The 55,446-nt window shown below is 69.3% G+C and carries 57 protein-coding genes (1 of these 57 cut by a window edge); 34 read left to right on the top strand and 23 right to left on the bottom strand.

All coding sequences use genetic code 11. The features are described 5' to 3' along the window. Positions 1-22, bottom strand: the start of a protein-coding gene (locus OG801_RS01120) for an alpha/beta fold hydrolase (RefSeq protein ID WP_406033017.1). The gene continues 842 nt to the left of window position 1, outside the view; only the first 22 of its 864 coding nucleotides appear in the window; its start codon is at positions 20-22; its stop codon lies off the left edge, out of view. Positions 23-265: 243 nt separating this feature from the next. On the opposite strand from OG801_RS01120, the gene OG801_RS01115 reads away from it, so the two are divergent. Next, positions 266-1,174 carry a helix-turn-helix domain-containing protein gene (locus OG801_RS01115; protein WP_406033016.1) on the top strand — a complete coding sequence of 303 codons (909 nt, stop codon included), beginning with the start codon at positions 266-268 and terminating at the stop codon, positions 1,172-1,174. Here OG801_RS01115 and OG801_RS01110 read toward each other — a convergent pair. Then, complete coding sequence (locus tag OG801_RS01110; protein WP_406033014.1) at positions 1,171-1,593, bottom strand: hypothetical protein; 423 nt, start codon at positions 1,591-1,593, stop codon at positions 1,171-1,173. The two genes, OG801_RS01115 and OG801_RS01110, sit on opposite strands and share 4 nt — an antisense overlap. After that, positions 1,580-1,951, bottom strand: coding sequence for a hypothetical protein (locus OG801_RS01105; protein ID WP_355019510.1), 372 nt, complete (start codon positions 1,949-1,951; stop codon positions 1,580-1,582). The genes OG801_RS01110 and OG801_RS01105 overlap by 14 nt, the downstream gene beginning before the upstream one ends. Before the next feature lie 283 nt (positions 1,952-2,234). Between OG801_RS01105 and acnA the strand changes: the two genes are divergently transcribed. Beyond that, positions 2,235-4,925, top strand: coding sequence for an aconitate hydratase AcnA (gene acnA, locus OG801_RS01100; RefSeq protein WP_406033011.1), 2,691 nt, complete (start codon positions 2,235-2,237; stop codon positions 4,923-4,925). A gap of 73 nt (positions 4,926-4,998) precedes the next feature. Here acnA and OG801_RS01095 read toward each other — a convergent pair whose 3' ends face one another. The 3 genes from OG801_RS01095 to OG801_RS01085 form a co-directional block, all read right to left on the bottom strand. Beyond that, positions 4,999-5,805 (bottom strand): endonuclease/exonuclease/phosphatase family protein, encoded by an 807-nt coding sequence (locus OG801_RS01095; RefSeq protein ID WP_406033009.1) that lies wholly within the window; start codon positions 5,803-5,805, stop codon positions 4,999-5,001. Between the two features lie 115 nt (positions 5,806-5,920). Beyond that, positions 5,921-6,607, bottom strand: a complete 687-nt coding sequence (locus tag OG801_RS01090) for a hypothetical protein (RefSeq protein WP_355019508.1) — start codon at positions 6,605-6,607, stop codon at positions 5,921-5,923. Further along, positions 6,604-6,831, bottom strand: a complete 228-nt coding sequence (locus OG801_RS01085) for a hypothetical protein (protein ID WP_355019507.1) — start codon at positions 6,829-6,831, stop codon at positions 6,604-6,606. The genes OG801_RS01090 and OG801_RS01085 overlap by 4 nt, the downstream gene beginning before the upstream one ends. A gap of 86 nt (positions 6,832-6,917) precedes the next feature. Here OG801_RS01085 and OG801_RS01080 point away from each other — a divergent pair, with 86 nt between their 5' ends. Further along, complete coding sequence (locus OG801_RS01080; protein WP_406033007.1) at positions 6,918-7,223, top strand: MTH1187 family thiamine-binding protein; 306 nt, start codon at positions 6,918-6,920, stop codon at positions 7,221-7,223. A gap of 169 nt (positions 7,224-7,392) precedes the next feature. Here the strand turns inward: OG801_RS01080 and OG801_RS01075 are convergent, their stop codons facing one another. Then, positions 7,393-7,884: a (2Fe-2S)-binding protein gene (locus OG801_RS01075; protein WP_350720292.1), complete on the bottom strand. Its 492-nt coding sequence runs from the start codon at positions 7,882-7,884 to the stop codon at positions 7,393-7,395. A gap of 8 nt (positions 7,885-7,892) precedes the next feature. Continuing rightward, complete coding sequence (locus OG801_RS01070) at positions 7,893-10,214, bottom strand: molybdopterin cofactor-binding domain-containing protein (RefSeq protein ID WP_406033005.1); 2,322 nt, start codon at positions 10,212-10,214, stop codon at positions 7,893-7,895. A gap of 224 nt (positions 10,215-10,438) precedes the next feature. On the opposite strand from OG801_RS01070, the gene OG801_RS01065 reads away from it, so the two are divergent. Then, positions 10,439-11,674, top strand: coding sequence for a PucR family transcriptional regulator (locus OG801_RS01065; RefSeq protein WP_406033003.1), 1,236 nt, complete (start codon positions 10,439-10,441; stop codon positions 11,672-11,674). Here OG801_RS01065 and OG801_RS01060 read toward each other — a convergent pair. The 3 genes from OG801_RS01060 to OG801_RS01050 form a co-directional block, all read right to left on the bottom strand. Beyond that, complete coding sequence (locus OG801_RS01060) at positions 11,671-11,886, bottom strand: hypothetical protein (protein WP_355019503.1); 216 nt, start codon at positions 11,884-11,886, stop codon at positions 11,671-11,673. The genes OG801_RS01065 and OG801_RS01060 overlap by 4 nt on opposite strands. Before the next feature lie 212 nt (positions 11,887-12,098). Continuing rightward, the gene (locus tag OG801_RS01055; protein WP_406033001.1) at positions 12,099-12,815 is read right to left on the bottom strand and encodes a phosphonatase-like hydrolase; all 717 of its coding nucleotides are present in this window, start codon (positions 12,813-12,815) and stop codon (positions 12,099-12,101) included. Continuing rightward, positions 12,812-13,570, bottom strand: a complete 759-nt coding sequence (locus OG801_RS01050) for a GntR family transcriptional regulator (RefSeq protein ID WP_406032999.1) — start codon at positions 13,568-13,570, stop codon at positions 12,812-12,814. The genes OG801_RS01055 and OG801_RS01050 overlap by 4 nt, the downstream gene beginning before the upstream one ends. A gap of 167 nt (positions 13,571-13,737) precedes the next feature. Here OG801_RS01050 and OG801_RS01045 point away from each other — a divergent pair, with 167 nt between their 5' ends. The 8 genes from OG801_RS01045 (at position 13,738) to OG801_RS01010 (ending at position 21,253) form a co-directional block, all read left to right on the top strand. After that, positions 13,738-14,895, top strand: a complete 1,158-nt coding sequence (locus OG801_RS01045; RefSeq protein WP_406032997.1) for a TIGR03364 family FAD-dependent oxidoreductase — start codon at positions 13,738-13,740, stop codon at positions 14,893-14,895. Positions 14,896-14,913: 18 nt separating this feature from the next. Next, positions 14,914-15,855: a phosphate/phosphite/phosphonate ABC transporter substrate-binding protein gene (locus tag OG801_RS01040; protein ID WP_406032995.1), complete on the top strand. Its 942-nt coding sequence runs from the start codon at positions 14,914-14,916 to the stop codon at positions 15,853-15,855. Continuing rightward, positions 15,855-16,640 (top strand): ATP-binding cassette domain-containing protein, encoded by a 786-nt coding sequence (locus tag OG801_RS01035; protein WP_355019498.1) that lies wholly within the window; start codon positions 15,855-15,857, stop codon positions 16,638-16,640. The genes OG801_RS01040 and OG801_RS01035 overlap by 1 nt, the downstream gene beginning before the upstream one ends. Then, positions 16,637-17,512 carry a phosphonate ABC transporter, permease protein PhnE gene (gene phnE / locus OG801_RS01030; protein ID WP_355019497.1) on the top strand — a complete coding sequence of 292 codons (876 nt, stop codon included), beginning with the start codon at positions 16,637-16,639 and terminating at the stop codon, positions 17,510-17,512. Before OG801_RS01035 ends, phnE begins: the two co-directional genes overlap by 4 nt. Continuing rightward, on the top strand, positions 17,512-18,513 hold the full coding sequence (locus tag OG801_RS01025) for a zinc-binding dehydrogenase (protein ID WP_406032992.1): 1,002 nt from the start codon (positions 17,512-17,514) through the stop codon (positions 18,511-18,513). The genes phnE and OG801_RS01025 overlap by 1 nt, the downstream gene beginning before the upstream one ends. A gap of 11 nt (positions 18,514-18,524) precedes the next feature. After that, the gene (locus OG801_RS01020) at positions 18,525-18,977 is read left to right on the top strand and encodes an NUDIX domain-containing protein (RefSeq protein WP_355019495.1); all 453 of its coding nucleotides are present in this window, start codon (positions 18,525-18,527) and stop codon (positions 18,975-18,977) included. Positions 18,978-18,987: 10 nt separating this feature from the next. Beyond that, entirely contained in the window at positions 18,988-20,886 is a 1,899-nt protein-coding gene (dxs, locus tag OG801_RS01015) for a 1-deoxy-D-xylulose-5-phosphate synthase (protein ID WP_355019494.1), read from the top strand. A 145-nt stretch (positions 20,887-21,031) separates the two neighbouring features. Next, positions 21,032-21,253, top strand: coding sequence for a hypothetical protein (locus OG801_RS01010; RefSeq protein ID WP_355019493.1), 222 nt, complete (start codon positions 21,032-21,034; stop codon positions 21,251-21,253). Positions 21,254-21,342: 89 nt separating this feature from the next. On the opposite strand, the gene OG801_RS01005 is transcribed toward OG801_RS01010, so the two are convergent. Further along, a complete protein-coding gene (locus tag OG801_RS01005) occupies positions 21,343-23,436 on the bottom strand; it encodes a 3-hydroxyacyl-CoA dehydrogenase NAD-binding domain-containing protein (RefSeq protein WP_355019492.1) in 2,094 nt (697 codons plus the stop codon). Then, the gene (locus tag OG801_RS01000; RefSeq protein WP_350658645.1) at positions 23,433-24,632 is read right to left on the bottom strand and encodes an acetyl-CoA C-acyltransferase; all 1,200 of its coding nucleotides are present in this window, start codon (positions 24,630-24,632) and stop codon (positions 23,433-23,435) included. The genes OG801_RS01005 and OG801_RS01000 overlap by 4 nt, the downstream gene beginning before the upstream one ends. 310 nt (positions 24,633-24,942) lie before the next feature. Here OG801_RS01000 and OG801_RS00995 point away from each other — a divergent pair, with 310 nt between their 5' ends. The 3 genes from OG801_RS00995 (at position 24,943) to OG801_RS00985 (ending at position 27,278) form a co-directional block, all read left to right on the top strand. Beyond that, on the top strand, positions 24,943-25,902 hold the full coding sequence (locus OG801_RS00995; RefSeq protein WP_406032988.1) for a PAC2 family protein: 960 nt from the start codon (positions 24,943-24,945) through the stop codon (positions 25,900-25,902). Between the two features lie 15 nt (positions 25,903-25,917). Then, positions 25,918-26,796 carry an acyl-CoA thioesterase gene (locus OG801_RS00990; RefSeq protein ID WP_406032986.1) on the top strand — a complete coding sequence of 293 codons (879 nt, stop codon included), beginning with the start codon at positions 25,918-25,920 and terminating at the stop codon, positions 26,794-26,796. A 131-nt stretch (positions 26,797-26,927) separates the two neighbouring features. Beyond that, positions 26,928-27,278, top strand: a complete 351-nt coding sequence (locus OG801_RS00985; protein ID WP_406032984.1) for an arsenate reductase family protein — start codon at positions 26,928-26,930, stop codon at positions 27,276-27,278. 3 nt (positions 27,279-27,281) lie between these two features. On the opposite strand, the gene OG801_RS00980 is transcribed toward OG801_RS00985, so the two are convergent. The 3 genes from OG801_RS00980 to OG801_RS00970 are packed head-to-tail and all read right to left on the bottom strand — an operon-like array spanning position 27,282 to position 28,872. Then, on the bottom strand, positions 27,282-27,671 hold the full coding sequence (locus OG801_RS00980; RefSeq protein ID WP_400463373.1) for a PIN domain-containing protein: 390 nt from the start codon (positions 27,669-27,671) through the stop codon (positions 27,282-27,284). A gap of 14 nt (positions 27,672-27,685) precedes the next feature. Further along, entirely contained in the window at positions 27,686-27,904 is a 219-nt protein-coding gene (locus tag OG801_RS00975; protein ID WP_091041496.1) for a hypothetical protein, read from the bottom strand. 56 nt (positions 27,905-27,960) lie between these two features. After that, positions 27,961-28,872, bottom strand: coding sequence for a GNAT family N-acetyltransferase (locus OG801_RS00970; RefSeq protein ID WP_355019550.1), 912 nt, complete (start codon positions 28,870-28,872; stop codon positions 27,961-27,963). Positions 28,873-28,995: 123 nt separating this feature from the next. Here OG801_RS00970 and OG801_RS00965 point away from each other — a divergent pair, with 123 nt between their 5' ends. Next, entirely contained in the window at positions 28,996-29,892 is an 897-nt protein-coding gene (locus OG801_RS00965) for a superoxide dismutase (RefSeq protein WP_406032982.1), read from the top strand. Between the two features lie 15 nt (positions 29,893-29,907). Here the strand turns inward: OG801_RS00965 and OG801_RS00960 are convergent, their stop codons facing one another. Both OG801_RS00960 and OG801_RS00955 read right to left on the bottom strand, forming a co-directional pair. After that, complete coding sequence (locus OG801_RS00960; RefSeq protein ID WP_406032980.1) at positions 29,908-30,804, bottom strand: MaoC family dehydratase; 897 nt, start codon at positions 30,802-30,804, stop codon at positions 29,908-29,910. Continuing rightward, complete coding sequence (locus tag OG801_RS00955) at positions 30,804-32,126, bottom strand: 3-oxoacyl-ACP reductase (RefSeq protein WP_406032979.1); 1,323 nt, start codon at positions 32,124-32,126, stop codon at positions 30,804-30,806. The genes OG801_RS00960 and OG801_RS00955 overlap by 1 nt, the downstream gene beginning before the upstream one ends. A 150-nt stretch (positions 32,127-32,276) precedes the next feature. Here OG801_RS00955 and OG801_RS00950 point away from each other — a divergent pair, with 150 nt between their 5' ends. After that, positions 32,277-33,557, top strand: coding sequence for an acetyl-CoA C-acetyltransferase (locus OG801_RS00950; protein WP_406032977.1), 1,281 nt, complete (start codon positions 32,277-32,279; stop codon positions 33,555-33,557). Between the two features lie 278 nt (positions 33,558-33,835). Here the strand turns inward: OG801_RS00950 and OG801_RS00945 are convergent, their stop codons facing one another. The 4 genes from OG801_RS00945 to OG801_RS00930 all read right to left on the bottom strand — a co-directional run bounded on the left by OG801_RS00945 (position 33,836) and on the right by OG801_RS00930 (position 38,277). Continuing rightward, a complete protein-coding gene (locus OG801_RS00945) occupies positions 33,836-34,561 on the bottom strand; it encodes a TetR/AcrR family transcriptional regulator (RefSeq protein ID WP_355019483.1) in 726 nt (241 codons plus the stop codon). 63 nt (positions 34,562-34,624) lie between these two features. After that, the gene (locus OG801_RS00940; protein WP_406032975.1) at positions 34,625-36,088 is read right to left on the bottom strand and encodes a glycerophosphodiester phosphodiesterase; all 1,464 of its coding nucleotides are present in this window, start codon (positions 36,086-36,088) and stop codon (positions 34,625-34,627) included. A gap of 56 nt (positions 36,089-36,144) precedes the next feature. Continuing rightward, entirely contained in the window at positions 36,145-37,665 is a 1,521-nt protein-coding gene (locus tag OG801_RS00935; protein ID WP_406032973.1) for an ATP-dependent DNA ligase, read from the bottom strand. Positions 37,666-37,692: 27 nt separating this feature from the next. Continuing rightward, positions 37,693-38,277 (bottom strand): TIGR03086 family metal-binding protein, encoded by a 585-nt coding sequence (locus tag OG801_RS00930; RefSeq protein WP_406032971.1) that lies wholly within the window; start codon positions 38,275-38,277, stop codon positions 37,693-37,695. A 52-nt stretch (positions 38,278-38,329) separates the two neighbouring features. Between OG801_RS00930 and OG801_RS00925 the strand changes: the two genes are divergently transcribed. Genes OG801_RS00925 through OG801_RS00915 form a run of 3 tightly spaced genes read left to right on the top strand, consistent with a single transcriptional unit; the run spans position 38,330 to position 41,060 of the window. Continuing rightward, positions 38,330-38,746, top strand: coding sequence for a MarR family winged helix-turn-helix transcriptional regulator (locus OG801_RS00925; protein WP_406032969.1), 417 nt, complete (start codon positions 38,330-38,332; stop codon positions 38,744-38,746). A 23-nt stretch (positions 38,747-38,769) separates the two neighbouring features. Beyond that, positions 38,770-40,158: a serine hydrolase domain-containing protein gene (locus tag OG801_RS00920; protein WP_406032967.1), complete on the top strand. Its 1,389-nt coding sequence runs from the start codon at positions 38,770-38,772 to the stop codon at positions 40,156-40,158. Beyond that, positions 40,155-41,060: a DNA-3-methyladenine glycosylase family protein gene (locus tag OG801_RS00915; RefSeq protein WP_406032965.1), complete on the top strand. Its 906-nt coding sequence runs from the start codon at positions 40,155-40,157 to the stop codon at positions 41,058-41,060. Before OG801_RS00920 ends, OG801_RS00915 begins: the two co-directional genes overlap by 4 nt. 19 nt (positions 41,061-41,079) lie before the next feature. On the opposite strand, the gene OG801_RS00910 is transcribed toward OG801_RS00915, so the two are convergent. Next, positions 41,080-42,330 (bottom strand): phospholipase D-like domain-containing protein, encoded by a 1,251-nt coding sequence (locus OG801_RS00910; RefSeq protein ID WP_406032963.1) that lies wholly within the window; start codon positions 42,328-42,330, stop codon positions 41,080-41,082. Between the two features lie 377 nt (positions 42,331-42,707). Here OG801_RS00910 and OG801_RS00905 point away from each other — a divergent pair, with 377 nt between their 5' ends. The 14 genes from OG801_RS00905 to OG801_RS00840 all read left to right on the top strand — a co-directional run bounded on the left by OG801_RS00905 (position 42,708) and on the right by OG801_RS00840 (position 55,340). Beyond that, positions 42,708-43,439, top strand: coding sequence for an ABC transporter permease (locus tag OG801_RS00905; RefSeq protein WP_305367616.1), 732 nt, complete (start codon positions 42,708-42,710; stop codon positions 43,437-43,439). Between the two features lie 7 nt (positions 43,440-43,446). After that, the gene (locus OG801_RS00900) at positions 43,447-44,289 is read left to right on the top strand and encodes an ABC transporter permease (protein WP_355019476.1); all 843 of its coding nucleotides are present in this window, start codon (positions 43,447-43,449) and stop codon (positions 44,287-44,289) included. A 13-nt stretch (positions 44,290-44,302) separates the two neighbouring features. Then, on the top strand, positions 44,303-45,445 hold the full coding sequence (locus OG801_RS00895) for an MCE family protein (RefSeq protein ID WP_355019475.1): 1,143 nt from the start codon (positions 44,303-44,305) through the stop codon (positions 45,443-45,445). Continuing rightward, positions 45,442-46,542 (top strand): MCE family protein, encoded by a 1,101-nt coding sequence (locus OG801_RS00890; RefSeq protein WP_406032961.1) that lies wholly within the window; start codon positions 45,442-45,444, stop codon positions 46,540-46,542. Before OG801_RS00895 ends, OG801_RS00890 begins: the two co-directional genes overlap by 4 nt. Beyond that, positions 46,542-47,531 (top strand): MCE family protein, encoded by a 990-nt coding sequence (locus tag OG801_RS00885; protein WP_406032959.1) that lies wholly within the window; start codon positions 46,542-46,544, stop codon positions 47,529-47,531. Before OG801_RS00890 ends, OG801_RS00885 begins: the two co-directional genes overlap by 1 nt. Beyond that, positions 47,528-48,778, top strand: coding sequence for an MCE family protein (locus OG801_RS00880; RefSeq protein ID WP_406032957.1), 1,251 nt, complete (start codon positions 47,528-47,530; stop codon positions 48,776-48,778). The genes OG801_RS00885 and OG801_RS00880 overlap by 4 nt, the downstream gene beginning before the upstream one ends. Continuing rightward, positions 48,775-50,127 (top strand): MCE family protein, encoded by a 1,353-nt coding sequence (locus OG801_RS00875; RefSeq protein WP_355019471.1) that lies wholly within the window; start codon positions 48,775-48,777, stop codon positions 50,125-50,127. The genes OG801_RS00880 and OG801_RS00875 overlap by 4 nt, the downstream gene beginning before the upstream one ends. Then, positions 50,127-51,404, top strand: a complete 1,278-nt coding sequence (locus tag OG801_RS00870; RefSeq protein WP_355019470.1) for an MlaD family protein — start codon at positions 50,127-50,129, stop codon at positions 51,402-51,404. The genes OG801_RS00875 and OG801_RS00870 overlap by 1 nt, the downstream gene beginning before the upstream one ends. A 5-nt stretch (positions 51,405-51,409) precedes the next feature. Continuing rightward, positions 51,410-51,997, top strand: a complete 588-nt coding sequence (locus OG801_RS00865) for a hypothetical protein (RefSeq protein ID WP_355019469.1) — start codon at positions 51,410-51,412, stop codon at positions 51,995-51,997. After that, positions 51,997-52,860, top strand: coding sequence for a hypothetical protein (locus tag OG801_RS00860; RefSeq protein WP_406032954.1), 864 nt, complete (start codon positions 51,997-51,999; stop codon positions 52,858-52,860). The genes OG801_RS00865 and OG801_RS00860 overlap by 1 nt, the downstream gene beginning before the upstream one ends. A 112-nt stretch (positions 52,861-52,972) precedes the next feature. Next, positions 52,973-53,476 (top strand): pyridoxamine 5'-phosphate oxidase family protein, encoded by a 504-nt coding sequence (locus tag OG801_RS00855; RefSeq protein ID WP_355019467.1) that lies wholly within the window; start codon positions 52,973-52,975, stop codon positions 53,474-53,476. Between the two features lie 17 nt (positions 53,477-53,493). Then, positions 53,494-53,688: a ferredoxin gene (locus tag OG801_RS00850; protein WP_406032952.1), complete on the top strand. Its 195-nt coding sequence runs from the start codon at positions 53,494-53,496 to the stop codon at positions 53,686-53,688. Positions 53,689-53,694: 6 nt separating this feature from the next. Next, complete coding sequence (locus OG801_RS00845) at positions 53,695-54,582, top strand: SDR family oxidoreductase (protein WP_406032950.1); 888 nt, start codon at positions 53,695-53,697, stop codon at positions 54,580-54,582. Continuing rightward, positions 54,582-55,340: a glucose 1-dehydrogenase gene (locus OG801_RS00840; protein ID WP_406032948.1), complete on the top strand. Its 759-nt coding sequence runs from the start codon at positions 54,582-54,584 to the stop codon at positions 55,338-55,340. Before OG801_RS00845 ends, OG801_RS00840 begins: the two co-directional genes overlap by 1 nt. Positions 55,341-55,446 lie beyond the last annotated feature (106 nt).

Genomic DNA, 55,446 nt, shown 5'->3' with positions numbered 1-55,446 from the left:
ACAGTGAGAGTGGTCGGGACATCGAATGCTCCTTGGTCGGATGTGCAGGTCGACACCACCCGATCGGTGCCCGTCCTCGATCCTGCGGCCGGTCGGCGACGCTCGGCCTCGGCCGCGGCCAGAAAGGGCGCGGAGGGACATGCTCCGTGCACCCAGGGACGCGGATTGGGAGATATCGTCGTCACATCGGGGCGACTCGGGCTCCCGTCGAAGGCCCGTTCTCCGAGTCCGGAAGGCTGCCATGCTCGTCTTCGACAGTGCTGCAGTGCCCGTGCGTGATCGCCGCGCGGCGATCACCGAGACCATCACCAGCGCGGCGTCCGCGACGTTCATGAGTCCTGACCGCGCGGGCGAGCGCCTCCACATGGCCATGGACCAGTGGGACATCGGTGGGGTGACCGTCTTCGACACCCGCTGTTCCGGCCACACCCTGCGCCGCTCACCCCGCAGCCCCGACCCGAGCGAAGAGGTCGTGCTGTTGACGTGCGGCCTGGAGGGTCGCGGCGTGCACCAGCATCTCGGTCACGACGTCTCGGTCGGGCCCGCCGGTGTGTGGGGCACGCTCGTGACCGAGCCCTACCTCCACCACGTGACCGACACCCGCACGCTGACGCTCAAGGTCCCGCTGCGTGTTCTCGGTATGCCCGAGGGCATGGTCGCCCCCGCTCTGGCGTCGATCGGCACGAGCCCGCTGGCGCCGCTGTTCTGGCACCATCTCGCCGGCGTACGCCGCGCGGCGGCCGACCTCAATGCCGTAGCCGCCGCCTCCTTGGGCGCCTCGACTCTCGCTCTCACGCGCGCCCTGCTGGCCAGCGTTTCCGGCGAGGATGACGGTAGCGAGGTGATCGAGGATGTCTTGCTGATGCGAGTGAAGGCGTACGTCGCCCAGCATCTCGGCGAGGCCGACCTCGACGCGTCTCGTATTGCGGCCGACCACCACGTCTCGGTTCGGCAGCTCTACAAGCTGTGCGCTCGTTCCGGTCTCCACCTCGAACAGTGGATCATCCGGCAGCGGCTCAGCCGGGCGCATGAAGACCTTGCCCGCCCCTACACCGGTGTCTCGGTCACTGGTGTGGCGCATCGCTGGGGCTTCAAGAGCGTTTCCCACTTCGCGCGCCGATTTCGCATCGCGTACGGGATGTCGCCGAGCGAATGGCTGGAGATGAGCCGCTAGATCTCGCCGACGATCCGCATCGCCATCGTCGGGTCGTCGGAGAGGTCGGTGATCAGCTGTCGGCGGTCCAGGACGGCCTCGTCCAGGTGCGGGCCGAGAGTGCCGAGCAGGTCACCGGTCGTGGTGACCGGCATCGCGTTGAGCACGCGCGGCGCGCGCCGGCCGGAGTACGGCACCACCCGAGCCAGTGCCCCGGCCACCGACCGGGTCGCCTCCGCGAACGGTGCGGTGATCGGGTCGGTGATGGGACTGAGCCAGTCCGCGGCACGCTCGGCCTCGGCGAGGGAGGTGCGCGCCTTCAGGTCCGCGAGGCGTACGTCCTCCAGGGCCTGCTCCAGACGACGCTGCTCCAGGAAGGCGAGAGCGACCGCGACACCGGCGCCGAGCACACCGAGCAGCGCGAGGCTAGCGACCAGCATGGACCTTGACCTCCGCCACCACGCCCTCGTCGGCGAGCCGCTCCCGCAGCGACTCCGCCGCCTGGTCGTAGACCATCTTGGAGAGCAGCGCCGGCCGTACCTTGTGCAGCATCGTGGCAGCCTTGGTCTGGGCCGAGGCCAGCTCGAGCGGGTTGAGGATGCGGATGCTCAGCAGCCGGTCCTCGGGCGGGAGCTCGGCATAGGCGGTGCGCGGGGCCGAGATGTCGGCCTGCTCCAGCCGCCACAGCAGACCGATGGTCTCAGCGCGCAGCGCCTTGTTGGCGCGCCGCAGGCGCCAGGCGACAGCGGCGGCGGCCACGGCGATCACCAGCGCCACGAGGGCGATCAGGGTGCTCAAGGCTCTCCTCGCATCACTAGTGCCCGACGAGTAGCGGCCCGGCGGGTCCGGTCGGACCAATCATGGAGCATCCGAGGATCGCTGTCAGCGGCGGTGGTCACAACACGGCGCGCCGGGGTGATTCGAAATGTCGTTCGACATCATGTATCTTGATATCAAGAGATCGACGGGTTGTTCCGTCGTAAAAGGTTAGGTGAGCCTTTGTTTTCCCGGCGTAGGTAGCCGGGGCAGGATGGGCCTCAAAGACTTGAATTCGTACGTCACTGTGGACGCGAGCAAGGAGATGAACGCGTTGGCCAGCAAGGACAGCTTCGGTGCCAAGAGCACCCTGGACGTGGACGGTAAGTCCTACGAGATCTTCCGCCTGGATGCGGTCAAGGGTGAGGGCCTCGACGTTCAGTCGCTGCCCTTCTCGCTGAAGGTGCTGCTGGAGAACCTCCTGCGCACCGAGGACGGCGCGAACATCACCGCCGACGACATCAAGGCCCTGGCGGGCTGGGACGAGACCGCCGAGCCCGACAAGGAGATCCAGTACACGCCGGCGCGCGTGATCATGCAGGACTTCACCGGCGTGCCCTGCATCGTCGACCTGGCCACCCTGCGCGAGGCCGCGGCCGAGCTCGGTGGCGACCCGACCAAGATCAACCCGCTCTCGCCCGCCGAGATGGTCATCGACCACTCCGTGATCGCCGAGGTCTTCGGCACCCCCGAGGCGTTCGAGCGCAACGTCGAGATCGAGTACGAGCGCAACCGCGAGCGCTACCAGTTCCTGCGCTGGGGCCAGACCGCGTTCGAGGACTTCAAGGTCGTCCCGCCGGGCACCGGCATCGTCCACCAGGTCAACATCGAGCACCTGGCCCGCACCGTCTTCACCCGCGAGGTCGACGGCGAGCTGCAGGCCTACCCCGACACCTGCGTCGGCACCGACTCGCACACCACCATGGTCAACGGCCTGGGCGTCCTCGGCTTCGGCGTCGGCGGCATCGAGGCCGAGGCCGCGCTGCTCGGCCAGCCGGTCTCCATGCTGATCCCGCGCGTGGTCGGCTTCAAGCTCAACGGCGACCTGCCCGAGGGCTCGACCGCGACCGACCTGGTGCTCACCATCACCGAGATGCTGCGCAAGCACGGTGTGGTCGGCAAGTTCGTCGAGTTCTACGGTGACGGCGTCACGGCGCTGCCGCTGGCCAACCGCGCCACCATCGGCAACATGAGCCCCGAGTTCGGCTCCACCATCGCGATCTTCCCGGTCGACGAGGAGACCATCAACTACCTCAAGCTCACCGGCCGCTCCGAGGAGCAGCTGGCGCTGGTGGAGAAGTACGCCAAGGAGCAGGGCCTCTGGCACGACCCGGCCGCCGAGCCGCGCTTCTCGGAGAAGCTCGAGCTCGACCTCTCCACGGTCGTGCCCTCGATCGCCGGCCCGAAGCGCCCGCAGGACCGCGTCTCGCTCACCGACGCCAAGACCTCCTTCGAGGGTCACCTGCCGACGTACACCTCCAAGGCGACCGACGCGAAGATCCCGGTCACCCTGGCCGACGGTCAGCAGTTCGACTTGGAGAACGGCGCGGTCACGATCGCCTCGATCACCTCCTGCACCAACACGTCCAACCCGTCGGTCATGATCGGCGCGGCGCTGCTGGCCAAGAAGGCCGTCGAGAAGGGCCTGACCCGCAAGCCGTGGGTCAAGACCACCCTCGCGCCGGGCTCGAAGGTCGTCACCGACTACTACGACAAGTCGGGCCTCACGCCCTACCTGGAGAAGGTCGGCTTCAACCTGGTCGGCTACGGCTGCGTGACCTGCATCGGCAACTCGGGCCCGATCATCCCCGAGGTCTCGGCCGCGGTGAACGAGCACGACCTCGCCGTCGTCTCGGTCCTCTCCGGCAACCGCAACTTCGAGGGTCGCATCAACCCCGACGTGAAGATGAACTACCTCGCGTCGCCGCCGCTGGTCATCGCCTATGCCCTGGCCGGCAACATGAACGTCAACCTGTTCGAGGATCCCCTCGGCCAGGACCAGGACGGCAACGACGTCTTCCTCAAGGACATCTGGCCGACCCCGGCCGAGGTCGAGGAGACCATCGCCACCGCGATCTCCTCCGACATGTTCACGAAGGACTACGCCGACGTCTTCGCGGGCGACGAGCGCTGGCAGAACCTGCCGACCCCGACCGGTGACACCTTCACCTGGGACGAGGAGTCGACCTACGTCCGCAAGGCGCCCTACTTCGACGGCATGGCCAAGGCCCCGGCCCCGGTCACCGACATCGATGGTGCTCGGGTGCTGCTGAAGCTGGGCGACTCGGTCACCACCGACCACATCAGCCCCGCGGGCAACATCAAGAAGGACTCGCCCGCCGGCAAGTACCTCATCGAGCACGGCGTCGAGCAGCGGGACTTCAACTCCTACGGCTCGCGCCGAGGCAACCACGAGATCATGATCCGCGGCACCTTCGCCAACATCCGGATCAAGAACCAGGTCGCCCCGGGCACCGAGGGTGGCTACACCCGCGACTTCACCCAGCCCGACGCTCCGGTCAGCTTCATCTACGACGCGGCGCAGAACTACGCCGCGGCCGGCACCCCGCTGGTCGTCCTCGGTGGCAAGGAGTACGGCTCCGGCTCGTCTCGCGACTGGGCCGCCAAGGGCACCTCGCTGCTCGGAGTCAAGGCGGTCATCACCGAGTCGTTCGAGCGGATTCACCGCTCCAACCTCATCGGCATGGGCGTCATCCCGCTGCAGTTCCCCAAGGGCGAGAACGCCGACAGCCTCGGCCTGACCGGTGAGGAGACCTTCTCGATCTCCGGCATCACCGCGCTCAACGAGGGTGTCACCCCGAAGACGGTCAAGGTCACCACCGACACGGGCGTCGAGTTCGACGCGGTCGTCCGCATCGACACCCCCGGTGAGGCCAACTACTACCGCAACGGCGGCATCCTGCAGTACGTCCTGCGCAGCCTGGTCAACGCCTGAGTCTGAGCCGACAAACGGCCCGTCACCCCGACTGGGGGTGGCGGGCCGTTTCGCGTCGGGCGCTCCGGAGAGCTCAGGGCTTGGGGATGACGGCGCGGGCAATCATCACGTCGTGGTCGGTGTAGGTCGCGCCCTCGATCTCGAGGGTCGGCTGGCCGGTGTTCCCGTAGACGTGCTGGATTCCGGGCAGCTGGGCGGCATCGTCGTCCGTCAGCGTCCAGAAGCCCTCGGGCGCGCAGGAGGCCTGCCGGTTCATGTCACCACCGAAGACGGTCGGGTTGGTGCGCGACTCGAGGACCGCGCGGAGCTCGCCGCACTGGAGGTTGTTGGCGGAGGCCGGGTCCGCCTCGCCGTCGGTGGACAGGTGCGTGGTGCACACGTCCACGCCGCGAGCGGTGGTCACGCAGAGCCAGCGGCGCTGCTCGGAGCCGTTCCAGCGGGAGTACGCCGCGTCCTGGGCGCTCATGATGGCCTCCTTGGTCAGCACCGCGTTGCCGAAGACGCCGCGTCCGCCGGGGGTCTTGCACTGGTAGGGAGCCGTCGGATAGAGGACGGTCGCGAACCGCATGTGGTAGCCGGTGCGCTCGGCGATCTTCTCGACGTCGCCGCTGCAGGCCTCGTTGAAGGTCACCGCGTTGACGTCGTTCTCCTGGATCCGCTCGACGGCCTCGTCGAGGATCTTCGGGTACTCGGTGTCGGGGTAGCAGCGGGCACCGCCGCTGAGGCAGAGGTTCATCTGCATGAGGGAGTACGGCGCGCCGACCTGAGCCGGCCTCTCGGGCGTCGCGGCCCATGCGGGGGCGGCCATCGAGAACGCGGACAGCACGATGAGGACCAGCGCGGTCAGGGCGCGGACGGCGAGCAGGCGTGGAGTGTTCACGTGCTGACGAAACCAGCCCTCCCACCTGCGCGGAAAGGCTACGCGGGAGTCGTTCAGCCAACGCTCACGTGTGTGAACCCCGGCATCCGCCGCGAGGTCACCGAAGGCCAGCGTCTCAGGTCAGTGAGGCGATCCTGGCGCGGCTGTCCTCGTGGAGCGCGGCGAGGAGGGCATCGGCGGCCTCGCCGTGCTCGGCCGTGGCGGCAGCGATCTCCGCAACGGTCTCGTCGGAGAGCCCAGCGAGGATCGGGTCGACCACGGAGGGCTCGTCGATGAAGAGCGCGAGCTCGAGGATCTCGGCGCCCGAGGCGCCGTCGACGACCTCGAGCGACGTCTCGGGGCGTACGACGCCGGTGAACCTGGCCAGGGTGAGCAGGTGCCCCTCGGACAGCAGGCGGCGGCCGACCTCGACGACGAGCGCGCTGTCGAGCTTGGCGATGATGCCCTCGACCCGGCTCGGGTCGAGGTGGACGGAGAGCTCGGCGAGGAACTCCGGCTTCAGGTGGCCGGCCAGCTTCGCGGCGTCGGCCGGGTCCATGACCGCCGCGACGCGGGCGCTGAGCATGGGGCCCATCGCGAACTCGGTGATCTTGGCGGTGACGGCCGCAGGGAGCTTCTTGCTGACCGCGGCCAGCCCCTTCACCCGGGACTCGTGACGGCTGAACATCGCGTGCGAGACGATCCCGCGCAGGTCGCGGAGGTCATCGGGGGAGGTGGTGGCGAACTCGGCGAGCTCGGCCTCGTCCACGTGCATCTCGTGGGCGAGCTTGGTGATCTCCAGCGCGCTGGTCAGGGCGGTCATCGGCTACCTCCGAGCATCTTCTGGACGACCCCGCGCAGCATCTTCGGCACCAGCTTCAGTGCCTCGTCGAGGGAGGCGTCGAACGCCTTGTCCTCCGCGGCCATCGCTCCCTGGACCAGATCGTCGAACCGGCCCAGCTGCTGGTCGTCGTACGCCTCCAGCGGCGCGAGCCGCGTGGCCGGCACGCCCAGCGTGGCAGCGAGCCGGTCGAGTCCCTCACTCATCGGTTCCTTCCCGCCGGCGGTGCACCTTCGGCCCCCGGCGGCGCCACTATATGCAGGCCGCCGAAACGTTTGGATAGTGTTTCGACATGCTCGTCGCCTTCTCGATCGCCCCCACGACCACCGACGACCCCGACGGTTCGGTGGCCGCGTCTGTCGCGGAGGCGATCCGCATCGTCCGCGAGTCCGGACTGCCCAACGAGACCAACGCCATGTTCACCAACCTGGAAGGTGAGTGGGACGAGGTCATGAGTGTCATCAAGCAGTGCGTCGACGCGGTCGCCGCCGTCACCCCGCGGGTCGGGCTGGTGCTCAAGGCCGACATCAGGCCCGGCTACACCGGCCAGCTCACCGCGAAGGTCGAGCGGATCGAGCAGAAGCTCTCCGGAGACTGACCTGAGAGCGCGTTCGGGAACCCGGAAGCGCCGGCCAGGCGCCGCCCATCACGCACGCTCGCGGCGTTGTCGTCGGTCGACGGCCAACACCGGGCCGCCTCCCTCCTCCGCCTTGCGATCGCACGCACTGGACGACGCCTGACTCGACGCCGAGTTCCCGAACGCGCTCTTAGAGCCCCCGGGCCATCGCGTCCTGTCCGGTCTTGATGGCCTCCCGGATCCGGGAGTACGTCCCGCAGCGGCACACGTTGCGGATCGTGTCGAGGTCGGCCTCGGTGATGGCGCGGCCCTCCTTGCGGACCTTGTTGACGAGGGCGACGGCGGTCATGATCTGGCCGGGCTGGCAGTAGCCGCACTGGGCGACGTCGTGCTCGAGCCAGGCCTCCTGCATCGGGTGCAGGCCGTCGCCGGGCGCGGTGTCGGCAAGCCCCTCGATGGTGGTGATCTCGTCGTCGGCGCCGATGTCGGCGACACGCACCGAGCACGGGTTGAACGCCTTGCCGTTGATGTGCGACGTACAGGCCTTGCAGACGTTGATGCCGCAGCCGTACTTCGGGCCGGTGACACCGAGGACATCGCGCAGCACCCACAGGATGCGGACGTCGTCCTCGACGTCGACGGTGACGGTCTCGCCGTTGAGCTGGAAGGTGTGAGAAGGCATCGAAGACCTCAGAACGTGTAGGCGAGGCCGTCGGTCGGCGACTCGGGGACGGACGGGATGAAGGACTTGGGCTCGAAGTGGAGCGGCTCGTGGAAGTTGATCGGGAACTCCGTCGGCACCTCGCCGGTCGCGCGGGCGTAGGCACACGCGACGGCGGCCATCGAAGCGGCCACCCCGGCCTCACCGACGCCGCCCGGCTGGCTGCCGTGCGACTCCATCACCTCGCACTCGAACTCGAACGGCACGTTCCACTGCCGGGTGTAGGCCGAGTTGTCCCAGCTGGCCTCCAGGAACTGCCCGTCGACCAGGTGGTTGCTGTAGGTCAGCGCCTGGCACATCCCGTCGGAGAAGCCACCCATCATCTGGGCCTTCACGCCGGCCGGGTTGATCACCAGGCCGACATCGGCGACCACGACGGCCTTGGTGATCCGAGGTCCGGTGACCGCGTCGCGCACCTCCCGGTTGACCGTCTCGGGGCGGCAGTCGATCTCGACGAGGACGGCGGTGGCGCCCTTGTACTCCTTGTGGATGGCGATGCCCTGCGCCGTGCCGGCGGGCATCGAGCGGCCCCAGTCGCCGAGCTCGGCGGCGCGGTCGAGCACCCGCTTGACGGTGTTGCTCTTGAGGTACCTGCGCCGGAACGCGACCGGGTCCAGCTTCAGCTTCTTGGCGAGCTGGTCGACCATCAGCTCGCTGGCCGTGGCGACGTCGGGGGAGTAGATGTTGCGGACCGAGCTGGTGTTGAACCGGTCGACCGCGGGCTTCGGCTCGTTGAGCAGCTGGGTGACGACCCCGAAGTTGTAGGGCAGCTCGGTGGCGAGCATGAAGATCGACTCCGAGAAGGTCAGATTCGACAGACCGGTCGGCAGCGCCGCCACCTCCGCGGTCAGCCGCTCGCCAAGACCATGGGTGAAGTCACAGGCCACGCTGGCGTGGCGCTGCTCGAAGGTGAGGATGCTGCCGGCCAGCACCGTCGCCCGGATCTGGGAGACCGCCATCGGGTGCACCCGACCCTGGCGCGGCTCGTCGGCGCGGTGCCACATCAACTTGACCGGCGCGCCGAACGCCTTGGACGCGTGGGCGGCCTCGACGGCGGCGTCGCTGAACAGCTTGCGCCCGAAGGACCCGCCGCCCTGGACCACGTTGACCTCCACGCTGGTCTGCGGGAGGCCGAGCGCCTTGGCGATCCTGCCCTGGGCGTCGATCGGCGACTTCAGGCCTCCCCAGACGGTGGCCTTGCCGTCGCGTACGTCGGCGACCGCGCAGTTGGGCTCGAGGGCCGAGCCGCTGCGGAAGTGGAAGGTGAACTCGCCGTCGACCGAGGTCGCCCCGATCTTCGGCACCGCCAGCGGGATCTGCCCGGCCTTGAGCTCTTGCTTGATGTGCTTGGCCGACATCGTGGTCACGGTGCCGGAGTTCCAGGTCACGTCCAGCGCGCGCACGGCGTCGATGCACTGACCGAAGGTCTTGGCCCGGACCGCGACGCCGGTGGGGATGATCTCGACGTGGGTGACGCCGGGCATCGTCTCGACCTCGCCCTTGTTGTTGATCGACTCCGGCGTGCCGTTGAGCTCGGGTGCGCGGCAGACCATCGTGGGCAGCGCGTTGGGGACGTCGAGGTCCATCGCGAACTTCTTCTTGCCAGTCACGGCGGCGCGCGCGTCGACGCGGCGATGGGGCTTGCCGACGATCTGGTGATCCGAGGTCTCCTTCAGCTCGACCTCGACCTTCTCGGTCGTCGGCTGCGCCGCCTTGGCGGCGGCCTCGCCGTACGTCACCGAGGACCCGTCCGGGAGGCTGATCACGCCGTCCTTGGAGATCAGCTGAGTCACCGCGCCCCCGAGCAGGATCGCGGCCGCCTCGAGCAGCGCCTTGCGGGCGATGGCGGCGGCCACGCGGACCGGGGTGTACATCGAGATGATCGTGTTGGAGCCGCCGGTCAGCTGGTTGAAGAGCAGCTCAGGACGGGCCGGCGCCAGGGTGACGTGCACGTGGTCGACCGGGAGGTCGAGTTCCTCGGCGATCAGCATGGCCACGGCCGTGGTGATGCCCTGGCCTACCTCCATCCGCGGGAGTGCGAAGTGGGCGTGCCCCTTCTCGTCGACCTCGATCGCGATCAGGTTCGAGGTCGGCATCGCGCAGTGGGTCAAGAAGTCGTTGAGGTCATAGACCTCGGGGACCTGCGGCACCGAGGGCACCGGCACCGCGTGGGCGGCCGAGGGAGCCAGCCCCAGGTCTGCGGCTGCGATCAGCGTGGTTCCGCCGATGACGTATCCGACGAACGATCGTCTGGAGACCCGAGCAGGGCCATCCGGGTTGTGCGTCCCCATGTGTAATCACTCCTGGCGTGGGCAGGGTCCGAGTTTTGTGACCCCCGACACATAGCACCATTCACCAGCCAGATCTCGGTTGGGAAGGGCGCGTCGGGAAATGTGTGAGGGCGCGACAACGCCGATGGAGACAGATCACAAACCGGGTTGAGCGTGACTGTCGCCACACTCGCGCGTTGATCTGGTTGACGCCGCAACCGCCAGCGAGACACCGAGGGAGCGCGATGAGCACGGAGCCGATCAAACGCATCGTCGCGGGCATCAGGGAGGACCTCCCGCACACGGTGGAGCTGTTCCTCAAGCACAACTGGGACCAGGTGCCGGCCTACGCCGTCAGCCCTGATCCCGAGCTGCGCAAGGAGGTCGGCGACCATGCCGAGGCGGTCTTCCTGGCGGTGCTGACGACGCTGGAGGAGGGGCGGGCGGCCGTACGCGAGGACTTCCAGTTCACGGTGGACCAGGCGACCCGCCGAGTTCGTCAGGGGGTCGCGCTCGCCGACTTCCTGCAGGCCTTCCGCATCGGTCAGGTGGCGCTGTGGGAGCGCATCGTCGAGATCGCTGCCACGGACCCGGAGACCAGTCGCGCGGCGCTCCCGGTGGCCTCGCACGTGATGCAGGTGATCGAGGTCGGCAGTACGGTCGCGGCCGAGGCCTACCTCGCCGCCCACCAGGTCGAGCTCGCCGAGGGCGACCGGATCCGCCGGGACCTCGTCGAGGACCTGCTCGCCGGACGCGGGGTCCGGCCGGGGCCGATGCTCGAGGTCGCCCGCAGGTGCGGCCTGGAACCGGATGACCGGATCATCGTCCTGGTCGCGGTGCCGGTGCGGCCGCTACGCCCGGGGCGGAGCCTGAGGGAGGCGCTGCGGCACGTGCGCACCGAGCTGGGCCCGTCGCGGGAGGGGGTCACGGTGATCCGCCAAGAGTTGCTCGTCGGGATCCTGCCCGTCGCCACCGACGACGTCAGGACGGTCGTGCCCGACCTGCGACGGATCTACCGCCATCTCGCCCGGGAGGGATTCGACCTGGCCGTGGGCGTCAGCACCGTGCATGCCGGCCTGGGCGCGGCGCCCGCCGCGTACGCCGAGGCAGGGATCGCTCGCGACGTCCTCGGTGCGGATCCCGGCGTGATGGCGCTGTCGATGATCTCGACGATCGACTACCTGGTGCTGCGCGAGGATCCGACCGCTCGCCGCCTGGTGCGCCCGGCGCTGCGCCAGTTCGTCGAGGAGGACCTCGCGCGTGACAGCGTGATGATCGAGACCATGCTGGCGTACGTCGCCTGCGACCTCAACGCCAAGCTGGCCGCCGAGCGTCTGCATGTCCACGTCAACACCGCCTACCACCGGCTCGAGCGGATCTCTGAGCGCACCGGCTGCGACCTGCGCCGGTTCGCCGACGTCGAAGAGCTGATCTTCGCGATCCGGCTCCTCACCGAGCCTCGCGGTGTAGCGAGAGCCTAGGCCTGGGCGGAGGCCGGCTTGCGGCCGTAGAACCAGTAGACCGCCGCGCCGAGCAGGTTGGTGCTGCCCCACAGCCGCCACAGCATCCGCGGTCCGCGGATCTCGTCGTCGGAGCGCGTCTGCAGGTCCCGCAGGATCACCGGAGCGACTGCCGCCTGGGCCATGAGCGCGCCGGTGGTCAGGATCGCCTTCTGCTTCTTGGTCAGTGCCATGGAGCCAGTCTTTGCCTTGGCTTGTGTCCAGTCAAGGAAGGTAGGTTTCGAGCGTGTTCGAGAACCCGGATGCGCCGGCCGGGCGCTGCCCAGTACGCACGCTCGCTGCGTTCTCGTCGGTCGACGGCCAACACCGGGCCGCCTCCCTCCTCCGCCTTGCGATCGCACGCACTGGACAACGCCCGACTCGACGCCGGGTCCCCGAACACGCTCTACAGGAGTGTCGGCAGGTCGGCGGTGGAGGGGAGGAGGTGGGTGTGCGGCTCGGTGGCGAGCCGGTCGTGGGTGAAGGAGCCGGTGGCGACGCCGACGACGAAGCCGGCCCCGGCGTTGGTGCCGGCGCCGAGGTCGTTGGGGGTGTCGCCGGCGACCAGGACGCGGCGTACGTCCTGGACGCCGGTGGCCTCCATGCAGTGGAAGACGAGGTAGGGGGCGGGGCGGCTGGCGGAGACGAGGTCGGAGGTGATGAGGGCGTCGACGGTCGACTCGGCGCCGGGGCCGACGGTCCAGCCGAGGCCGTCGAGGATGGCGGCGGCGATCTCGGTGGAGTAGCCGGTCTGCAGCGCGACCTTGACGCCTCGTGAGCGCAGCGTCGCGAACATCTCGGGCACACCCGGGAACGGCTGCGGCGGGGTCTCCCGGTAGGCGGTGACGAGGCGCTCGCCGAAGCCGTCGAAGATCTTGTCGACCTGGGCGGTCGTCGGGTCCTGGCCGAGCCCGCGCAGCAGTCCCTGGATCGCCTCCCACTTCGAGGTGCCCTTCCACTGCAGCAGCAGGTCGTGGGGGACCGGCTCGCCGACGGCGTCCGCGACGGTCGACTCGAGCACGTCGTAGACCAGCCCGCCCTCGTCGACGGTGGTGCCGGCCATGTCGAGGGCGGCTAGGTCGAAGCGGAGCCCGAGACGGTTGGCGGGGTCGTAGGCGGTCACGAGATCTCCTTGAGGATGCGTACGTCGGGGCGGATCCCCGCCGCGGACGGGCGGGTGTTGTCGATGGTGAACGTGACCCGGTCGGGCCGGTAGCGGTCGTCGGCGTACTCCAGCGGCGTGCCGTCGGTGGCGGTCGCTCGGCGGCGCTCGCGCAGGAGCGGGCTGCCCACCTCGATGTCGAGCAGGTCGGCGTCGGTCTCGTCGGCCGCGACCGCGTCCATGGTGTGGCGCGCGGCGTGCAGGTCGACGCCTGCGGCGGTCAGATATCCGTAGAGCGAGCCGGTGTCGGGGTCGAAGTCGAAGAGCAGCCGCCCGACGCGCTCGACGAAGGTGCTGCGCTCGAGCATCGCGGGTTGGCCGTCGAGCAGACGGAGCCGCAGCACGTCGACGACCGGGTCACCCTCATCGATGTCGAGCGCCTCGGCGGCAGCGGCGGTGGCGCCGCGCCGGGCGACCTCGATGGTGCGCTGGCCGGGGGTGTGGCCGATCTGCTGCACCCACGCGCTGAACGAGATCAGCTGCTCGAAGGGCTGCCCGAGCGCGGTGTCGCGCACGGTCGGAGGACGTCCTTGGCCGCCGCTGAGCAGGCCCTCGCGGCGCAGGCTCGCCAGTGCCGTACGGATGGTGCCGCGGGAGGCGCCGAACTGCTCGCAGAGCTGCGCCTCGGAGGGGATCGGAGCGCCGGTCGGCAGCTCGCCGGCGATGATCCGGGCACGGATGGCCTCGGCGACCTGGACGTGCAGCGGGCTACTCATGGGCAGCAGGCTACAACTTGATCAGACAAGTGTGATGAAGCGATTCGTGAACGCCCGGAAAACGCTCCGAGGACCAAACGGTGCGCAGGAAAACGACCGGTTAACTTGTATGTACATGTTCATCGGGACTGTTGACCAGGCTGCCGCGAGACAGAAGTGTTCGGGCCGTGCCAACTCACACGACCACCCCCGACGGTGCCGCCGACCTTGTCGTCGTCGGTGCCGGGATCGTCGGCCTCGCGCATGCCGTCGATGGGCTCGCGCGCGGCCTGAAGGTCCATGTCATCGAGCGGGACGAGCGCGCCGTCGGCGCGTCGATCCGCAACTTCGGGCACATCTGCGCCACCGCCCAGTCGGGCCAGGCGCTGGCCTACGCCTTCGCGGCCCGTGAGCACTGGCTCACCCTCGCCGCCAAGGCGGGCTTCGGTCTCCGGGAGACGGGCACGGTCGTCGTCGCCCGGACCGAGGCCGAGATGGCCGTGCTCGAGGAGTTCGCGGGCGTCCGCGGAGCCGAGCAGGCCCGCCTGCTGGACGCCGACGCCACCCGCGAGCTGTTCCCGCCGGCCACCGCGGACGTCCTCGGCGGCGCGCACCTGCCGCTCGACGTGAGGGTGGACCCGCGCGAGGCGCTGCCGGCGATCGCCGCCTGGCTGGAGTCCGAGGGCGTCCGGTTCAGCTGGGCGACCCATGTCGGCGCCATCGACCCGACCGCCGGTGGGATCGACGTCCGCACCAGCCGCGGAACCATCCGTTCCGCCCGGGTCGTCCACGCCGCCGGCCATGACATCGACCGGCTCTTCCCGCAGGTCGCCGAGGAGGCAGCCGTACGCCGCTGCCGGCTGCAGATGCTCGAGGTCGCGCCTCCGGGAGGTGTCGAGATCGGGCCGGCGGTGCTGACCGGGCTCTCGATGCTCCGCTACGGCGGGTTCGCCGAGACCACGGCGGCCGCCGACGTACGCACTCAGCTCGAGGCGACCGCGCCCGAGCTCCTCGACGTCGTCATGAACCTCATGCTCACCCAGCGTCCCGGGACAAACGGCCGACCCGGCTCGATCGTCCTGGGCGACACCCACCACTACGACCGCACCCACCTGCCCTTCGACGACGAGCACGTCGCCGAGCTGGTGCTGCGGGAAGGGGCGCGGCTGCTCGGGGCTCCGCTCACCGTCCGACGTCGCTGGCGAGGGGTCTACGCGGACTCCCCGCGGACCGACTTCCTCGACAACGAGCCGTTCCCGGGCCTCCGGGTCGTCTCGGTGACGTCGGGCATCGGCATGACCACAGCACTGGGCCTCGCGCCCACCGTCCTCGACCAGCTGTTCTGATCACAGGAGAAACCTCACATGTCCCCCCTGCGCTCCCTCACCGCCCTCGCCGGCGCCGCCACGCTGACTCTCGCCCTGGCCGCCTGCGGCAGCGAGGCGACGACCAATAAAGCCGTCGCGGGCGGCGAGGTCGGTCCCGACCAGATCTGCCCCGACGGCACCCTGAAGATGGGCGTCGAGCCCTTCGAGGACCCCAAGAACCTGATCCCCGTCTACGAGACCCTGGGCAAGGCCCTCGGCGAGGAGCTCGGCTGCGAGGTGGAGGTGCAGATCTCCGACACGTACGTCGCCGAGATCCTGGCCATGCAGAACGGCAAGCTCGACATCGGCCAGTTCGGGCCGCTGGGCTACGTCTTCGCGCAGAAACAGGCCGGCGCCACGCCGCTGGCGTCGTTCGCGGGCGAGGACGGCAAGGTCTCCTCCTACACCGGTGGCATCTGGGTGCCCAAGGACTCGCCGATCAAGTCTGTCGAGGATCTCGCGGGCACGACCCTGGCGCTGTCCGAGTCCGGCTCCACCTCCGGTGACGCGGTGCCGCGCAAGGCGCTCATCGACGCCGGGATCGAGAAGGACGTCAAGGCCGAGTACGCCGGTGGCCACACCGAGGCGCTGCTGGCCCTGGTCAACGGCAAGGTCGACGCCGCCGAGATCAACAGTCAGACCCTGGCCTCGGCGACGGCCGAGGGCCAGTTCGACGAGTCCGCCTTCCGCCAGGTCTGGAAGTCCGAGCCGATCCTGAACGACCCGATCGCGGCGGGCCCGAACATGACCCCCGAGGTGTCCAAGGCAGTTCAGGAGGCGCTGCTGAACCTGCCGGCCGACGCGGTCGCGGAGATCGGCGAGTACCTCGACTTCATCCCGCCCGCCGGCAAGCCGGCGCTGGTGGCGGTCACTGAAGAGGACTACCAGCCGGTCGCCGACCTCGCCGAGGCCCTCGACCTGACCACGGACGACCTCTGATGGGCGCTGATCACCTCTCCGGCGCGGCCCTGCGTATCGACGGCCTGAGGAAGTCGTTCGGGGAGAAGACGGTCCTGGACGGCCTGGCCTTCGAGGTCGCCTCCGGGGAGGTGGTCAGCCTCCTCGGAGCCAACGGGTCCGGCAAGTCCACCTCGCTGCGCTGCGTGGTCGGTCTGGAGCGTCCCGACGGCGGCACGATCACGGTCGACGGCCTCAGGGCCAAGCCCGGCGAGGCGGTGCCGACGGTCGCGATGGTCTTCCAGAAGATCCATCTGGTGCCCCGTCGCAGCGTGCTCGACAACGTCTGCGCGGGTGCGCTCGGGCGGCTCGGTCTGAGCCGGTCCTGGTCGGTGCTGGCCTTCCCGCGCGAGGTGCAGGCCGAGGCGATGGCGTGCCTGGACCGGGTCGGTCTCGCCGACCGGGCCCGGGAGAAGGCGGGTCGCCTCTCCGGTGGCCAGCAGCAGCGGGTCGCGGTGGCCCGCGCGCTCTGCCAGCGCGCCAAGGTGCTGCTCGCCGACGAGCCGGTCTCGGCGCTCGACCCGGCCGCCTCCGAGCAGGTGATGAACCTGCTCCGTTCGCTGGCCGACGACGACGGTCTGGCGGTGGCGGCGGTGCTCCATCAGCCCGACCTCGCCCGCCGCTTCTCCGACCGGATCCTCGGGCTGGCCGGCGGCCGGCTCGTCTTCGACAGCAGCAGCGCCGAGGTCACCGACGAGACCGTGGCCGGTCTCTACCGGCCCGCGGTGGAAGCGCTGGAAGCAGCCGAGATGGGGGTGCTCGCATGAGCAGCCTGACCAAGGCCCCGGAGCCACGTCTCGACATCCCACCCCGCTTCCGGCCGTCCGGCATCGCCGTCGGGGCGGCCATCACGGTCGCCCTGCTTCTCGTGCACTGGTACGCCGCGGTGCAGACCAACACCTCGCCCAGGGAGCTGCTCGAGGGCTGGCGGGGCCTGTGGAACTTCCTGTTCGGGGTCGACCGCACCTACCCGAACGGCAAGACGATCCATCAGGACGGTGCCTTCCCGCTCGACCTGCGCTGGTCCGAGACGATCCGGCCCGGCCTGGAGTACTGCCTGCTCACGATCTGGATCGGCCTGCTCGGCACGACCCTGTCGATTCCGGTGGCGCTGCTGTTCGCGGTCATCTCCTCGCGTACGACCAACCGGTTCGTGCCGCTGTGGCTCCTGGGTCGCGCGGTGATGTCGGTGCTGCGGGCCGTCCCGGAGACCGTCTACGCGCTGATGTTCATCGCCGCGGTCGGCTTCGGTGCGTTCCCGGGCGTGATCGCGCTGGCGATCCACAACGTCGCGGTCATGGGCAAGCTGTGGTCCGAGGCCATGGACGAGGTGGACCAGGGGCCGGTCGAGGCGCTCCGCGTGGCCGGAGCCTCGCCCGCGCAGTCGGCCGCGCACGCCGTGCTGCCCGCGGTGATGCCGTCGCTGCTCGGCCTGCTGCTCTACCGCTTCGACACCAACGTACGCAGCTCGGTCATCCTCGGCACGGTCGGAGCCGGCGGCATCGGGTTCTTCATCAAGACCGAGGTGGACAGCTTCCACTTCGACACGATGATGACGTACGTCTGCATGGTGATCGTCCTGATCATCGTCATCGACCTCTTCTCGGCCTGGCTGCGCAGGAAGGTCGGCGCGGTGTGATGGCACGGCTCATGGCACGGGTCGCGGTGTGGCGCGGTGGCTCCGAGGTGACGCTGGAGACGGTGGACCTTCCGGTGCCGGGACCGGGGGAGACGCTGGTCGAGATCGACCTCGCGACGGTGTGCGGCTCCGACCACCACACGGTCTCCGGCCGGCGTCCCGGCGCCTGCCCGAGCGTGCTCGGGCACGAAGGCGTCGGCCGGATCGTGGGCACCGGCCGACGCGTGGTCTGGGGCGTCACCGTCTCGTGCGGGACCTGCGACCGCTGCAGGCGGGGGCTCACCGCGAAGTGCCACTCGGTGCGCAAGCTCGGCCACGAGCCGTACGAGCCGGCCTGGCCGCTGTCGGGCACGTACGCGACCCACGTGCTCCTGCCCGCCGGCACCGCGGTCGTGCCCGTCCCCGACACGTTGGCCGACGAGGTCGCCGCGCCGGCCGGGTGCGCGACCGCCACGGTGATGGCGGCCCTGGAGCGGGCCGGCTCGCTGCGTGGCAAGCGGGTGCTGGTGGTCGGCGCCGGGATGCTCGGGCTCACCGCGGTCGCCGCCGCGGCCGACGCCGGGGCGGCCGAGATCGTGGTGAGCGATGTCGAGCCCGCTCGGCTGGAGCTGGCCGTCGGCTTCGGCGCGACGTCGACGCTGCCCGCGGGTCAGGCGCTTCCGCAGGTCGATGTGGCGATGGACTTCTCCGGCGCCGCCTCGGCGGTCGAGGCGGCGCTCGGGGCGCTCGACATCGGCGGCTCCCTCGTCCTGGTCGGCTCGGTCTCCCCGGGGCGCGCGATCTCGGTCGACCCCGAGGCGATCGTGCGGGGCTGGCGGTCGATCAGCGGCGTACACAACTACGAGCCTCGCCACCTGGAACAGGCCGTCGCCTTCCTCGCCGCGTCGACGCGGCCATGGGCGGAGCTGGTCGAGGAGCCCGTCGGGCTCGAGCAGGTCGGTGACGTACTGACGAGCGAGCTGGGCAGACCGCGGGCTTCGGTGCGTCCGCGGGAGGACTAGGCTCGCCCCTCATGACCGAGTTCGCCGCTGTGATCCTTGTCGACCGTCGTGGCTGGGTGCTGCTCCAGGAGCGCGACGAGCATCCGACGATCGCGCCGGAGAAGTGGTCCTTCTGCGGCGGCCACCTCGAGTCCGGGGAGGACCCGCTGGCCGGAGCTGTCCGCGAGCTCGAGGAGGAGACCGAGGTGCGCCTAGGCCCCGAGGCCCTCGAGCTGGTCGCCGTCCAGGAGCTCCGCCACCCCGAGACCGGCACCGACGACAAGATCCACCTCTACGCCGCCGGCGTCGACCTCACCGACGCCGACATCGTGTGCCACGAGGGCCGACAGATCGTCTTCGTCGACCCCGTGAAGGCGCCTGACCTGGACCTCAGCGACTCGGCCCGGATCGGGCTGACGCCCTTCCTCGGATCGCCTCAGCACGCGGCGCTATCCGGGTCGAAGTCCTTCAGGGTCGAGACGTAGAATCCGGGCCATGGGTCTCCTCGAACGCATCGCCGCGCCGCAGGATCTTCGTGATCTCTCCGACGACCAGCTCGAGCTCCTCGCGAGCGAGATCCGGGACCTGATGATCCGGACCGTGGCCACCAACACCGGCCACCTGGGGCCGAACCTCGGCGTGGTCGAGCTGACCCTGGCCATGCACCGGGTCTTCGACAGCCCGCGCGACAAGATCGTCTTCGACACCGGTCACCAGTCCTACGTCCACAAGCTCGTCACCGGCCGGGCCGGCGACTTCGGCACGCTGCGCCGCGAGGGCGGGATGAGCGGCTACCCGAGCCAGTCCGAGTCCGACCACGACGTGGTCGAGAACTCCCACGCCTCCACCGCGCTCTCCTACGCCGACGGGCTGGCCAAGGCCTACACGATCCGCGGCGAGGACCGCCACGTCGTCGCGGTGATCGGCGACGGCGCGCTGACCGGCGGGATGGCCTGGGAGGCGCTCAACAACATCGCGATCCAGCACGACTCCAAGCTGGTCATCGTGGTCAACGACAACGGCCGCTCCTACACCCCGACCATCGGTGGCCTGGCCACGGCGCTGACGGCGCTGCGTACGAACCCGCGCTACGAACTGGTCCTCGACATGGTCAAGCGCCGCCTCAACGCGGTGCCCGGGATCGGCGCGATGGCCTACGACGCGCTGCACGCGGTGAAGAAGGGGCTCAAGGACGCGGTCGCGCCCCAGGGTCTCTTCGAGGACCTCGGCCTGAAGTACGTCGGCCCCGTCGACGGCCACGACCGGCACGCCGTCGAGCAGGCGCTGACCTCGGCCAAGCGGTTCGGCGGTCCGGTGATCGTGCACGCGATCACCCGCAAGGGCTACGGCTACGACCCGGCCGAGCGCCACGAGGCCGACCAGTTCCACTCGCCGGGTCCCTTCGACGTCCAGACCGGCGCCGAGAAGCCCAAGGGCCGGATCTGGACCGACCACTTCTCCGACGCGATGGTGCGGCTGGGGGAGAGCCGCCAGGACATCGTCGCGATCACCGCGGCGATGATGCACCCGGTGGGCCTCGACGCGTTCCAGGCCAGGTTCCCCGCGCGCACCTTCGACGTCGGCATCGCCGAGCAGCACGCCGCCACCTCGGCCGCCGGCCTGGCGATGGGTGGTCTGCACCCGGTCTTCGCGGTCTACGCGACCTTCCTCAACCGCGCCTTCGACCAGGTGCTGATGGACTGCGCCCTCCACCGGGCCGGGGTGACGTTCGTCCTGGACCGCTCCGGCGTGACCGGCGACGACGGCGCGTCCCACAACGGCATGTGGGACATGTCGCTGCTCCAGGTCGTCCCCGGGCTCCGCCTGGCCGCGCCGCGCGACATCGCTCGCCTCAACGAGCTCCTCGACGAGGCCGTCGAGGTCGACGACGCGCCCACCGTCGTACGCTTCCCGAAGGGCCCGCCGCCCGAGGACATCGCCACGATCGCCAAGCTCGGCGAGGCCGACGTACTTGTGCGCAACGGCACCAAGGACGTCCTGGTCGTCGGCGTCGGCTCCATGGCAGAGGTCGCCGTGGGCGTGGCCGAGCGGCTCACCGCCCAGGGCATCGGCGTCACCGTCGTCGACCCGCGCTGGGTCAAGCCGATCGACCCGGCCCTCATCGAGGCGGCCGCCGACCACAGCCTGGTCGTCACCATCGAGGACAACGGCGTCGCCGGCGGCGTCGGCGCGTCCTTCCTGCAGGCCCTGACCGCCGCCGACGTACGCACCCCGGTGAAGATCCACGGCATCCCGCAGGAGTTCCTCGACCACGCCAAGCGGCCCAAGATCCTGGAGAGCATCGGCCTGACCCCCCAGGCGGTCGCGCTCGACACCATCGAACGCCTGGGCGCCCTGACCCCCACCCCCCTGCCCCGAGACGTCAGTTTCTGACGCCGAGACGTCGAATTTTGACCCTACGGGGTCGGTCTCTCTGGTCGAGCCCCTGGCGAATATCGGTCGCTCTGGGCTTAGAGTGGGTCTGTCGGGGGCGACGAGGGCCCTCGGTATCGTCACCACACAGCACTCGGGGGATTCAATGCTCTATGACGACCTCGTGGCCGAGTTCCGTTGGTCACCTGAGCAGATGTCGGCGCCGTTCGACCTCAGAGCGGCGGACGAACAGATCCGCAAGAAGATCGAGGGCCGGCGCGGCTCAGCGCAGGCCTCGGGTCGCCAGCAGCGACCCCGCGCGCGGCAGAACATGGGCACGCCGGAATCGGCGGTCGGAGGCGGCAAGGTGGCCACCGACAAGGCCTGAGTCCCTGCTGAGGTGCGTCCGGGACTGCCCCGGCCCAGCATGGGACCGCCCCCGACCGATCAGATCGGTCGGGGGCGGACTTGCTTCGGTCAGTGGAACTTCTTGCCGGTGACCTTCTCGGAGATGCCCTCGCGGTCGAGGAGCTGGGTGATGCCGCCGTTCCAGAACTGGAAGCCGGCCCCGGTGATCATCGCCAGGTCGATGTCCTCGGCGGCCTGGGCGACGCCCTCCTCGAGCATCCGGCCGATCTCGTCGGCGATGGCCTCGAGCGACTGCTGGCGCGCCTCCTCGGCGGTCTTGACCACGTCGCCGGAGACGAGCAGCGCCTCGACCTCGGGGTCGAGGGTGCGCCCGTCGGGACCGAAGAAGGAGCTCTTCTTGGCCTCGACGACCCGGTGGAGGTTCTCGGAGAGGTAGAACCGGTCCGGGAAGGCCTTCGCGAGGGTCTCGTTGTTGTGGTACGCGATCGCCGGACCGACCAGGCCGATCAGCGCGAACGGGCCCATCGGCGCGACCCCGGCGAAGGCGGACTCGACGACGTCGACCGGGGTGCCCTCGTCGGCGACCTTGGAGACCTCGCCCATGAAGCGGCCCAGGAGCCGGTTCACGATGAAGGACGGGCTGTCCTTGACCAGGATCGAGGTCTTCTTCAGCGACTTGGAGACGGAGAATGCCGTGGCCAGCGCCGCGTCCGACGTCTTCTCGCCGCGGATGATCTCCAGCAGCGGCATCACCGCGACCGGGTTGAAGAAGTGGAAGCCCACGACCCGCTCGGGGTTCTTCAGGTCGGCCGCCATCTCCGTGATCGAGAGGCTCGAGGTGTTCGTGGCGAAGACCGCGGTCTCCGGCGCGACGGCCTCGGCGTTGGCGAAGACGGTCTTCTTGACGCCCATCTCCTCGAAGACGGCCTCGATGATGAAGTCGGCGTCGGAGAAGGCCTCCGCGTAGTCGATCGACGACGTCACGAGCGCCTTGAGGCGGTTGGTCGCGTCCTGCGAGGCACGGCCCTTGGCGAGCTTCTTGTCGAGCTCGGCGTGGACGTACGCCACGCCCTTGTCGGCGCGCTCCTGGTCCAGGTCGACCATGACGACCGGCACCTTGAGACGCTGGACGAAGAGCAGCGCGAACTGCGAGGCCATCAGACCGGCACCGATGATGCCGACCTTGGTGACCTTCTGCGCGAGCGCCTTGTCGGGGGCGCCGGCGGGACGCTTGGCGCGCTTCTGCACCAGGTCGAAGGAGTAGAGCGAGGCGAGCAGCTGCGGGGTCTTCGACATCGCCACGAGGGCGTCGTCCTCGGCCGCGAAGCCCTCGTCGCGGGTCGCCGTCTTGGCCAGGGTGAGCAGCTCGACGGCCTTCTTGGCGGCAGGGGAGGCGTCGCCGGTCTTGGCCCAGGCGAAGAAGCCGGCGTTCTTGGCAGCCTCGTCCCAGGCCTCGCCCCGGTCGATCTCCTCGCGGGTGACCGTGACGTCACCGGACAGGATGCCGTCGGCCCAGAGCAGCGACTGCTCGAGGTAGTCGGCGCCACCGAACATCGCGTCCGCGATGCCGAGGTCGAAGGCCTCGGTGCCCTTGAGCACCTTGCCGTTGTTGAGTGGGTTCTCGATGAAGACCTTGGCGGCCTTGGCCGGACCGATCAGGTTCGGCAGCAGGTAGCCACCGCCCCAGCCCGGGATCAGGCCGAGCATGACCTCGGGCAGGCCGACGGCCGGCACCGAGTCCTGGATCGTGCGGTAGTCGGCGTGCAGCGCGACCTCGAGGCCACCACCGAGTGCGAGCCCGTTGATGAAGCCGAAGGACGGCTTCTTGACGCCGTCGGCGCCGTCGCCCAGCTTGCGGAAGACCGCGTGACCGAGCTCGGCGATCGTACGGATCCCGTCCGGGCCGCCCGCCTGCAGCGAGGTCAGGTCGGCACCGGCCGCGAGGATGAACGGCTTGCCGGTCACCGCGACCGCGTCGATCTCGGGGTCGGCCAGGGCCGCGTCGTACGCCGTGTTGAGCTCGACCAGCGACTTCGGCCCGAACGTGTTCGGCCGGGTGTGGTCGTGGCCGTTGTCGAGGGTGACCAGGCCGAGGACCTTGCCGGAGGGCAGGGTGACCTTCGCCAGCTTGGCCGCGGTCACGACCTCGTCGTCGGAGAAGAGCTTCTCGACATCAGCGAGAAGGGTGTTGATGTCAGTCACTTCGACTCCCCAGTCCAGTTCGGGTTCTCCCAGATGACCGTGCCGCCCATACCCAGGCCGATGCACATGGTGGTGAGGCCGTAGCGGACCTCGGGGCGCTCCTCGAACTGGCGCGCGAGCTGGATCATCAGCCGCACACCGGAGGAGGCCAGCGGGTGGCCGAACGCGATCGCGCCGCCGTAGGGGTTCACGCGCTCGTCGTCCTCGGCGATGCCGAAGTGGTCCAGGAAGGCGAGCACCTGGATCGCGAACGCCTCGTTGACCTCGAAGGCCTCGATGTCGTCGATCGTGAGCCCGGCCTTGGCCAGCGCCTTCTCGGTCGACGGGATCGGGCCGACGGCCATGACCTCGGGGGCGACGCCGGCGAAGGCGTACGACACCAGCCGCATCTTGATCGGCAGACCGAGCTCGCGGGCGACGTCCTCGGAGGCCAGCAGCGAGGCGGTCGCGCCGTCGTTGATGCCCGCCGCGTTGCCCGCGGTGACGCGGCCGTGCGGGCGGAACGGGGTCTTCAGCTTGGCCAGGTCCTCGGTGGTGGTGCCGGGACGCATCGGCTCGTCGGTGGTGGCCAGGCCCCAGCCGTTCTCGGCGGAGCGGGTGGCGACGGGGACCAGGTCGGGCTGGATCTTGCCGTCGGCGTACGCCTTGGCCGCCAGCTCCTGGGAGCGGACGGCGAACGCGTCGGTGCGCTCCTTGGTGATCGCCGGGTAGCGGTCGTGGACGTTCTCGGCGGTGTTGCCCATGACGAGCGCCGAGGGGTCGACGAGCTTCTCGGAGATGATCCGCGGGTTGGGGTCGACGCCCTCACCCATCGGGTGGCGGCCCATGTGCTCGACACCGCCGGCGATGACGACGTCGTAGGCACCGAAGGCGATGCCGCCGGCGGTCGTGGTGACGGCGGTCATCGCGCCGGCGCACATCCGGTCGATCGCGTAGCCGGGGACGGACTGCGGGAGCCCGGCGAGCAGGCCGGCGGTGCGGCCGATCGTCAGGCCCTGGTCGCCGATCTGCGTGGTCGCGGCGATGGCGACCTCGTCGATCCGCTCGGGGGGAAGCTCGGGGTTGCGGCGCGTGAGCTCACGGATGAGCTTGACGACCAGGTCGTCTGCGCGGGTCTCGGCGTACTGGCCCTTGGCCTTGCCGAAAGGTGTGCGTACGCCGTCGACGAAGACGACTTCTCGCAGCTGTCGGGTCACCGTGTCACTCCATGTGGGTTGCCGGTCGGTTGTCGCCTGGCGGCGCTGTTGGTGCGGGCACGGGTGGTGCCCGTCGACTACATTACCCGCTAGTAACAACGGCCGCACCGAGGGGGAGGTCACACGGCCTGTCGCAGCTGAGGTCGCCGGTCTCCGCGCGTCGGCTTGGGAATAACTGGGGCGTCCAGGATGCTGCGCTGTCGTCATGTGGAAGCGTGTATTGAGAAGGTTGAGCCCCAGGGTCGCGATCCCTGGCGAGGCGAGCGACGACGAGGCCCGCGAGGGCCGTACGCAACGGGAGGAGACACCGATGGCCGGATCACGACTGGTGCACATCGTCGACGACCTGCCCGAGGAGATCATCCTTGCCGGAGGTGACCAGCTTCCGCTGGTGGTCGTCCTGGACGGCTTCCTCGACGCGGGCAAGGCCGCCGAGCGGGCCGCGGCTCATCTGATCCAGACGTCGAGGCGAGCGCCGGTGGTGGCGACCTTCGACGTCGACGAACTCCACGACTACCGGGCCCGCCGACCGGCGATCTCGTTCGTCAGCGACCACTACGAGTCCTTCGACGCGCCGCGGCTGGTCGTCCGGCTGCTCAAGGACACCGGTGACAACCCCTACCTCCTGCTGCACGGCCCCGAGCCGGACAACCGCTGGGAGGCCTTCGCCGGCGCCGTACGCGAGGTCATCGAGCGCCTCGGCGTGACCGAGGTGATCTCGCTCGCGTCGGTGCCGATGGCGGTGCCGCACACCCGCCCGCTGACCACGACCAGGCACGCCAACGACGCAGCACAGGAGCTCGCCGGGCAGGTCTGGGAGAGCCCGTGGAAGGGCGAGATCCGGATCCCGGCCTCAGCCCAGGCCCTGGTGGAGGTACGCCTGGGGGAGTGGGGCCACCCCGCGGGCGGTTACGTGGTGCACATGCCGCACTACCTGGCCCAGAGCGACTTCCCGGCCGCTGCGGTCGTGCTCGTCGAGGAGCTCGAGCGCGCGGCCCGGCTGACGATCCCGGTCTCCGACCTGGAGGCGGAAGCCCAGCGCCGCGAGGAGGAGATCGCCTCCTACATCGAGGACAATGCCGAGGTGCGGGAGGTCGTGGCCGCTCTCGAGCAGCAGTACGACACCTTCCAGCGCGGCGAGGAGTCCGGACGCTCGTTGCTGGCGCCCGACGAGCCGCTGCCGACCGGTGACGAGCTCGGTGAGCAGTTCGAGCAGTTCCTGGCCGGGCTCAACGGTCCCGACCCCGATGACAACCCTGAGAAGGATTGAGAGACACTCACTCACATGACGACGGACGCCGTAGCGGCGGATCAGGCGGTGGCCGAGCTGGTGGGTGTGCTCGACCTCGTCGAGATCGACAAGGACCTCTTCCACGGCGCCACCACGACCCGAAACTCGCGTGGACGCGCTTACGGCGGCCAGGTGGCAGCGCAGGCGCTGATGGCCGCCATCCGGTCCGCCGACCCGGCCTTCACGGTGCACTCGATGCACTCGTACTTCCTGCTGCCGGGCGACCCGTCCTACCCGATCGTCTACGAGGTCGAGCGGATCCGTGACGGGCGCTCCTTCGAGACCAGGCGGGTCCGGGCGCGCCAGAAGGGCCGCGACATCTACTACCTCACCGCCAACTTCCAGCGTGAGGAGTCCGGGTTCGAGCACCAGGATGCGATGCCGTCGGTCCCGGCGCCCGAGAAGTGCATCGACTTCCTGAAGATGATGGCCGACTCCGGCAGCCCGGAGGCCGTCTCGCTGGCGCGCGAGTGGGAGGCGGTCGAGGTGCGTGCCGTCGGCAACTCGTTGCTCGGTATCAAGCCCGATCCGGTCCATCCCGCGCAGCAGCGTCTCTGGATCCGCCTGGGCGCCTCGCTGCCCGACGATCCCGACATCCAGCGTGGTGCCTTCACCTGGGCCTCCGACATCTCGCTGCTCGGCGCCTCTCTCGCGGCCCACTCGCTGGACCACAAGGGCATCCAGATGGCCTCGCTCGACCACACCATCTGGTTCCACCGCCCCTTCCGCGCCGACGAATGGTGGCTCTACGACCAGGAGAGCCCCTCGGCCTACGGCGGCCGCGGCCTGTCCATCGGCCGCGTCTTCACCGCCGATGGCGTCCTCGCCGCCACGGTCGCCCAGGAAGGCCTCATCCGCCCGCCCCGCGGCTGACCCTTCTTCGACCCTTTCGTCGACTCGGCTCGTCTGCCTCATCAGCGCGTCCAGAAATAGGTCGGCGCACTATCGCACACCCTGGTCGCCTGCCGCGATAGCGCACCCGAACCGCGGGCTAAGGTGGCGCCGTGGAGCAGATCACCGTGTACGAGAAGCCGACCTGCACGACGTGTCGGAACCTGTTCGTTCTCCTGAAGGAGGAGGGCGTCGACTTCGAGAAGGTCGACTACCACGTGCTCGGCCTGCGGACCGAGGAGGTCGAGGACATCCTCGCCAAGACCGGCCTGAGCGCTCGTGAGGTGCTGCGGAAGCGGGAGCCGGTCTACAAGGAGCTCGATCTGGCCAACCGAGAGCTCTCCGAAGACGAGCTGGTCGCGCTGATGGTCGAGCACCCCGCCCTGCTGCAGCGCCCGATCGTGCTCAAGGGCGACCGCGGCGTGCTCGCCCGGCCGATCGAGAAGGTCCGCGAGCTCTTCTGAACCTCAGGCGCGCAGCCGCTCGACCGGCTGACCGGTCGTGCGGGTGATGAGATCGACGTCGTTGTCGGCGTGGAGGACGGTGAGATCGGCCTCCTCGGCGACCGCGGCCACCAGCAGGTCAGGCACCGACGGCGCCCGGTGGCGGCCGTCGCGCAGCACGATGCGCTGGATCTCCAGCGCCCGTGCCTCCGTACGCGGAGTGAGGGTCGCGAGCGGCATGTGGATCACCGGCACGTCCTCGACGAGATCGGACCACTCCCGCTCGGATCGGGCCAGATGGCCGATCTCGAGCAGTGTGGTGGTGGTGATGCGTACTTGTCCCAGCTCGATCAGGCGGGACCACTTCTCAGCGTCGGGGCTGGTGGACATCCGGGCGAGTGCCGACCGGTGCATCAGCCAGGGTCGCCTCACGACCATGCGTCACGCATCAGACCCCGGTCGGCGAGCGGGGCGAACTTCGCGAAGTCGCCGCCGGCCACGGGTCGCGCCGGTGGCAGCGGACGCAGAGCGTCGGGCGTGAACCATCGGCGGAGATACTCGTTGCGGGTGAGCCCGAGCCGCGTCGCCTCGGTGTCGATGCGCGCGAGCTCGTCATCCGAGAGTCCTCGGATCAGTACGTCGGACATGTCTGTCCACCTCCTGGACGCAAGATGGTAGCCGAGGCCGGGGCGCCGAAGTGGGATCAGGGCCGGGTCGCCCGGTGGACCCAGGTGGACTCGACCTCCATGCCGACGTGGAGATAGAGGTCGAGGGCGCCGGTGCGGGAGTCCGTCGAAAGGGTCGCGCGTGTCGCTCCGTGGGCGCGGGCGGCGCCGAACGCGTCGGCGAGGAGCGCCTGGGCCAGGCCGCGGTTGCGCTGGTCCTTGCGGGTGGCCAGCCTGCTGACGTACCCCTCCCCGCCGTCCTCGGTCATCACCAGCACCGCGGCGGCGACCACGGCACCGTCCGGGCCGGTCACCACGCGGACGTTCCACGGCTCGGCGCCGGGCCGTTCGATGGTCGTGGCGACCCAGTCTGCGTAGGGCTCGCGTTCGCGCTCGGACCACTCCAGGAAGGCGTCCTCGATCACGGTCCACACCTGCTCGTGGTCCTGCGGCGTGGCAGCCCGGATGGCGTACGCCTCCGGCAGCTCCCGCACCGGGATCGCCGCGTTCTGCGGCAGCGCCAGGACCCAGGACTCCCAGCGCGGGAACCAGCCCAGGGACTCCAGCAGCCGGTCGCCGGGCGAGCCCTGGGGTACCGGCATGCCGATGACCGGCTCCCCGAGCTCACCCGCCTTTGCGGCGAGCCAGCCGGCCAGGGCGGTGCCGAGACCACGGCCCCAGTGGTCTGGATGCACCGCGGCATCGGCCCGGGAGCCACCGGAGCACTCCGCGTAGCCGACCAGGTCGCCGTCGGCATCGACCACGCCGACCGTCCGGGCGGAGACGTCGAAGGAAGGTCGCTGCCACTCCGAAACGATGTCTGCCAGCTCGATGACGACCTCGCCGACGGTGGCCAGCTCGTTGGCGGCCATCACCCTGGTGACGGCGGCAGCATCGGCCAGCTCCAACGGCCGCTCGGCATAGCCGGTGGGAAGAGTCATCGGGGTCATGAGACTCACGGTCCCACCTGCTCACCCTGAGTCGCCACGGGTTATCGGGCCTGCCGCGTACGGTAGGCGGTAGCAGCCGTCCTCCACGCCGGCTCGGCGGCGCCGACCCCGTCAGGAGCAACGATGTTCCGGATCCGTATCGCCCTGCTCGCCGCGGCATTGGTCGCGGCCCTCGTCCCAGCCACGGCCGACGCGCACACGGTCTTCCCCAAGAGATTCGACCTCCCGCGCGGCTTCCAGCCCGAGGGCATCGCGATCGGAGGCGGGCCGACGGCCTGGTTCGGGTCGCGCGTGGACGGCGACATCTACCGCGTCGACCTGCGCACCGGCCGCGGCAAGGTGGTCTCCCAAGGCCCCGGCACCGCCACCGTCGGCATCAAGGTCGACCGCCACGGCCGACTCTTCGCCTCCGGCGGCCCCAGCGGAACCGCCCGGGTGATCGACACCCGCACCGGCCGTCTCCTCGCCGACCACCAGCTCACTACCGCGACCAGCTTCGTCAACGACGTCGTCCTCACCCGCCACTCCGCGTGGTTCACCGACTCCCAGCAGGCCCAGCTCTACGCCGTGCCGCTCGGCGGAGGCCCGGTCCGCACCCTCCCGCTCACCGGGGACTGGGAGCAGGTGGAGGGCTTCAATGCCAACGGCATCACCGCTACTCCAGACGGCCGCGGCCTGCTGGTGGTCAACTCGACCACGGGCCTCCTCCACCGTGTCGACCCGCGCACCGGCGCGACCAGTGTCGTCGACCTCGGTGGGGCCAGCCTCACCAACGGCGACGGCATGCTGCTGCTCGGCAGGACGTTGTACGTCGTCCGCAACCGCATCAACCAGATCGCCGTCATCCATCTGGACAGGTCTGGCTTCAGCGGTGTCCAGGTCGACACCCTGACGAGCGACGACTTCGACGTGCCGACGACCGTCGCCGCCTACCGCGACCGGCTCTACCTGCCCAACGCCCGGTTCACCACCACCCCGGAGCCCGACACGCCCTACTGGGTCACCGCTCTTCGCCGCTGAACCGCGAGCCCGGGCTCAGAGCGCGGTCGTACGCCCCACCAGATGGAGCGTGTCCGACCCGCGCTTGTGGAGCGAGAAGTCGTAGCCGTCCAGGTGCTTGAGCGACCCGAACGCCACCGAGGACGGCAGGAAGACCGGCTTCTTGAACGCGACATCCACCCGCACCGCGCCCGGGAGCCGGTTCTCCAGCGCCGCGATGCAGCGCGCCTTGGTCCACATCCCGTGCGCGATCTGGCGCCTGAAGCCCAGCGCCTTCGCGGTCAGCGGGTAGAGGTGGATCGGGTTGTAGTCGCCGGCGACCTTGGCGTAACGCCTGCCTAGGTCGGCCTTGAGCGGGAACACGGGACCGGACGGGTCGACCTCGATCAGATCTCGGCCCGGAGTCGGACCCAGCCAGGTCACATCGGCGTTGCGCTTCCCCCGGACCAGGTACGTCGAGGTGGACTCCCACACGACCTCGCCCTCGACTGTGGCGACGGTCAGGAACCGGTACGCCTTGCCGACCGGGTGTGGCTCGGGCTGCCCCACGGTCGCGGTGACCGCGACCGCCTCGCCGACCGAGATCGGGCGGTAGCCGCTGATCGAGTTCTCGATGTGGACCATCCCCATCGCGGGCGAGGGGAAGTCGGGCGAGGACATCAGCGCCATGTGCAGCGGGAAGGCCAGCATGTGCGGGTAGGGGAGCGGCACGGTGTCCTTGATCGGGAAGCCGCACAGCTCGGCGTACGCGTCGACCGCCGTCCGCTCGAGAGCGACCGGCTCGCGGGTGAGGCTGAGCTCCTCGTAGGCGACGCCGGTCTTCTTGATCCCCGGGAGCGCGTTGATGCCCGGGATGGCCGGCAGCGCCGCCCGGACGAGCAGGGCGGGACCGGACCTGCCGGTGAAGCTGGGCTCGGTCTTGGGCGTGCTCATCAGGCCCCCAGCATCATCTGGCCGCAGACCCGCACGACGTTGCCGTTGACGCCGGTGGAGGCGGGCGAGGCGTACCAGGCGATGGTCTCGGCGACGTCGACCGGCAGGCCGCCCTGGGCCATCGCGTTGAGTCGCTGGCCGACCTCACGCGTCGCGAACGGAACCGCCGCCGTCATCTGGGTGATGATGAAGCCCGGCGCGACCGCGTTGATCGTGATCCCGTCGGGAAGCTCCTCGGCCAGCGAGTCGACGAAGCCGATGACGGCGGCCTTCGAGGCGCCATAGGAGGTCTGGCCGAGGTTGCCGGCGATGCCGGCGATCGAGGAGACGCCGATGATGCGGCCGTTGGGCCGGACCAGCTTCTGCTCGAGCAGCTCGGCGGTGATCCGCTCCGGCGCGGTGATGTTGATCTCGAGCACCTTGCCGAAGCGGTCGGGCTTCTGGTTGGCCAGCTTCTTGTCGAGGGTGACGCCGGCGTTGTGCACGACGATGTCGACGCCGCCGAACTTCTCCTGGAGGTAGGCCGCGATCGTGGCCGGTGCGTCCGCGGAGGTGATGTCGGCGGTGATGTAGTCGGGGGTGACCTTCTTCAGGTCGTCCTCGGCCGGCGGGATGTCGAGACCGACGACGGTCGCGCCGTCGCGCTGCAGGACCTTGGCGATCTCCTCGCCGATGCCGCGGGCGGCGCCGGTGACGAGCGCGACCTTGCCGGTCAGCGGCTTCTTCGGGTCCACCTGCTCGGCTGCGGGAGAGGCGTTCTTGGTGCCGATCCGCACGACCTGGCCGGAGACGTAGGCGCTCTTCGGGGAGAGCAGGAAGGCCAGCGTGGAGAGCAGCGAGCCCTCGAAGCCCTCGGCGACGTAGACGAGCTGGACGGTGCCGCCCTTGCCGATCTCCTTGCCGAGGCTGCGGGTGAAGCCCTCCATGGCGCGCTGGGCGACCCGCTCCGCGCCCTCGAGCTGCTCGGGCGGGGTGCCGATCACGACCACGCGCGGGTTGTTCTCCAGGCTGCGCAGCACCGGGGTGAAGAACTCCTGCAGCGCGACCAGGTCGGCGGTCGAGGTGAGACCGGTCGCGTCGAAGACGAGACCCTTGAACCGGGTGCCGGCCGTCGCCGTGTCGGTCGAGGTGATGTCCAGCTCGCCGAGGAGCCCGCCCAGCGACTCCGCCAGACGACCACGCCCGCCGACGAGGACGGTGCCCTTCACGAGCGGGGCACCGGCTGCGTACCGCTCGAGCTTGGCGGGGCTCGGCAGCCCGAGGTTCTTGACGAGGACCTTGCCGATCGCCGACTGGGTGAAGCTCTGGTACTTGTCGCTCATGGTCTCTCTGATCCTTCTGGACGTGGTCTCTGAGGCGTACGTTGGTATGTTACCGGCCAGTTGTAACTACAGGTGTAACTCGGTGTCCACTTTTCGTGATCTCCCTGACATACCCTTCTCCAAAGCGCTTCATCAGAGAAGGATGAACTCATGACCACCACTCGTCGTGTCGCCATCGTGGGCGGCAACCGTATTCCTTTCGCCCGCTCCAACGGTGCGTACGCGACCGCATCCAACCAGGAGATGTTCACCGCCGTGCTCGACGGCCTCGCCGCTCGCTTCGACCTCGAGGGTGAGCGCATCGGTGAAGTCGCCTCCGGCGCGGTGCTCAAGCACTCGCGCGACTTCAACCTGACCCGCGAGTCGGTGCTCGGCTCCAGGCTGGCCCCCGAGACGGCCGCCGTCGACCTGCAGCAGGCCTGCGGCACCGGCCTCCAGGCCGCGACCTACATCGCCAACAAGATCGCGCTCGGGCAGCTCGACTCCGGTATCGCGGGCGGCACCGACACCACCTCCGACGCGCCGATCGCGCTGGGCGAGAAGCTCCGCAAGGTCCTGCTCGAGGCCAACCGCGCCAAGACCAACATCGACCGGGTCAAGGCCTTCGCCAAGCTCCGCCCCGCCGACGTCATCCCCAACATCCCGGCCAACGTCGAGCCGCGCACCAAGCTCTCGATGGGTGAGCACGCCGCGCTGACCGCACAGGAGTGGGGCATCACCCGCGAGGCCCAGGACGAGCTGGCCGCCGCCTCCCACCAGAAGCTCGCCGCTGCGTACGAGGCCGGCTGGTTCGAGGACCAGATCACCCCGTTCCGCGGTCTGGAGAAGGACAACAACCTGCGCCCGGGCTCGACCGTGGAGAAGCTCGCGACGCTCAAGCCCGTCTTCGGGGTCAAGGGCGAGAACCCGACCATGACGGCCGGCAACTCGACGCCGCTGACCGACGGCGCCTCTGCCGTGCTCTTCGCGAGCGAGGAGTGGGCCGCTTCCAAGAAGCTGCCGGTACTGGCCTACTTCGTCGACGCCGAGGTCGCCGCTGTCGACTATGTCGCCGGCGGCGAAGGCCTGCTGATGGCTCCCGCCTACGCCGTCCCGCGCCTGCTCGCCCGCAACGGCCTTACCTTCGACGACTTCGACTTCTTCGAGATCCACGAGGCGTTCGCATCGCAGGTCCTCTCCACCCTCGCCGCCTGGGAGTCCCCGGACTTCTGCAAGGACAAGCTCGGCCTCGACGCCCCGCTCGGCACCGTCCCGCGCGAGAAGCTCAACGTCAAGGGCTCCAGCCTCGCCGCCGGCCACCCCTTCGCCGCCACCGGCGGCCGGATCATCAACAACCTCGCCAAGCTCCTCGATGAGAAGGGCTCCGGCCGCGGACTGATCTCCGTCTGCGCCGCAGGTGGTCAGGGCGTAGTCGCCATCCTGGAGAAGTAACCCTCACGCTGAGGCGACCAGAGCCAGCCGAGGCGTCACCCCGGTCGGCCGATACGTCACTCCCGTCGGCCGAGTTGACACCCGACTGCCAGCTCGGCCGACGTACGTGACGCCTCGGCCGTTGCTAGCCCGCCGAATCGGTAGAAGTGGCGGCCGAGAATGTCGTTGTGGGCGACGAAGTTCGAGTTTCGTCGCCCACAACTGCAATCTCGGCGCCCACAACTGACGTCTCGACCGTCGTGCGTGACGTCTCGGGCGACGTACGTGACGGCTCGGCGTTATTTGGCGGTGAGGGCCAGGGCGGAGGTGACGAGGAAGTCGCGGACCTGGTCGGGGGAGACGGAGCCGACGGTGGGTACGCCGGGGGCGGACTCGGATACCAGGATGCCGACGCGGGCGAGCTGGAGGGCGCCGAGGCCGGAGGCGTAGAGGGTGTTGGCGAGCAGATTGGCGTCCTTGACGTGGAGCTCGCCGGAGGCGGCGCCGTCCTCGAAGACCGTGGTGAGGATGGTGAGACAGCCGTTCATCGCCCGGCCCAGGCGGAACAGGGCGCTCTCGGAGAGCTCGTCGAGCAGATCGGAGCCGCTGCGGCGCATCAGCGTCTGGGCGCAGTCGACGAAGGCGGGATGCTCGATCCCGTAGTCGACGAAGGTGCCGACGACGTCGCGGACCACGTCGGTGGGGGCGCTGTCGCCCTCGGTCGCGGAGAGCATCCGCTCGCGGAGCTCGTCGAGGTAGCCGACCAGGGTGAGCGCGAAGATCTCGTCCTTGCCGGTGAAGTGCCGGTAGACGATCGCGCGGTTGATGCCGACCGCCTTGGCGATGTCCTCGATCTGGGCGTCGCTCACTCCGCGCTCGTCGAAGAGCTTGCGGGTGGCGGCGACGATGTCTGCCTCGCGGGCACGGCGTCGGGCGGCGGCGGCCGAGCGGCGTCCGTCGGACTCGGTGCCGCGGGCCGAAGCGGAGCCCGAGGCGGAGTGGGGACTGGTTGATCGGGTGCTCACCAAGCACACTGTACGCGGTGTGCAACTCGGAGTTGCACTGTGAGTGTCAGTCCTCACATCCGCCTAGTGGAGCAGTGCGCGACGAGCACCGGCGACGTCATCGGTGGTGACGTAGTCGACCCCCGCGACCGCGGCGCGGAGCACAGAAGCGGTGCCGACCGCCGGCCAGGTGCCGACCTCGGCTCCCTGGTTGCGGTAGCGGTCCACGAGGGCGGCGTCGAGCAGCCGGGTGTGGAGGTGCACCTGGGTGAACTCGCCATCGTGGAGGTCTGCGGGGTCGGGCTCGTCCTTGACGGCGACCGTCTCCATCCCGGTCCGCTCGAAGCCGGGGAAGTCGAAGTGGCTCGCCTCGAAGCTCATGAAGATCGCCTTGTCGCCGTGGCTCTTCCTGGAGACCCAGTCCGGACGCAGCGAGACGACCTTGCGGTAGAGCGCGCGCATCTCGGCGGCACTCTCGCCCTTGAGTTCGACCACGAGCCGGACCCGGTGGGCGTGGAGCCGCTCGGCCGACTCGATGGCGTCGAAGGTCTCCTCGATGGTCGGCACCCGGACACCCCGGAACTGCGGCCCCATCCACGAGCCCGCGTCGAGCGACTGCACCTCGGCGAGGGTGAACTCCCGCGGGCTCGCCCTCCGGCGCTCGGGGAAGCGGGCCTCGACATCGGTCGTACGCCTGAAGTCGCCGTCGTGCAGCAGCACCCACTCGCCGTCGGCCGTCGGCTGGAAGTCCATCTCGATGTAGTCGGCCCGCTGCCGCACGGCGCTGCGGAACGCGTCCAGGGTGTTCTCCGGATGGTTGAGCGAGTCGCCGCGCCAGGCCATCACCCCGACCGGCCGGCTTCCGAGGGCGTAGACGGCCGCCGAGGACCCCACGAACGCCGGCGCCCCGTGATGCGCCCGGGCGACCGTCCGGAACCGCGTCTTCGCCACCTCCCGGGTCCTGAAGACGTACGTCGCATGGCCGGTCGGGCCGGTGGTGAGGTGGGCGACGTTCGTCCATCCGTTGCCGCTGGCGCGCTGGAGGGTGAGGACCCGTCCGGGGCGGGCCGGAGCGGCGAAGAGGGCGAGTCGGACCGCGCTCCCGGCGCGCACCGACCTCGCCATGCTGGTCGTGACGGCCTGCTGCTGCCCGAAGAGCGTACGCGGCGCCGAGACCCGCTCGGCCCAGTTCCGCCCCTCACGCTCGACGCCGGGGGCGAGGACCCGCCATCGCATCCTCCATGAGGACTGGCTCACGACGAAGGAGTAGTGACCGGATTGTGCGGCGAACTGCTTCTGCACGGGTTCCCAGTCGCCGTCGTGGTAGCGCTGCAGCCGGACCACCCGGCTCACGCCGGGCCCGAGCGAGCCGCTCAGCCTGAACGACTCACCCAGGATCGGCCGGGAGACGCTGGCGGTCGGCGCGGCGACCGAGAGCTCGGTGGAGGCGCCGGTGGCGGCTGAGGCCGGGTTGACGGCGGCGGGCCCCAGGATCAGCGTCAGCGCCGCGAGGATCGCAACCAGGCGGGCATAGGCGTGTGGGGGCACGCGCAGTGAGGTTAAAGGATCGATCGGGGCCACCTGCACCCGGTATCCCGATTAGGTCACTGAAGATACATTCTGACGGTATCAATCGTGTCGGCCTCTGCCGGCGACTTGTCCTCGCGATACCGCACGACCCGGGCGAACCGCAGCGCGACGCCGCCCGGATAGCGCGTCGAGCGCTGCACCCCGTCGAAGGCGATCTCGACCACCTGCTCGGGGCGGACCTTCACCTGCCAGTCGTCGGTGCCCCCGACGGCGAGCTCGGTGAAACGCTCGGTCTGCCACGCCAGCATCTGGTCGGTCATGCCCTTGAACGTCTTGCCGATCATCACGAACTCGCCGTCGGCGCCCCGGGCGCCGAGGTGGATGTTGGAGAGCCAGCCCTTGCGGCGTCCCGAGCCCCACTCGATGCCGATGACGACCAGGTCGAGGGTGTGGACGGGCTTGACCTTGATCCAGCCCGAGCCGCGCCGCCCCGCCTCCCAGGGCAGGCCGACCCCCTTGACGACGACGCCCTCGTGGCCGGCGGCGAGCACGTCGGTGGCGAACCGCTCCGCCTCCTCGGTGTCCACCGTGACCAGCCGCGGCGCCCGATGCCGCTCGGGGACGACCCGGTCGAGCTCGGTGAGGCGCTGGTCGAGGGCCAGGTCGATGAGGTCGCGGCCGTCGACGTGGAGGATGTCGAAGAAGTACGGCGCGACGACCGTGTCGGCCGCCGACCGGGTCGCGGTGCGCGAGGCGGTCTCCTGGAACGGCCGCGGGCGCCCATCGGGGCCCAGCGTCATCGCCTCGCCGTCCAGCACGAGCGTGTCGGCCGGGAAGGAGGCGACGATCTCGGCAACCTCGGGCAGCCGCGCGGTGATGTCCTCCAGGGTGCGGGTCGCGATGCGTACCTCCGAGCCCGACTTGTGGGCCTGGATCCTGATGCCGTCGAGCTTCGTGTCGACCACGACCGCCTCGCCGAGCTTGGCCATGGCCTCCTCGACCGAGCCCGCCGACGAGGCGAGCATCGGCAGCGCGGGCCGCCCCACGACCAGGCCGACCTCGGCGAGCGCCTCCTCACCGTCGAAGGCGAGCCCAGCGACCACCACGGTCGAGCCGGCCAGCATCGCGGCGCGGCGTACGGCGGGCAAGGGCACCCCGGCCGCCACCGCGAGCGCTTCCTGCACGAGCGAGTCGAGAGCCCCCTGACGTACCTCTCCGGTGATCACGCCCCGCAGCCACACCTGCTCCGCGGTCGTCGCCGCGCCGAAGAGCGTCTCGGCCTCGGCTGCCCGGGCGACCTGCGAGCCCGAGCCCGCCAGCAGCGACATCCGCTCGAACGCCTCGTGCACGTCGCTCACCGTGAGCGTCGCCTCCGCCGCGGGCGAGGGGAGCGTGGTGAGCGAGCGCCACCCCAGTCCCGTACGTCGCTGCAGCAGTGTGCCGGCGAGGTAGGCGGTCACCACCGGCAGCTCGTTGCGCGTGGCCGCGCCGAGGCACTCCGCCAGCGCGGCGACCTTCGCCTTCCGCGACCGGGTCGCGGCGACGGCGTTCGAGGTGGAGACGATGTCGGCGAGCAGCATGCTCCCAGTGAACATCACGCCTCCGACACTTTCCCAGGAATCCTAAGCGGCCGCCTGGTGGTCCGGATCGCGCCCGAGGAGGCGCAGCGCGTCGTTCCATGGGTCTTCGCCCTGCTCGGCGAGCGGCGCGGCGAACACCGGTGTCCCACCCGGTCTTGAGGCGATCTGCCGGGCCATGTCGAGGACGAAGGTGACGGTGACATCTGCCGGCCGGTAGGTCTTCCCGAGCGCCGTCGCGACGTCCCAGGCGTGCACGGCGGCGTCGAGGAGCTGCATGCCCAGTGCGACCGCGACGGTCGGGCGGAAGCCGAACTCGGCGAGGTGCACGGTCGCCTCCGGGTCGGCGGCGCCGAACGCGTTCCGAACCCGGGTGGCCGAGTCCTGCCACGTCCGAGCGACGTCGTCGCCGGCGACCGGCACGGACTCGTACGCACCCACCGGCGCGTCGCCGTCGGTGACCGCAGCGGCGAAGCCGAGGTTCTGTCCGACCATGTGGCCGAACAGGTCCGCGAGGTCCCAACCCGCGCACGGGGTGGGAACCGTCAGGTCGCCGGCCCCGGAAGCCAGCACCGTGATGTCGTCGAGGGCGCGGTCATAGGCAGTGAGCATCTCCGCAAAAGTAAGCATGCGTAGATCGTAAGCAATTGTAGATGATATGTCGAGCGGTTAGGATTCTGCGGTGGATCGACCCGAGCTCGGCTTCCTGCTGTCCCGTCTCATGCGCGAGGTGATGGCCCGCGAGAAGCCGATCCTCGACGCCGCGGGTCTGGAGATGTGGGACTACGCGGTGCTGAGCGCGCTGGCCGACTCGGACGCGCCCACCCAGGCGCAGCTCGCCGCCACGACCGGCCGCGACAAGACTCGCCTGATCGGCAACCTGGACCGCCTCGAGGCCCAGGGCATGGTCGCGCGCGAGCCCGACCCGGCCGACCGCCGCAACCGGATCGTGTCCCTGACCCCGGCCGGCTCTCGGGTCCTCCGCAGCTGCCGCGACGCCATCGGGGCTATGGAGACCGAGCTGCTGGCCGACCTCGATCCGGCCGACCGGGCGGCGTTCGAGCGCGCACTGACCGCACTCGCCGACACCGAGCGCTGAGCCGCCCCGCCTATCCTCGCCCCATGTCGCTCGCTACCGCCCGCTCCTGGATCGAGTCCGAGCTGCCCGCCCTGCTGGCGCGTCGCCACGTGCCGGCGGCGGCTGTCGGGGTGCTCCGGGACGGCCAGGTCATCGACCACGCCTGCGGCATCCTCAACCTCGAGACCGGTGTGGAGGCGACCACCGACTCGCTGTTCCAGGTCGGCTCGATCACCAAGCTGTGGACCACCGACCTGGTGATGCAGCTGGTCGACGAGGGCCGGGTCGGCCTCGACGACGAGATCAGGCGCCACCTGCCTGGATTCGCGGTCGCCGACGAGGAAGCGACCGCGACGATCACGATCCGCCAGCTGCTCTCCCACACGGCCGGCTTCGAGGGCGACATCTTCACCGACCACGGGCCGGGCGATGACGCGGTCGAGCGGTTCGTCGCGTCCATGGGCGACCTGCCGCAGATCTTCGCCCCGGGGGAGCGGTTCTCCTACTCCAACGCGGGCTTCGCTGTGCTCGGACGCCTGGTGGAGGTGCTGCGCGGCACCACCTGGGACCGGGCGCTCCAGGAGCGTCTCGCCGCCCCGTTGGGTCTCACCCACATCGCCACCACGGCCTACGACGCGATCAGGTTCCGTGCGGCGATGGGCCACATCGACCCCACTCCCGACCATGTCCTGCGACCGGGACCGGCCTGGGGGATGGCCCGGGCCAGCGGACCGGTCGGCGCGATGCTGTCGATGCGCGTACGCGATCTGCTCGGCTTCGCCGCCATGCATCTCGACGGCGGGACGGCACCTGACGGCACCCGCGTTCTCTCGGCGGCCTCCTGCGCCGAGGTGCTCACCCGACAGGTCGACCATCCCGCATCAACTCGATCCGACGCGCGCGGTCTGGGCTGGTCCCTCGACGACATCAGCCAGGGGCTCGTCGGCCACGACGGCCAGACGATCGGGCAGTCGGCCTTCTTCCGGATGGTGCCCGAGCACGGGCTGGCGGTCGCGCTGCTCACCAACGGCGGCGACACCTACGGGCTCTACCACGACGTCGTCGGCCACCTTCTCGACGACCTCGCGGGCGTCCGGATCGCGCCAGACCCGGTGCCGCCGCCGCAGCCGCCCTCCGGCTTCGACGCCGGCCGGCTCCTCGGCACCTACCGCGCCCGAATCGTCGACTGGACGCTGCGCCAGAACCCTGACGGCCGGCTGTGGGTCGAGGAGATCCCCGGCCCCGAGGGCGTCGCCATCGGCGACGAACCGCAGAGCTACGAGGTCCTTCCGTACGCCACCGACCAGGTCGTCACCGCCGACGCCCTCCACGGCGTACACCGTGTCTTCGGCTTCACCGGCCGCGACCCCGCCGGCCGGGCGACCCATCTGACCACCAGCCGGGTCTTCCCGCGGGCTAACCTCGGGATATGAGCGCGCAGCGGACGGTCCGTCCCGGCTACGCCGTCGGCCTCGCCTCGATGCTGCGGCCGCTTCGGCGTGGGCTGGGCGACCCGACGTACAAGATCCTCGGCGAGGACCACTGGCGAGCCATCCGTACGCCACAGGGCCCCGCCACGCTCAGGCTGCGCCAGCGCGAGGCCGAGGTGGAGTCCGAGGCCTGGGGCGAGGGTGCGGAGTGGGCGCTGGAGCACGTCCCCGGACTGCTGGGTGCGAACGACCGCCCCGAGGAGTTCCACACCGACGACCCGCTGCTCGCGGGCCTGCTGGAGCGCTTCGAGGTGCCACGCTTCGGACGTACGGGACTCGTGATGGAGGCGCTGGTGCCCTCGATCATCGAGCAGAAGGTGACCAACAACGAGGCGTTCCGCGGCTTCGGAAACCTGGTCAGGCGCTTCGGTGAGGTCGCCCCCGGCCCGGGAGCCGATCACGGGCTGCGCCTGCAGCCGACACCCGAGAAGCTCCGGGCCATCCCCAGCTGGGACTGGTTGCGCCTGCCGGTCGATCCGGCCCGGTCCAAGGCTGTCCTCCAGGCCGCCCGGGTCGCGACGGCGGTCGAGCGGACCGCCGGTCTCCCGGGTGAGGAGGTCGAGCGGCGGCTCACCACCATCCCGGGCATCGGGGAGTGGACCGTCGCCGAGGTGCGGCAGCGGGCGCTCGGCGACCCCGACGCGGTCAGCTTCGGTGACTACCATCTGGCCAAGGACGTCGGCTGGGCGCTGACCAACGAGGCCTGGGACGACGACCGGCTACGCGACTATCTGGAGCGGTTCCGCCCGCATCGTGCTCGTGTGGTCGCCCTCATCTACCGCGGTGCCGGGAAGCGGCCTCGTCGGGGCCCCAAGATGTCGCCGCGGACACACCTGCCTTCTTGAGTGCCGACTCGGCAAGCCTTCAGAGCAGCGGTCGCAGGGGAGTGAGGACCAGCTCGGTGAACTTGCGGTGGATCTCGCGGGAGGCCCACTCGTCGGCGGTCAGCTCGATCGCGTTGGACTCGTCGCGGGCGAAGATCTCCTCCATCTGCTTGGCGACGTCGCGGTCGAAGATCTCCAGGTTGATCTCGTAGTTGCCGGTCAGCGAGAGCCGGTCGATGTTGGCGGTGCCGACCGTCGACCAGAAGCCGTCGACGGTGGCGGTCTTGGCGTGGATCATCGCGTCCTTGAACCGCAGGATCCGCACTCCTGAGCCGAGCAGCTGGGAGAAGTAGCCGCGCGAGATCCAGTCGACGACGATGTGGTTCGACTTCAGCGGCAGCAGGATGCGTACGTCGACCCCGCGCTGCGCCGCGGCCTTGAGCGCGTCCACGAAGTCCTCGTCGGGGACGAAGTAGGCGGTGGTCAGGTAGATGTTGCGGGAGGCGCGGTTGATCGCCTCGAGGTACATCGACCGGATCGGGAACATCCACAACCGGGGCACGTTGCGGTGGAACCGGAGATCGGGTTCCCACGACGGTGCGGTCTCGATGAGCAGCGGCCCCTCGGTGTCGTTGCTGTGGGTCAGCGGGTGCGGCCGCCGCCGGTTGAGGTTCCAGAAGTCGGCGAACGCGCGGCGCAGGTCCCAGACGCCGGGGCCGGTGATGCGCACGTGCGTGTCGCGCCACTCGGTGGCGTACGCGGTCCCGATGTTGTAGCCGCCGACGAACCCGACCGTGTCGTCGACGACCAGGATCTTGCGGTGGTCGCGTCCGTAGCGGGAGAGGTCGAAAAAGCGCCACCCCGCCGCGTAGGTGGGATAGCGCAGGACGTGCATCCCCTCGGGGAAGCGCTTGAACCGGGAGGGCACCACGAGGTTGGCGAGCTCGTCGTAGATGCAGTAGACGTCGACGCCTCGTTCGGTCGCCGAGGCCAGCGCCTGCTTGAACCGCTGGCCGACCTCGTCGCCCTTCCAGATGTACGTCTCGAGGAAGATCTGCTTCTTCGCGCCGTCGATGGCGGCGATCATGTCCTCGTAGAGGTCGTTGCCGAACGTGTAGGTGGTGACCGTGCCGTCGCCGACGCTGTTGGTCAGCGGTGGCGTCACCGGGAACGGCTTGCCCCTGAGGCCGCGCTTTCCTCGGGTGCGGTAGCCGTCGACGAGGCTCATCACGACAGCCAGCGCCACCGGCACGCCGAAGACGGCGAGGAGCAGGCGGCGTAGGAACCTCATGACGCCCCCCGGCGACAGTCTCATCACAGTCCCCAATCTAACTGGCTCAGCGCGGCGAGACACACCGGTGCGGACTTCTGGCCCCGTCGAGGGCTCCGACGCGTGCGATCGCACGTTCAGGCCCAGCATGCGAGAGCAGGCCTTCTCCGACCGTGGCGCAGGGGTGGCGGATCCTGTGATCCGCGTCACCTACCGACGGGTAAGTCGTTGTGCAGGAATACCTCCCACCCTGTTCCCGGGCATGTCGCGGCGGGTCGTTGCCCTCAGAACTGAAACATGTTCTACTACAGGCTTGAAACGTGAGCCGAGTCACAAGACCACGCGAAAGGTGAAGGATGGCAGTGCAGTTCGCATCGCTGGTCCGAGGTGTCGGCGGGATGGGCCTGATGACCGGAGAGGTCGTCAAGGGGACGTTCACGACCAAGTTCCAGATGCGGGAGTTCCTCGAGCAGGCCTGGTTCATCACGAGCGTCACGTTGCTGCCCGCGGTGCTGGTCTCGATCCCGTTCGGGGCGGTCATCTCGCTACAGGTCGGCAACCTCGCCGGCCAGCTCGGAGCACAGTCGTTCGCGGGGGCGACGGCGGTGCTCGCGGTGGTCAGGGAGGCGGCGCCGATGGCGGCCGCGCTGATCATCGCCGGGGCCGCCGGGTCGGCGATCTGCTCCGACATGGGATCGCGCAAGATCCGTGAGGAGATCGACGCGATGGAGGTGCTGGGCATCGACCCGGTGATCCGGCTGGTGATCCCGCGGGTCCTCGCGTGCCTGTTCGTCTCGGTGATGATCAACGGGATCGTGATCGCGACCGGCATCGGTGGCGGCTACTTCTTCACCGTGATCGTCCAGGGCGGCTCGGCCGGTGCGTTCCTGTCGAGCTTCACCGCGCTGGCCAGCCTTCCCGACCTCTACATCTCGATGGTCAAGTCGGCCCTGTTCGGGTTCCTGGCGGCGATCATCGGCGCCTACAACGGCCTCAATGCCCAGGGTGGTCCCAGCGGCGTCGGCCGAGCGGTCAACGAGGCCGTGATCATCGCGTTCATGATGCTGTTCGTCCTCAACTCCATCATGACCGCTGTCTACTTCCAGATCGTTCCTCAGGACGGGTTGTGATCCCCCGGTGACCAACACGATTGCCCAGGTGGGCAACCAGATCGTCAAGGAGCAGCGCCATGCCGTCGAGGGCTATGGCGACCAGCTGCTCTTCTACGTCAAGGCCCTGGCCTGGGCGCCCCGCACCATCCGCCGCTACAAGCGGGAGGTACTCAACATCCTGGCCGAGGTCGCCTTCGGCGCCGGTGGCCTGACGATGATCGCCGGCACCGTCGGCGTGATCGCGTTCATGGCCTTCTTCGCGGGCTCCGAGGTCGGCATCCAGGGCTACGCCAGCCTGAGCCAGATCGGTGTCGCGAAGTTCTCCGCTTTCATCTCGGCGTTCTTCAACACCCGCGAGGTGGCTCCGCTGATCTCCTCGATCGCGCTGGCCGCGACCGTCGGCTGCGGCTACACGGCGAGGCTGGGAGCGATGCGGATCTCGGAGGAGATCGACGCGCTCGAGGCGATGGGCGTGCCGAGCCTTCCCTACCTGGTCACCACCCGGATGATCGCCGGGTTCCTGGCCGTCATCCCGCTCTACATCGTCGCCCTGTGCGCCTCCTACCTCAGCCCGCGGCTGATCACGACGCTGATGTACGGGCAGTCGGGCGGGACGTACGACCACTACTTCCTGGCGTTCCTGCCACCGATCGACATCCTCTACAGCTTCCTGAAGCTGATCATCCTCGCGGTCGCGATCATCCTGATCCACTGCTACTACGGCTACACCGCCTCCGGCGGCCCGGCCGGGGTCGGCATCGCGGTCGGCAAGGCGATCCGTACGTCCATCGTCACCGTCGTGGTCGCGGACTTCTTCCTGAGCTTCGCGATCTGGGGCTCGACGACCACGGTCCGGATCACGGGATGAGGTGGGCAGCCAGATGTTGATGGGCATCCAGCGCGACACCCGCGCCGAGCACACCAAGCTCTTCGTCTCCGGGATCGCCTTCACGGTGACCCTCGCCCTGCTGGTCACGCTCTGCATCGCGATCTACCAGAAGGCGTTCGTGCAGTTCACCACCGTCAGCGTCGAGGCCGACCGGGCCGGCCTGCAGCTGCCGCGCTACGGCGACGTACGCATGCACGGAGTCATCGTCGGCCAGATCCGCGAGATCAACCAGGACGGCAAGAAGGCCGTCATCGAGCTCGGTCTGGAGCCGGAGCAGGCCGAGCAGATCCCCGCCAACGTCAGCGTCGCGATCAAGCCGACGACGCTGTTCGGGCAGAAGTATGTCGAGTTCATCGACCCCGAGGGGGAGCGGACCGGCGCGCTGAGCGACGGCACCGTGATCCCCGCCGACCGGGTCCGCACCAGCGTCGAGCTCGACGTGATCCTGGCCCGGCTCTTCCCGCTGCTGAAGTCGATCCGTCCACAGGACCTCAACAGCACCCTGCACGCCCTCGCCACCGCGCTCTCCGGCAACGGGGAGAAGCTCGGCGAGACCATGGTCCAGCTCAACGACTACCTCGAAGAGATGAACGTCCACCTCCCCACACTCGAACGCGATCTCGAGGACATGGCCGACGTCGCCGAGACGTACTCCATGGCCGCGCCCGACCTGGTCAAGGTCCTCGAGAACACCACGACCACCGCCAACACCGTCACCGAGCAGCGCGCCCGCCTGGGCGGCCTGCTCACCTCCGTGACCGGAGTCGCCGACACCTCCAAGAACCTGCTCGCCGAGAACGAGAAGGCGATCAGGTACGAGACCGAGCTGGCGGTGCCGCTGCTCAAGCTGCTCTCCGACTACTCGCCGGAGTACACCTGCCTGCTCAAGGGCCTCGACGACTACACCGAGCTGCTGGCGACCGTCTTCCAGCAGAACCGCGTGCGCCAGACCATGGTCCTCGACGGCACCCAGAAGCCGGCGTACGGCCGTGACGACCGCCCCGAATGGGGCGAGATCGGCCACGGCCCGTGGTGCGACGGCCTGCCGAACCCACAGGTGCCGGCCGGCCCGAACGAGCTGGAGAACGGCACCGAGGACGTCCCGTGGGCACCAGGGAACGGGGGTCTGCAGTGAACAAGCGCGATCTGAAGACCACGGTCGCCGGGACCAAGCTGGTGATCTTCACCGTTCTCTCGATCCTCGTCACCGGCACCCTGGCCTCGATCATGGGCAACGTCGGCTTCGGCGACCGGGTGCCCTACCGGGCCGAGTTCACGACCGCCTCGGGTCTGAGCGAGGGAGACGATGTACGCGTCGCCGGCATCACCGTGGGTGAGGTGCTCGCCGTCGAGATCGAGGGTGGCGACCACGCGATGGTCACCTTCCGGGTCGACAGGACGGTGCCGCTGACGACCGCCAGCGGCGCCCAGGTGCGCTACCTGAACCTCGTCGGCGACCGCTACCTGGCGCTCACCCAGGACGCCGGCTCCCAGGAGACCGGGTCCGACGCGACCCCGTTGCGCCAGGGACAGGCCCTCGCGATGGCCAACACCACTCCGGCGCTCGACCTGACCGAGCTCTTCAACGGCTTCCAGCCGCTCTTCCAGGCGTTGCAGCCCAAGGACGTGAACAAGCTCTCGCTCAACCTGATCCGGGTGCTTCAAGGGGAGGGCGGCACGGTCGCCAGCCTGCTGTCCGAGACGGCCGAGCTGACCAGCGCCCTGGCCGAGCGCGACCAGCTGATCGGCGACGTGATCACCAACCTGTCCAAGACGCTCCACACCGTCAACGAGCACCACACCGAGCTGGCCGAGCTCATCCAGCAGCTCAGCGGCTGGATGAAGGACCTGGCGCGCGACAAGGAGGCGATCGGCGACTCGATCTCCTCGATCGGCGACCTCACCGACGAGCTGGCCGGGCTGCTCACCGACGTACGCCCGTTCCTCAAGGAGGACATCAAGCAGCTCAAGCGGGTGGTGGACATCCTCAACAAACCGGGCAACCAGAAGCTGCTCGACAAGACGCTCGAGCGGCTCCCTGAGACCCTCGAGTCGCAGGCGCGGATCGGTAGCTACGGCTCCTGGTACAACTACTACCTCTGCGACCTCGACTTCTCGATCAAGCTGCCCTCGCTCGGTGAGCTGCTCGACAACTCGCCCGCCGTCAAGGCGATCCAGAAGCAGCTCGACAACGTGGCCTTTTACAGCCGGGCCGAGAGGTGCAAGCTCTGATGGCGCATCACAGCGACACCCAGCTCAAGCGCACCGGCGTGATCACGATCGTCGTGATCGCACTGGCGCTCACCGCTGCGTTCAATCTGCGCAAGCTGCCGTGGTTCGCCGGCACCACCTACCAGGCCGAGTTCTCTGACACCAGCGGCCTGCACGTGGGCAACCGGGTGGAGATCGCGGGCATCCGGGTCGGCCGGGTCAGCGACATCGAGATCGAGGGCGCCAAGGTGGTCGTCTCGTTCTCGGTCGAGGGCACCGAGATCGGCCATCGCAGCGAGGCCTCGATCGGCGTGCTCAACCTGCTGGGGGAGAAGTACCTCGACATCACTCCGCAGGGCGGCCGCACGCTCGATGCCGGCTCGAAGATCCCGCTGGCCCGCACCAGCGCCGGCAGCGACATCGTCGGCACGTTCGGTGATCTCGCCGAGACGACCGAGGCGATCGACACCCAGCAGCTGGCCAAGGCGCTGACCACGATGTCGGGCACGCTCGACAAGGCCGGGCCCGAGGTACAGGGCGCCTTCCAGGGCATCGCCGCGCTCTCCCAGACGATCGCCGCCCGCGGCGACGAGCTGGAGTCGCTGCTGCAGGATGCCGAAAAGGTCGTCCAGCTCGTCAACCAGCGCAAGCAGGACATCGTCAGCGTGATGGAGAACGGCGACCAGGTCTTCGCCGAGCTCATCCAACGCCGCCAGGCGATCCACCAGCTGCTGGTCAACGCCACCGCCCTGGCCGAGCAGCTGCAGGCCCTGGTGAAGGAGAACCAGAAGCAGATCGGGCCCGCGCTGGACGCGCTCAACCAGGCGCTGAATTTCCTCAACGCCCGCGACGAGGACCTGACCAAGACCATCCAGAACTACGGGCCGTACGCGTCGATCCTGATCAACATCATCGGCACCGGCCCCTGGTTCGACGCCTACCTCGCCAACCTGACCGGCATCGTGAGCGGCGAGTTCGTGCCCGGACGACGACCAGGGATCGTGGAATGACAAAGAACTTCTGGGGCCGAAAGTGGGCCGCGCTGCCGATCGCGCTCGTGCTGATGTGCGGGCTGCTGCTCGTCTCCGAGGTCGCGTCGCCCGACACCAAGATGGTGACCGTCAGCTTCCCCCAGGCGGTGAGCGTCTACGAGGGCTCCGACGTGGTCATCATGGGCGTCAAGGTCGGCAAGGTCGCCTCGCTGGAGCCGAAGGGCGACCACGTGAAGGTCGTGATCGAGTACGAGAGCGACTACAAGCTCCCTAAGGACGTGAAGGCGGCGATCGTCACCCCGACGCTGGTCGCCGACCGGTTCGTGCAGCTGACCCCGGCCTACACCGGCGGGCCGGCCATGGCCGACGGCGGTGAGATCCCGATCGAGCGTACGGCGGTCCCGGTCGAGCTCGACCGCATCTACGCCAGCCTCTCCGAGCTCACCACTGCGCTGGGACCCAACGGGGCCAACAAGAACGGCGCGCTGAGCGACGTCCTGCGTGAAGGCGCCGACGCCCTGGAGGGCAACGGCAAGATCGGCAACCAGGCGATCGCCGACATGTCCGAGGCAGCCCAGGTGCTCGGCGGCAACTCCGAGCAGCTCTTCAGCACCCTCTCCCAGCTCTCCGAGGTCACCCGCACGCTGGCCCGCAACGACGACACCACCGAGAAGTTCCTGACCGACCTCGGGACCGTCTCCACCCAGCTGGCAGGGGAGAGCGACGAGCTCGACCAGGCGCTCGCCGCGATCGCGCAGGCGGTGAAGGTGACGAAGTCCTTCGTCGAGAACAACCGCGACGCCCTGGTCGGCGACGTCAAGGAGCTCAACAAGACGCTCAACATCCTGGCCAAGGAGAAGGAGACTCTCGGCACCGTCATCGACCTGGCGCCGCTCGGGATCGGCAACCTGGCCGAGTCCTTCGACCCGGCGTCGGGCTCGGTCGGCTTCCGGCTGCAGGTCGGGCCGATCGGGTCGGATCTGTCCAACATCCTCTGCATGGTCGTGGAGAACGACAAGATCCCGGGGGCCAAGGAGATCTGCGCACTGTTCAAGGCGCTGCTGCCGACCGGGTCGACCGCGCCGGTGGGCAAGGCGCTGACCGACGCCGCTGCACCCACCGACCGTGACACCGCCACCGGGCTGCCGCTCGACACCGGCACCCAGTCCAAGCAGCCGGAGGTGGAGCCCGAGGTGGTCACCCAGGGCGGCATCACCGAGCTCAGCGGCTCGCTCCAGGAACTGATGTCGGGAGGCAAGAGATGAGGACGAGAGTCTTCCTGGCCATGGTCGGCCTCGTCGCGATGGCGAGCGGGTGCGGCGTACAGGCCTATGACCTGCCGCTTCCCGGCAAGGAGGTCGGCGAGGGCGACGGCTATGTCGTCACCGCGGAGTTCAACGACGTCGTCGACGTGGTGCCTCGCACCAAGGTGATGGCCAACGATGTGCCGGTCGGTCAGGTCGACAAGGTCGAGCGGGAGGGCTGGCACGCGAAGGTCACCATGACCCTGCGCAAGAACATCGAGCTCCCGGCCGACGCGCTGGCCAACGTACGCCAGACCAGCCTGCTCGGGGAGAAGTACATCGCCCTGGTGGCGCCCGAGGGGTCCACCATCGCCAGCGCCGGCAGGCTGGGCGACGGCGCCACCATCGGCCTGGACCGCACCAACCGCAACCCCGAGGTCGAGGAGGTGCTCGGCGCGCTCTCCTTCCTGCTGGCAGGCGGCGGCGTCGGGCAGCTGAAGACGATCAGCGACGAGCTCAACACCATGATGGACGGGCGCACCGGTGACATGCGGGCGCTGCTGGGCAACCTGGAGACCACGGTCGCCTCGCTCAACCAGCAGAAGGGCTCGATCATCAAGGCGATGGAGCAGGTCGACCGGCTGACCCGCACCCTCAACAAGGAGTCCGAGAAGATCGAGGCGGCCATCGACTCCTTCGGGCCGGCGCTCGAGGTGCTCCGCCAGCAGCACGCCGACCTGATGAAGATGATGAAGGCGCTCGACCGGCTCGGTGTCGTCGCGACCCGGGTGATCAACCAGAGCGGCGCCAACCTGACCACGGCGCTGGACGAGCTGGCACCGACGCTGCGCGAGCTCGCCGACGCCGGTGACTCGCTGCCGCGCGGCCTGATGATGGCGGCCAGCTTCCCGTTCCCCGAGAACGCGTCGGGGCTGGCGATGGGTGACTACTCCAACGCGCTGTTCCACATGGATCTCGACCTCGGCAAGCTGGTCGGCAGCCTCACCAACGGCGAGTCGAGCGGCATCATCCCGCAGGTCTTCCAGATCTGCCTGTCCTACTCCAAGGGCTGCGAGGCGATCCAGCCGCTGGCCAAGGCGCTGTGCGACCTGACCAACCTGCAGCTGGTCTGCTCGGTGGTCGGCAAGGAGGACACGGCGGCGAAGCCGGGGGAGAAGACGCCGAAGCTGCCCGACATCTCCGACCTGCTGCCCAAGAGCTCGACCTCGACCAAGACGCCGGGGCTCAACGACCTGGTGCCGGAGATCGCCGAGGGCCTCTCGAGCCCGACCGACGCCGAGTCGCCCACGGCCGAGCCGACGACCGGGGGCCTGGCCGGCCTCCTCGGACTGCTGGGAGGCGGCAGCTGATGACACGGAGCGTCCGGAACAAGCTGGTCATCTTCCTCATCCTCGCCGCGGTCGGGATCTTCTACGTCTCGGCTGCCTACCTCGGGCTCGTCGACCGGGTCCTGGGCCGCCACGTCGAAGTCTCGGTCGACCTGCCCGCCTCTGGTGGCCTCTACGAGGGCAGCGAGGTCAACTACCGCGGCGTCGGCATCGGCCGGGTCGCCTCGATGACCGTCACCGATGAGGGCGTACGCGCCGAGCTGGAGCTCGACCCCGGCACCGAGGTGCCGCGGGACGCCGAGGTGGAGGTGCACAACCTCTCGGCGGTGGGGGAGCAGTACATCAACTTCATCCCCGAATCCGCCTCTGGGCCCTACCTCGCCGAGGGCGACGTCGTGACCGCCGGGCCGGAGTCGATGCCCGGCACCACCGACGAGCTGCTCACCGAGCTGAACAGCTTCACCACCTCGATCAACGGCGAGGACCTGAGCACCGTCGTCGCCGAGCTCGGCACGCTGTTCCGCGGCAACGCCGAGAACCTGCGTACGCTGCTCGACTCGGGCTCCACGCTGGTCGACCAGGCCTCCGCGCATCAGAAGGAGACCGTGCGGCTGCTCAACACCAGCCAGACCGTGCTCCAGACGCAGAAGGAGCACAGTGGCGACATCCGGGAGTTCGCCGACGGGCTCGAGGAGGTCACCGCGACGCTGGACAAGCGCGACCCGGAGCTGCGCGAGATCCTGCAGGGCGGCGAGGCGACCGCGGTCCAGGTGCAGTCGCTGCTCGACGGTCTGCAGCCGCTCCTGCCGGTCTTCCTGGCCAACCTCAGCACCGTCAACGAGGTGCTCACCGCCCGGCTGCCCGCGATCGAGCAGACCCTGGTGACCTTCCCGCGCGTCGTGGCGACCGGGTGGACCGGCTCGCCCGGTGACGGCTACGGTCACCTGTCGATGGGCTTCGTCTACACCACGCCGCCGTGCCAGGAGGGCTACAAGCCTGCCGACCAGTGGATCCCCGGCACGGTGATGGAGGACCAGCCGCTCTATCCGGCCAAGTGCACCGACGAGCGCGCCCAGCCCGGCTACGAGGGCGACAACCCGATCATGCAGCGCGGTGTCAACATGGTGCCCGAGCCCGAGGGCGTGGGTAAGTACGTCACGACCTACGACCCGAAGACCGGGCGCACCAAACTTCCCGATGGAAAGACGGTCACGATGTCCACCCCGACCGATGACGGAGGCCTGGTCTCCGCCCTGTCCGACGATTCCTGGCGATCGATGATCCTGGGAGAGGAGTGAGCCCGGTGCCTGAACCTGTCGAATCGGCCAACAATCCCCTCGATGTGAAGCTCTCGGTCGCCAGACTGGGGCGGGTCAACACCGTGCTCGCGGCGGTGGTGGTGGTCCTGGTCGTGCTGGCCGCGGCCGTCTTCATCGGCGGCGCCCGGGTGCTGCCCTGGACGACGCCCGCCGAGGCCGCGGCCGCCGACTACGACGAGGTGAAGGCGGTCGCCGAGGACGGCGTGATCGCCTTCCTCGATGTCGACTACCGCGACATGGACCCGCGGATCCAGGCCGTCAAGGAGATCTCCACCGGAACCTTCGGCAAGGAGTACACCGCCATCGCCGAGCAGATCCGGCAGGCCGCGATCCCCGCCCAGACCATCTCCAAGGGCAAGGTCAAGCAGGTCGGCATCCGCGCGATCGGGTCGAAGAAGGCGGTCGTGCTGGTCGCCGTGGACTCGGTCGTCACCAGCAGCCAGACCGCTGAGCTGAAGAAGAGCGACACCTGCCCCTACGAGGGTGCGCGGTGCTCGAAGTACCGCTTCAAGGTGTCGCTGGCCAAGACGAAGGACGGATGGCGCATGTCCGACCTGGCAGGAGTCAACTGATGACAGGCGTACGAGCGAACGGATCGGTCTCCACCGGTCAGAAGGAGTGCCCCTTCTGCGCGGAGACGATCAAGGCGGCCGCGATCAAGTGCCGTTACTGCGGGTCCGACCTGCTTCCTCCGGCCGATGAGCAGGACAAGGACGTACGTGACCAGGTCGCTGCTCCGGAGGAGAGCGAGGTCGGCGCGGCGGAGCCCGAGGACGCCGAGACCGACACCGCAGAGCCTCAAGCTGAGGTTGAGGGTGAGAGTGATTCCGAGGAGCGCGCCGGGCTCGCCGAGCGGTGGCTGGGTGACGGGAGTCGGGTGCTGACAGCCGTTCTCGGCGTACTCGTCCTGGTGGCCGGCGGTCTGCTGTGGCTGGCCGTCGACATGGCGTCGAACGACGACGTGGCGCCGAGTGGTGAGCTGACCGCGGCCGGGTCCAGAGCGGCGATCATGGAGCACTCGGTCGACTTGGCGCAGACGGTGATGTCCTATCAGGCCGCCAGCGCGGAGAAGGACATCGCGGCGGCGAAGAAGCTGATGACGCCGGCGATGCAGAAGGACTACGAGAAAACGCTGCCCGGCGAGGACAAGCGCAAGGAGCAGGCCGACCTCGGTATCAAGGTCGACGCCGAGGTGGCGCCGCTCTCCGAGGAGGGTGCGAAGGCGGCCGAGGAGGGCAAGGCCTGCGTCGACGAGGACTGTGCCGCCTCCATCATCTCGGCCACCGAGGAGTCCGCGAAGGTGCTGCTCTTCGTCAACCAGAGCGCGACCGCGCCGAAGACGAAGAACACCGTGGTCAGCCCGACCTGGGAGGTGCTGACGCTGGTCAAGGACGACGGCGGCTGGCTGATCTCCGAGATGAAGGCCGCCTCCTAGTCGAAGCGGAGCCTGAGGCGGAGGGCCTAGTCTCACCATGAGGTCCCGCCAAGGGATCACTCCACCCTGATATGGTAGAACGTGTTCTAGTTTCACTGCTCGAGGAGGGCACATGGCCGGCTCACGCCAGTCCGTACAGCTGACCGACGCCGAGATCGAGGACTTCCTCGGCTCGCAGATGAAGGTGCAGGTCGCGACCGTCGGTCCCGACGGCGCTCCGCACCTGACCACGCTGTTCTACGTGCTCGACGAGGGCAGGATCGTCTTCTGGACCTACGGGCCGTCGCAGAAGGTTCGCAACCTACGGCGTGACCCGCGGGTCACCTGCCTGGTCGAGGACGGCGTCGACTACTTCGAGCTGCGCGGGGTGAGCATCACCGGGCGGGCGAGACTCGTCGAGGACTACGACGAGATCAAGGGCATCGGGTTGCGCGTGATGACCCGGATGGCCGGTGGAGCCGACCTGGGTGAGCTCGGCGAGGACCTGGTCTCGAAGCAGGCACACAAGCGCGTCGGCATCGTCATCGAGCCCGACAAGGTCGCAAGCTGGGACCATCGCAAGCTGGGCGCGCTGCCCGGCCAGGGCTCTGTTGATGACGGCTCAACGACGGCGTAAGGACAAAGGAGACGGACATGGCAAAGGTGATCGCGGACTTCGACCTGTGCGAGTCCAACGGGATGTGCGAGGCGTTCGCTCCCGACGTGTTCGAGATCGATGACGACGACTACCTGCAGATCGAGGACCCGTCGGTGACCGACGAGAACCGTGGCCGCATCGAGCAGGCCGTGGCCGGCTGCCCCAAGGCGGCCCTGAGGATCGAGGAGTAGCACCACGTGAGCGTTGACCTGGATGGAAGAATCGCGATCGTCACCGGAGCCGGAGCGGGTCTGGGCCGCGCCGAGGCGGTCGCCCTGGCCCGGGCCGGTGCCCGGGTAGTGCTCAACGACCTGCCGGGCGCCGCCGAGGAGGCGGCCGAGGAGATCCGCGGGTTCGGTGGCGAGGCGGTGATCGCGGCCGGCGACGTGAGCGAGCGTGCCACGGCAGACGCGATGATGGCCGCCGCCGTCGACGACCTCGGCGGGCTCGACATCGTGGTCAACAACGCGGGCATCACCCGCGACAAGATGCTCTTCAACATGTCCGACGAGGAGTTCGACCTCGTCGTAGGCGTGCACCTCCGCGGCCACTTCCTGCTGACCCGCAACGCCTCGGCCCACTGGCGCTCGGTCGCGAAGTCGACGGGCGCACCGGTGGACGCCGCGGTGGTGAACACTTCCTCGGAGGCGTTCCTGTCCGGGCCTCCCGGACAGGCCAACTACGGTGCCGCGAAGGCGGGGATCACCGCGCTGACGATGTCGACGGCGCGCTCGATGGGCCGTTCCGGCGTACGCGCCAACGCGATCTGCCCGCGGGCCGCGACCGCGATGACCGAGGGCGTGCTCTCGGGCGACTCCTACGGGCCCGAGCACGTCGCGCCGCTGGTCACCTACCTCGCCTCGCCGGCTGCCGCCGCGATCACCGGACAGGTCTTCGTCGTCTACGGCGGGATGATCGCCGTCCTCGCGCCACCCACGGTGGCCGAGCGCTTCGACAACGCCGCCTGGGACCAGGACTCGCTCGACAAGCAGGTCGGCGGCTGGTTCGCCGACCGTGACCCCGCGGCCGGGTTCTCGGCCGACTCGATCATGCAGCTGAAGCTGAAAGACCTAGAGGAGCAGTGATGGCACGTCTCGAGGGCAAGACCGCGATCGTGACCGGTGGTGCGCAGGGACAGGGAGCCGCCATCGCGCGCGCCTTCGTCTCCGAGGGCGCCAAAGTGGTGATCGCCGACGTGGCCGACGAGCCCGGAAAGCTGCTCGCCGAGGAGCTGGGGGAGTCCGCGCTCTTCGTGCACCACGATGTGAGCTCGGAGGAGTCCTGGACGGCGCTCGTGGCCGAGACCGCCGAGACGTACGGCCCGGTCAACGTCCTTGCCAACAACGCCGGCATCCTGCGCTTCGGCGAGATCCTGACCCAGCCGGTCGAGGAGTTCGAGCTGCTGTGGCGGGTCAACACCCTCGGCTGCTTCCTCGGGATGCGCTCGGTGATCTCGACGATGAAGGAGAACGGCGGCGGCTCGATCATCAACGCCTCCTCGATCGAGGGCCTGGCCGGGATGGCGTTCGTGGCCGGCTACACCTCCACCAAGTTCGCCATCCGCGGCATGACCAAGGCCGCCGCCCTCGAGGTCGGCCCCAGCGGCATCCGGGTCAACTCCGTCCATCCCGGAATGATCGACACCTCCATGACCCGCGGCGTCGGCGCCGACGACGCCGCCATGGAGTTCGGTGCCTCGAAGGTCGCTCTCAAGCGTGTCGGCCACCCCGCGGACATCGCGCCCCTTTACGTCTACCTGGCCTCCGACGAGTCCAGCTTCGTCACCGGCGCCGAGATCGCCATCGACGGCGGCGCCACCGCCACCCACGCCTTCGGCGGCTGACCCACCCCGCCCGAAGCGTCCCCCGCGTCGGCCGAGGCGTCACGTACGTCGGCCGAGACGTCACTGCGGTGCCATCTCGGCCGACGGGAGCGACTTCTCGGCGTAG

This window comes from Nocardioides sp. NBC_00163, assembly GCF_045206295.1.
Classification (GTDB): domain Bacteria; phylum Actinomycetota; class Actinomycetes; order Propionibacteriales; family Nocardioidaceae; genus Nocardioides.
This window is presented reverse-complemented; position numbering and strand designations above follow the sequence as displayed.

Bases quoted from the DNA above. Each gene is read 5' to 3' on its own strand.
- dxs (WP_355019494.1), top strand. From the start codon at position 18,988: ATGGGTCTCCTCGAACGCATCGCCGCGCCGCAGGATCTTCGTGATCTC.
- OG801_RS00850 (WP_406032952.1), top strand. From the start codon at position 53,494: ATGGCAAAGGTGATCGCGGACTTCGACCTGTGCGAGTCCAACGGGATG.
- OG801_RS01080 (WP_406033007.1), top strand. From the start codon at position 6,918: ATGCTCGTCGCCTTCTCGATCGCCCCCACGACCACCGACGACCCCGAC.
- OG801_RS01110 (WP_406033014.1), bottom strand. From the start codon at position 1,593: ATGCTGGTCGCTAGCCTCGCGCTGCTCGGTGTGCTCGGCGCCGGTGTC.
- OG801_RS00995 (WP_406032988.1), top strand. From the start codon at position 24,943: ATGGCCGGATCACGACTGGTGCACATCGTCGACGACCTGCCCGAGGAG.
- OG801_RS01020 (WP_355019495.1), top strand. From the start codon at position 18,525: ATGACCGAGTTCGCCGCTGTGATCCTTGTCGACCGTCGTGGCTGGGTG.
- OG801_RS00955 (WP_406032979.1), bottom strand. From the start codon at position 32,126: ATGAGCGACAAGTACCAGAGCTTCACCCAGTCGGCGATCGGCAAGGTC.
- OG801_RS00905 (WP_305367616.1), top strand. From the start codon at position 42,708: ATGGGCCTGATGACCGGAGAGGTCGTCAAGGGGACGTTCACGACCAAG.
- OG801_RS00875 (WP_355019471.1), top strand. From the start codon at position 48,775: ATGAGGACGAGAGTCTTCCTGGCCATGGTCGGCCTCGTCGCGATGGCG.
- OG801_RS00980 (WP_400463373.1), bottom strand. From the start codon at position 27,671: ATGCACCGGTCGGCACTCGCCCGGATGTCCACCAGCCCCGACGCTGAG.
- OG801_RS01090 (WP_355019508.1), bottom strand. From the start codon at position 6,607: ATGACCGCCCTGACCAGCGCGCTGGAGATCACCAAGCTCGCCCACGAG.
- OG801_RS00975 (WP_091041496.1), bottom strand. From the start codon at position 27,904: ATGTCCGACGTACTGATCCGAGGACTCTCGGATGACGAGCTCGCGCGC.
- OG801_RS00990 (WP_406032986.1), top strand. From the start codon at position 25,918: ATGACGACGGACGCCGTAGCGGCGGATCAGGCGGTGGCCGAGCTGGTG.
- OG801_RS00930 (WP_406032971.1), bottom strand. From the start codon at position 38,277: ATGCTTACTTTTGCGGAGATGCTCACTGCCTATGACCGCGCCCTCGAC.
- OG801_RS00920 (WP_406032967.1), top strand. From the start codon at position 38,770: ATGTCGCTCGCTACCGCCCGCTCCTGGATCGAGTCCGAGCTGCCCGCC.
- OG801_RS01070 (WP_406033005.1), bottom strand. From the start codon at position 10,214: ATGGGGACGCACAACCCGGATGGCCCTGCTCGGGTCTCCAGACGATCG.
- OG801_RS00935 (WP_406032973.1), bottom strand. From the start codon at position 37,665: ATGTTCACTGGGAGCATGCTGCTCGCCGACATCGTCTCCACCTCGAAC.
- OG801_RS00965 (WP_406032982.1), top strand. From the start codon at position 28,996: ATGTTCCGGATCCGTATCGCCCTGCTCGCCGCGGCATTGGTCGCGGCC.
- phnE (WP_355019497.1), top strand. From the start codon at position 16,637: ATGAGCAGCCTGACCAAGGCCCCGGAGCCACGTCTCGACATCCCACCC.
- OG801_RS00855 (WP_355019467.1), top strand. From the start codon at position 52,973: ATGGCCGGCTCACGCCAGTCCGTACAGCTGACCGACGCCGAGATCGAG.
- OG801_RS00895 (WP_355019475.1), top strand. From the start codon at position 44,303: ATGTTGATGGGCATCCAGCGCGACACCCGCGCCGAGCACACCAAGCTC.
- OG801_RS00840 (WP_406032948.1), top strand. From the start codon at position 54,582: ATGGCACGTCTCGAGGGCAAGACCGCGATCGTGACCGGTGGTGCGCAG.
- OG801_RS01040 (WP_406032995.1), top strand. From the start codon at position 14,914: ATGTCCCCCCTGCGCTCCCTCACCGCCCTCGCCGGCGCCGCCACGCTG.
- OG801_RS00950 (WP_406032977.1), top strand. From the start codon at position 32,277: ATGACCACCACTCGTCGTGTCGCCATCGTGGGCGGCAACCGTATTCCT.
- OG801_RS00910 (WP_406032963.1), bottom strand. From the start codon at position 42,330: ATGAGGTTCCTACGCCGCCTGCTCCTCGCCGTCTTCGGCGTGCCGGTG.
- OG801_RS00860 (WP_406032954.1), top strand. From the start codon at position 51,997: ATGACAGGCGTACGAGCGAACGGATCGGTCTCCACCGGTCAGAAGGAG.
- acnA (WP_406033011.1), top strand. From the start codon at position 2,235: ATGAACGCGTTGGCCAGCAAGGACAGCTTCGGTGCCAAGAGCACCCTG.
- OG801_RS01035 (WP_355019498.1), top strand. From the start codon at position 15,855: ATGGGCGCTGATCACCTCTCCGGCGCGGCCCTGCGTATCGACGGCCTG.
- OG801_RS00915 (WP_406032965.1), top strand. From the start codon at position 40,155: ATGAGCGCGCAGCGGACGGTCCGTCCCGGCTACGCCGTCGGCCTCGCC.
- OG801_RS00880 (WP_406032957.1), top strand. From the start codon at position 47,528: ATGACAAAGAACTTCTGGGGCCGAAAGTGGGCCGCGCTGCCGATCGCG.
- OG801_RS01050 (WP_406032999.1), bottom strand. From the start codon at position 13,570: ATGAGTAGCCCGCTGCACGTCCAGGTCGCCGAGGCCATCCGTGCCCGG.
- OG801_RS01065 (WP_406033003.1), top strand. From the start codon at position 10,439: ATGAGCACGGAGCCGATCAAACGCATCGTCGCGGGCATCAGGGAGGAC.
- OG801_RS00970 (WP_355019550.1), bottom strand. From the start codon at position 28,872: ATGACCCCGATGACTCTTCCCACCGGCTATGCCGAGCGGCCGTTGGAG.
- OG801_RS00885 (WP_406032959.1), top strand. From the start codon at position 46,542: ATGGCGCATCACAGCGACACCCAGCTCAAGCGCACCGGCGTGATCACG.
- OG801_RS00870 (WP_355019470.1), top strand. From the start codon at position 50,127: ATGACACGGAGCGTCCGGAACAAGCTGGTCATCTTCCTCATCCTCGCC.
- OG801_RS00960 (WP_406032980.1), bottom strand. From the start codon at position 30,804: ATGAGCACGCCCAAGACCGAGCCCAGCTTCACCGGCAGGTCCGGTCCC.
- OG801_RS01010 (WP_355019493.1), top strand. From the start codon at position 21,032: ATGCTCTATGACGACCTCGTGGCCGAGTTCCGTTGGTCACCTGAGCAG.
- OG801_RS01025 (WP_406032992.1), top strand. From the start codon at position 17,512: ATGGCACGGCTCATGGCACGGGTCGCGGTGTGGCGCGGTGGCTCCGAG.
- OG801_RS01075 (WP_350720292.1), bottom strand. From the start codon at position 7,884: ATGCCTTCTCACACCTTCCAGCTCAACGGCGAGACCGTCACCGTCGAC.
- OG801_RS01060 (WP_355019503.1), bottom strand. From the start codon at position 11,886: ATGGCACTGACCAAGAAGCAGAAGGCGATCCTGACCACCGGCGCGCTC.
- OG801_RS01085 (WP_355019507.1), bottom strand. From the start codon at position 6,831: ATGAGTGAGGGACTCGACCGGCTCGCTGCCACGCTGGGCGTGCCGGCC.